Origin of the sequence: Pseudomonas sp. NPDC086566 (assembly GCF_050280885.1) — a bacterium.
Lineage (GTDB): Bacteria > Pseudomonadota > Gammaproteobacteria > Pseudomonadales > Pseudomonadaceae > Aquipseudomonas > Aquipseudomonas vlassakiae.
Genome location: NZ_JBNNWD010000004.1, coordinates 111,214 through 166,614, shown reverse-complemented (window position 1 = coordinate 166,614; position 55,401 = coordinate 111,214). Strand labels below are relative to the sequence as shown.

The window sequence follows — 55,401 nt, the reverse complement described above, 5'->3', positions numbered from 1 at the left end:
TGCATCTCACCCCGAGCAGGTGTATCGGCCAAGGTCAAAGGTTCAGGCACTTCCCCATCGGCTTGATAGGCATGCACGCGCATGCCAAGGCGCAATAGCCCGGGCCTGTCCTGCGCAGGTGCCAGCCACAAGGCTTCGGCGCGCAACAGACGAACCTGGCCGAGCCAGTCGTCCAACCACATCCGCAGCCCCGAATAGCGACCAACGACTTGCACATCCAACGACGTCTGCCAATAGCCGGGCTGGCGGGTTACCTCATCAAGTACATCGAGTCGTTCGAAATGCAGGCCTTGCGCATGGCCCGAGGCTGCCAGCTGGTCAAGCAAATCGCTCATGTCGGCCCCGGCGGCAAGGCGCCAGCGAGCATCCTGCAGGAGCTGCCGTGCAGCATCGAGGCCCGTGCGCATCTGTGACAACGCCAGCACTTCGGCAGCCTTGGTTTCATGCACCTGAAGCAGGCGAACGTGCCTGGCGCGCTCTTGCTCCTGAAGCTCCAACCAGTACGGCAAACGAAACAGGCAGCCGAACCCCACCACGATAAGGCCTATGGCGAATGGCAACACGCAGCGAGCAAGCCGCGAGCGCTCGATGACGGCCAGCCAATCGCCTTTGTGCAACAGATTCACGACCAGCGCGCCGAAAGGCGGGCCAACAACGTGAACGCGTCGCCGCCCGGCTCACTCTTCAGGCTTTTAAGCTCCAGTTCACGCAGTTCACCGGAACGTTCCAACTCACGCATCAGCTGGGCCACAACGGCGCCGGAGGCAGCCACGCCGTCCATTCGCAACTGGGAACCCTGCAGTTCGAGCCTGAGCAGCTGGACGCCTTCCGGCAGCGCCCGTTCCAGATCCGCGAGCACGGCTGTCACCCGCCCCTGCCCAGCACGCAAGTCAGCCAAGGCCGCCGTCTGCGCTCGCACCTGCTCGTAGGATTGCCGGATACGATCATGCTCACGCCTCTGCACTTCGAGCACATCGATAGCGGCTTGCTGGCTATTGTTGGCAACGGCTTGCTGACGAGCTCGCTGCCGTGCCAATTGGTCTATCAGCAGCACAGCGGACAACGCCACGACAGCCGCTCCCACCAGCGTCAGGCGCAAACGCCTGAGCGCTGCCAGGCGCTGCCGCTCTCGCCACGGCATCAGATTCAGGCGCAAGATCAATGCACGCTCCCCATCGCCAGCGAAAACGCCAAGGCCATCCGGCCATCGCTGCAATCCACCCCAGCCACAGTTGGCAAAGGCCGGCACGGCAAGCCGAGACGCTCGCTCAGTAGGCCAAGCGGGCACTGCCCGGCCACCGGCGCACCGACCACAAGCACTTCTTCCGGCCCCGCCCCTGCAGCGAAAACATCCCCAGGCAAGTCAGGTAACGCCCCTGGGAGCAACTCCCGCCTTAAAGGCAGGGTATCGCCAAGCCAGCCATGCAGCGTCGAGCCGCCCGGCTCGATTCGCAACAGCGCAGCCTGGCCTGTGGTTTGGCATGGCATCAGGCGGCGCAAGGCAATGCTGTCCACCTCCGCGACTTCCAGCTCCAGCCCGGCTGCTTCGAATGCAGCTTGCACAGACTGCAATGCACTGTGCCGACTGGCCGCGACCAGGACATCCAGGCTACCGGGGTGTTGCGACGAGGCACCCAGCACCTGAAAATCCAGTACCAGGTCTTCAAGGGGAAAGGGGAACAGCCGGTCTGCTTCTGCCAGCAGTTGCGCCTCCATTTGACTCGGGGCTTGGCCGCTTGGCAGTTGGCATAGCTTGCAAATCACTTGTGAGGCAGGCAGCGCTACGGCAGCCCGGCGCTCGCGACTGCCGGATTGCCGATAAGCGCTGCGCAGGGCAGCGACAATACGGTCAGGGTCCTGCCAGCCGTTACCGGGAGCAAACGGCTCGACCGCCCAGACCAGTTGCTTGTAGCGCCCCCTGTGGCGCTGCACTTGGGCAATACGGACGGAGTCGAAAGCGATTTCCACTCCCAGCAGTGAACTGGCATCCTTGCCAAAACGTCCGAGCATAGCGACTTCCTTGTTACAACCATGAACCGCCGCATTGCCGGGCCTGACCGGCCAGACGGTGCCGCGGGCCGCCTGGCCGGTCACCCGGCGAGGCGAAAAATGCTTATAATGCCCAGCGTTTTTTCGTCCGCCGGCCCCGTGCGCAATTCACCTCTCAATCTGGACACCGAAAAGCCTTGATACGCCTGCTGAAGTTCTTCTGGTGGTCTTTTGTCGCAGTCATCTGCGCGCTCGTACTCGGTGTGAGCGGTGCGTTTCTGTATCTTAGCCCCAACCTGCCGTCGGTCGATTCGCTCAGAAGCGTTCAGTTGCAAATCCCCCTCAGGGTGTACAGCAGCGATGGCAAGCTGATCGCCGAGTTCGGCGAAATGCGCCGCTCGCCGATCCGCTTCGCGGAAATTCCGCCACAGTTCATTCAGGCGCTTCTGTCAGCCGAGGATGACAATTTCCTCAATCACTACGGGGTCGACCCGAGCAGCCTGATGCGCGCCGCGACCCAGCTGGTGAAAACCGGTCACATCCAGACGGGTGGCAGCACCATCACCATGCAGGTGGCGAAGAACTTCTTCCTCACCAGCGAGCGCAGCTTCTCGCGCAAGACCAACGAGATTCTTCTGGCCTTGCAGATCGAACGTGAGCTGACCAAGGACGAGATCCTCGAGCTGTACGTCAACAAGATCTACCTGGGTAACCGCGCCTACGGTATCGATGCGGCCGCGCAGGTGTATTACGGCAAGTCGATCCGTGACGTAAGCCTGGCGCAAATGGCGATGATCGCCGGCCTGCCCAAGGCACCGTCGCGCTTCAACCCGTTGGCCAACCCGGTGCGCGCCAAAGAGCGTCGCGACTGGATCCTCGGTCGCATGTACAAGCTCGGCAAGATCGACGAGGCGAGCTATCAGGCCGCCCTGGCAGAGCCGCTGAATGCCAGCTACCACGTGCCGACCCCCGAAGTTAACGCGCCGTATGTTGCCGAAATGGCCCGTGCCGAAATGGTCGGCCGCTATGGCAGCGACGCGTATACCGAAGGTTTCCGTGTCACCACCACGGTGCCGAGCGACATGCAGGAGATGGCCAACAAGGCCATCCTCAACGGCCTGTCCGAGTACGACGAGCGTCACGGCTACCGCGGCCCTGAAGCTCGCTTCCCGGGCAAGACCCTGGCCGCCTGGCAACAGGAGCTGAGCAAGCAACGCACCTTGGGCGGCCTGGAACCGGCCATCGTCACGCGTGTGGAAAAGAGCGGCGTGAAAGTGCTGACCCGTGCAGGCACCGAAGAAGAGGTCAGCTGGGACACCATGAAGTGGGCCCGCCCGTTCATCAACAGCAATTCGCAGGGCCGGGCACCGCAATCGCCTGCCGACGTTGCCCAAGTGGGTGATCTGGTGCGCCTGCAGCGCCTGAATGACGGCAAGCTCAAGTTCAGCCAGGTGCCCGGTGCACAGAGTGCGCTGGTCTCACTCGACCCGCAGAACGGCGCCATCCGCGCCCTGGTGGGCGGCTTCTCGTTCGAGCAGAGCAACTACAACCGTGCCATGCAGGCCAAGCGCCAGCCAGGCTCCAGCTTCAAGCCGTTCATCTATAGTGCTGCACTGGACAGCGGCTACACCGCGTCCAGTCTGGTCAACGATGCGCCAATCGTGTTCGTCGACCAATACCTGGACAAGGAATGGCGCCCCAAGAACGACACCAATACCTTCCTCGGCCCGATCCGCCTGCGCGAAGCGCTGTACAAGTCTCGCAACCTGGTGTCGATCCGCCTGCTGCAGGCCATGGGTGTAGACCGTACCATCGACTACATCGCCAAGTTCGGCTTCAACAAGCAGGACCTGCCACGCAACCTTTCGCTGGCGCTGGGCACTGCTACCCTGACGCCGATGGAAATCGCCACTGGCTGGAGCACCTTTGCCAACGGCGGCTACAAGATCAATCCGTACCTGATCGATCGCATCGAGAGCCGCAGCGGCGAGACCCTGTTCACCGCCAACCCGGCGCGCGTGCCGCAGGGCGCCGAAGACCATGCCGGCCTTGCCGCCCCGGAACAGCCGATCAGCACCGCTTCCCTGCCTGGAGAGGCCCCGTCCGCCTTGGGCCAGATTGCCCCTCCACCGCAGACACCGGCTGTTGCGGAACAGATCGTCGATGGCCGCACCACTTACATCCTCACCAGCATGCTGCAGGATGTGATCAAGCGCGGCACAGGCCGCCGGGCATTGGCCCTGGGCCGTACCGACCTGGCCGGCAAGACAGGGACCACCAACGAGTCCAAGGACGCCTGGTTCTCCGGCTACAACGCCGATTACGTGACCACCGTATGGGTCGGTTTCGACCAGCCCGAAACCCTCGGTCGCCGTGAATACGGCGGTACGGCAGCCCTGCCGATCTGGATGAGCTTCATGGGTGCGGCATTGAAGGACAAGCCGAGCCATGCACCAGCGGAACCGGAAGGCATCCTCAGCCTGCGAGTCGACCCGGTCAGCGGCCGTGCCGCTTCGCCAAGCACGCCAGATGCCTACTTCGAGCTTTTCAAGGCCGAGGACTCGCCGCCGTCGGTGGATGAGCTGGGCAACGGCACAGCGCCGGGCAGCCCGCTGCCTGCGGACGAAGCAGCGCCGATGGATCTGTTCTGAAGGAGAGCGCCTGGTTCGGGTTTTGCGTGGGCGCCCGATCCCACAGGCGCTGACACTCTCTCGGCAAACAAAAAGCCCCGGCTCTCACGAGCCGGGGCTTTTTTGTGTCGCAGCTGCTATCAGCCGTTGAACACGTCATCCACGCTGGTCAGCGGGTAGTGCTTCGGATACGGCAGGGTAGCTACGCCGGATTCGATGGCAGCCTTGGCCACGGCGTCGGAAACGACGGTGATCAGGCGAGCATCCAGTGGCTTCGGAATGATGTACTCACGGCCGAACTCCAGGGCTTCAACGCCGTAGGCTTCGCAGACCTCTTTCGGCACTGGCTGCTTGGCCAGGTCTTTCAGCGCGATGGCGGCAGCGATCTTCATTTCTTCGTTGATGCGCTTGGCGCGGACGTCCAGGGCACCACGGAAGATGAACGGGAAGCCCAGTACGTTGTTGACCTGGTTCGGGTAGTCGGAACGACCGGTAGCCATGATCACGTCGCTGCGAGTGGCGTGAGCCAGCTCTGGGGAGATTTCCGGGTCCGGGTTCGAGCAGGCGAACACGATCGGGTTGGCAGCCATCGACTTCAGGCCTTCCGGGCTCAGCAGGTTCGGGCCGGACAGGCCTACGAACACATCAGCACCGTCCAGGGCATCGGCCAGGGTGCGCTTGTCGGTCGCGTGGGCGAACTGGGCCTTGTACTGGTTCAGGTCGTCGCGGCCAGCGTGGATCACGCCGCTGCGGTCGATCATGAAGATGTTCTCGACCTTGGCACCCATGCTGACCAGCAGCTTCATGCACGAGATGGCGGCAGCGCCGGCGCCGAGGCAGACGATCTTGGCGTCTTCCAGCTTCTTGCCGGCGATTTCCAGGGCGTTGATCATGCCGGCCGCTGTAACGATCGCGGTACCGTGCTGGTCATCGTGGAATACCGGAATGTCGCACTGCTCGATCAGGGTGCGCTCGATTTCGAAGCACTCTGGGGCCTTGATGTCTTCGAGGTTGATGCCACCGAAGGTGATCGAGATGCGGCGAACGGTGTCGATGAAAGCCTGCGGGCTTTCCGATTCGACTTCGATGTCGAACACGTCGATACCGGCGAAACGCTTGAACAGAACGCCCTTGCCTTCCATTACTGGCTTGGAGGCCAGTGGGCCGAGGTCACCCAGACCGAGGATGGCGGTGCCATCGGAAATCACCGCGACCAGGTTGCCCTTGCCAGTGTATTTGTAGGCCAGCTCAGGATCACGGCCGATTTCGCGCACGGGTTCTGCGACGCCTGGGCTGTAGGCCAGGGCGAGATCGCGGGCGGTGGCGGTGGGCTTGGAGAGCTCGACGCTCAGTTTCCCCGGACGAGGTTGAGCGTGGTATTCGAGAGCGGCGGTTTTCAGGTCTGACATGGTGGGCATTCCGCTATTTACTGTTCTGACGGACCGCCGAGGATACGCAAAGAGCCGGGGAGCCACAAGACTGGTCAGTCACTTGTGTCAAGGCCTTTGGCCTACGACTTTAAGCTATCACGCACGGGGGCATTCGCCTCACAGTGTGTACAATCTGATAGCGAAATGTCTACATCTTTTCAGCCTGAAATACGCTCCAACATCCCCGGGTCCGTCAGCGGCAATACCCAGCGTCGCTGCCCTGGCTTGAGCCCTCCCTTGCGGGAACGATCCAGCACCCAGCCGCGCGCCTCGACCTGGCGTCCTTTGAGATTAGTGAAGAAGCTGGCGGGGAACGTGCGTTGCAGACGAGCGGGAATCTGCAGCACAACGGCATCGTCCAGCTCGAGCCAGATGCCGCCACGATTGCGCTCGATGCCACGGATGGTACCGCTGACAACGGCAAACCCGGATTGCCGCACATCCGCTGCGCTGCGCACTGGCGAGCTGCGCCACAGCCCGGCCCGCGCCTGGCGCGCGACCCGCTCGGCTGCTTGCTGGCAACGAGCCAGGCGCACATTGGGTGCAACCGCTACGTGATAACCAAGGCCCTCGCTGAGCAGCCGCGCCTCCAGATTGTCACCATTGCGGCCATAGATGTGCGCCAGGGTGCGCCCGTACTTGTCCTTGCCCTCGACACCCGCTATCAGCCCGACGCGACCGTCACTGGCTTTGACCAACGCTTGCAGCCGCTGCCTGGCAGCCTCGGCATAGGGTTCACTGGCGCGCCCCCTGCGCCCGATTTCCGGGGCATTGATGCCGATCATGCGGACACTGCGACCGTCGGTCAGGCGCAACGTGTCGCCATCCACCACCTGGCGCACCGCCACCGGCTGTGGCTTGTCTAGCACCGGGCAGAACGCCAGGGCCGGCAGCTGCCAGATTGCGCCCACAAAAAAGGCGCCCACGAGGGGCGCCTTTTTCAGCAACAATGCGAAGCCCGAAGGATTCGCCATGCGCATGATTACTTCTTGGTACCGAACATACCGAAGCGATCGGCGAACTTCTGTACGCGACCACCGGTGTCCAGGACTTTCTGCTTACCGGTGTAGAACGGGTGGCACAGGTTGCAAACGTCGATCGCCAGGGTGTTGCCCAGGGTCGAACGAGTTTCGAACTTGTTACCGCAGCTGCAGGTGACTGCAACTACTTCGTAGTTCGGGTGGATACCTTCTTTCATGGTCACTTCCTCGAGCTGCGTGCCGCCACCCAACACCTATTGTTGAATACCGCACGTAATTAGGCGGCGAATAATACCAGAGCACCGCGCCAACGCAAGTTGTCGCTTGCACCGACCGTCGTCTGCTAGGCTCGCCAGTCTTTGAAACACCCTCTGAGACCTTTCGCGTGTCCGACGTCATCCTGCGCCTTGCCCTGCCCTCCCCGTTGCGTCGCCTGTTCGATTACCGGGCGCCTGCGAGCATGGCGCGCCAGGTGCTGACCCCGGGCATGCGCATCCGCGTGCCGTTCGGGCGCCGCGAAATGATCGGCGTGCTGGTGGAAGTGTGCGCGCACAGCGAAGTGCCCGCCGACAAGCTCAAGCCTGCCAGCGCCTTGCTCGACCCGGTTTCGCCAATCCCGGCGCCGCTGTTCAAGCTGTGCCTGTGGACCGCCCAGTACTACCAGCACAGCCTCGGCGACACCTTGAGCTGGGCGCTACCCTCGCTGTTGCGCCAGGGTGAACCTGCCGAGATGCGCCAGGAGCGCTTCTGGCACGTGGCACCCGGCGCACGCCTGGAGGACCCGCGCATCGCCCGCGCCCCGCGCCAGCGCGACGCTCTCAAGACCCTGGCCCAGCACCCCCACGGCGTGGCGCACAGCCTGCTGGGCAAACTCAACCTGAACAAGGACAGCCTCGACCTGCTGCTGGCCAAGGAGCTGGTGCAGGTCGAGGTACGCCGCCACCTGCCGGCGCACCGCCACGAGCACTGGCTGGCGCAGCCGGAACTGCCACTCAATGAAGAACAGCGCGAAGCCTTCGACGCGGTACGCGAGGGTTTTGGCGGCTTCAGCGCCTTCCTGCTGGCCGGCGTCACCGGCAGCGGCAAGACCGAGGTGTACCTGCAACTGATTCGCGAAACCCTCGAAGCCGGCAAGCAGGCGCTGGTGCTGATCCCCGAGATCAACCTCGGCCCGCAGACCCTGGCGCGCTTCGAGCAGCGCTTCAACGCCCGCATCGCCCTGCTGCATTCGGCCGTGAACGACCGCGAGCGCCTCGACGCCTGGCTGGCCGCCCGCGACGGTGAGGCCGACATCATCATCGGCACGCGTTCGGCGCTGTTCACGCCGATGAAGAACCCCGGCCTGATCATCATCGACGAAGAGCATGACGGCTCCTACAAGCAACAGGAAGGCCTGCGCTATCACGCCCGCGACCTTGCGCTGGTACGCGCCCATCAGGAAAACATCCCGATCCTGCTCGGCTCCGCCACGCCGTCGCTGGAGACCCTGCACAACGCGCTCACCGGCCGCTATCGACTGCTGCGCATGAACCAGCGCGCGGGCGGCGCCCGCCCACCGCGCATGCTGCGCCTGGATGTGAAGAGCCTGCCGCTGGACAGCGGCATCAGTGGCCCGTTGCAGCAGGCCATCCGCCAGACCCTGGAAGCCGGCCAGCAAGTCCTGGTATTCCTCAACCGCCGTGGCTTCGCCCCGACCTTGCTGTGCCATGACTGCGGCTGGCTGTCCGAATGCCCACGCTGCGATGCCCGCATGACCGTGCACCAGCGCTCTGGCGTGCTGCGCTGCCACCACTGCGGCTACGACGAGCGTCTGCCGCAGCAGTGCCCGCAATGCAACCACGTCGACTTGCGGCCCGTAGGCGCCGGCACCGAACGCGCCGAAGAGCGACTGAACGTGTTATTCCCGGATTACCCGATCCTGCGCGTTGACCGCGACAGCACGGCGCGCAAGGACGCCATGCAGCATTTGTTCAGCACCATCCAGCGAGGCCAGCCAAGCATCCTGGTAGGCACCCAGATGCTGGCCAAGGGTCACCACTTCCCGCGGGTGACACTGGTCGCCATTCTCGACGCCGATGGCGGGCTGTTCTCGGGGGACTTCCGCGCCAGCGAGCGCATGGCCCAGCTGATCGTCCAGGTTGCGGGGCGAGCCGGGCGCGCCGAAGAGCCTGGCAAAGTGATCATCCAGACCCACCTGGCCGACCACCCGCTGCTGGTGCAACTGACCGAGCAAGGTTACTTCGCCTTCGCCGAACAGGCCCTGGACGAACGCCGCAACGCCGGACTGCCGCCGTTCTCCCACCTTGCCCTGCTGCGCGCTGAAGCGCACAAGCCCGGCCAGGCCGAAGGCTTCCTCGACGAAGCCTGCGCCGCCGCCGAGCGCCTGGTCGCCGAACAGCGCCTGCCCGGTATCGAACTGCTGGGGCCGGTACCTGCACCCATGGAACGGCGCGCCGGACGCTTCAGGGCGCAATTGTTGATTCAGGCCAACACCCGAGCCCCCTTGCATCGACTGATCAGCGCATGGTTGCTAGTGTTGGAGCAACTGCCGAGCGGGCGCCAGGTACGCTGGTCTCTGGATGTCGACCCGGTCGACCTTTATTAAGCTTCGGCCCCAAAGGTTGGCAACCCGCCCCTGGCAACGGATAATGCCCAGTTTTTCCACCTGCGCATCGAGGCGCTCCACCGCGCTTGCGGTCGAAAAGAGATCCCCATGAAAGACACCATTCGCCAGCTGATCCAGCAAGCCCTCACCCAACTCGTCACCGACGGTGTGCTGCCTGAAGGGCTGTCGCCGGCGATCCAGGTGGAAAACGCCCGGGACAAGACCCACGGCGACTTCGCCAGCAACATCGCCATGATGCTGGCCAAGCCGGCCGGCATGAAGCCGCGCGACCTGGCCGAAAAGCTGATCAATGCCCTGCCGGCCAGCGCCGACATCAGCAAGGTCGAAATCGCCGGCCCAGGCTTCCTGAACTTCTTCCAGAACACCGATGCCCTGGCCAACCGCCTGGATGCCGCCCTCGCCGACGCCCACCTGGGCGCGCGCAAGGCCGGGCCTAAGCAGAAGGTGGTGATCGACATGTCGGCACCGAACCTGGCCAAGGAGATGCACGTCGGCCACCTGCGCTCGACCATCATCGGTGACAGCGTCGCGCGCGTGCTGGAATTCCTCGGTGACGAAGTGATCCGCCAGAACCACGTAGGCGACTGGGGCACCCAGTTCGGCATGCTGCTGGCGTATCTGGAAGAGAACCCGATCACCAGCGACGAGCTGTCGGACCTGGAAAACTTCTACCGTGCCGCCAAGAAGCGTTTTGACGAATCCGAAGCGTTCGCCACCCGCGCCCGTGGCCTGGTGGTCAAGCTGCAGGCCGGCGACCCTGAGTGCATGGCCCTGTGGACGCGCTTCAAGGACATCTCGCTGTCGCACTGCCAGAAGACCTACGAGCTGCTCAACGTCAAGCTGACCATGGCCGACGTGATGGGCGAAAGCGCCTACAACGCCGACCTGGCCAATGTGGTTTCCGATCTCAAGGCCAAGGGCTTGCTGGTCGAGGACCAGGGTGCACAGTGCGTATTCCTCGAGGAGTTCAAGAACAGCGAAGGCGAGCCTCTGCCTGTGATCGTGCAAAAGGCTGACGGCGGCTACCTGTACGCCACCACCGACCTGGCTGCCGTGCGCTACCGCAGCAACGTGCTCAAGGCCGACCGCGCCCTGTATTTCGTCGATCAGCGCCAGGCCCTGCACTTCAACCAGGTGTTCGAAGTTGCCCGCCGCGCCGGCTTCGTCGGCCACCCGATGCAGATGGAGCACATGGGCTTCGGCACCATGAACGGCGCCGACGGCCGCCCGTTCAAGACCCGCGACGGCGGCACCGTGAAGCTGATCGACCTGCTCACCGAGGCCAAGGAGCGCGCATACGCGCTGGTCAAGGAAAAGAACCCGAGCCTGGCCGAAGACGAACTGCGCCACATCGGTGAAGTGGTTGGTATCGGCGCGGTGAAATACGCCGACCTGTCCAAGCACCGCACCAGCGACTACAGCTTCAACTTCGAACTGATGCTCAACTTCGAAGGCAACACCGCGCCTTACCTGCTGTATGCCTACACCCGTGTGGCCGGCGTATTCCGCAAGCTGGGCAAGGGCTTCGACGAGGTCGACGGCAACATCGTGCTGCAGGCCGCTCACGAGCAAGACCTGGCTGCGCGCCTGGCCCAGTTCGGCGAGATCCTCAACAGCGTCGCCGACAAGGGCACCCCGCACGTCCTGTGCAGCTACCTGTACGACCTCGCTGGCCTGTTCTCGAGCTTCTACGAGAACTGCCCGATCCTCGCCGCCGAGACGCCGGAACAGCAGCAAAGCCGCCTGCGCCTGGCTGCGCTGACCGGTCGCACCCTCAAGCAAGGTCTGGAACTGCTCGGCCTGGAAACCCTGGAGCGCATGTAAGTTGGCTGCCAAGAAAAAACCTGCTCCCAAACGCGGCGCCAGCCGTCAGACGGCCCCCGCCAAACAGCCGATCCCCGGCTGGGTATGGCTGGCGGTCGGCCTGACGGTCGGTGCATTCATCGTTTTCCTGATGAAACTCGAGCCCGGTGGCGGTGACATCAAGCGCACCAAGCCCGAGCAGCAGAAGCCGGAGAAGGTGGCCGAAGCCAGCAAGTCGGCCACCCCTGCAACGCCACAGGCGCCGGTGAAGCCGAAATACGACTTCTACACCCTGCTGCCGGAGTCCGAGGTTATCGTGCCGCCTGAGGCCGTGCCGGAAAAGACGCCGCCGGTGCCCGCACAACCGGTGACCCCGGTCACGCCAGCTGAGGCGGCGAAAATCGACACTGCTCGAGCCCAGGCCGCGCTGTTGGGCCAGACTCCGCCACCAGCCCCTCCGGTGATCAAGCCAGCGGCGACCACGCAGTACTTCCTGCAGGCCGGTTCGTTCCGCAAGCAGGCCGATGCCGACAAGGTCCGTGCGCAGATCATCCTGCTCGGCCAGGTAGTCAAGGTCGAGTCGGGTACCGTCAAGGAAGAAACCTGGTACCGCGTGCTGGTCGGGCCATTCAGCAACCGCGAACAGCTGACCGTGGCGCAGAAGCAGCTGGCGGGCGCCGGGTTCAGCAACTTGCTGCTGCAGCAGCGACAGACCCGCCAGTAACGAAAAAGGCCTTGCCGCACAGCGCGACAAGGCCTTTTTTGTAAGTGTCCGTTGCTCTAGCGATTGCGCGCGTTGGCTTCGGAAATCTGGCTGTTCAAGGTCCAGAAGTCATACAGCACCCCCACCAGGAACAGGCCGCCGGTGAAGAAGTAGATGATCGACGAGATCCACTTGCCCTGGTACAGGCGGTGCACGCCAAAGATGCCCAGGAAGGTCAGCAGGATCCAGGCGATATTGTAGTCGATGCGCCCGGACTGGAAGCGCATGTCCGCCTCTCGGTCCATCGACGGGATCAGGAACAGGTCGATGAGCCAGCCAATGCCGAGCAGCCCCAGCGTGAAGAACCAGATCGTCCCGGTGATCGGCTTGCCGTAGTAGAAGCGGTGCGAGCCGGTGAAGCCGAAGATCCACAGCAGGTAGCCGATGACCTTGCTGTGGGTGTCGTGATACGGCGTCCCCTGTTGATAACTGTTCATTCATAGCCCCCGTGGGTTATCCGAAAATTTTCTAAACAAAAATGTGACTTTTCCGTCGCAGGCCGACGTACGGCAGCATGACAATCGACCAACGGCCCTGAAAGGGAGCAAAAAGCTGTTATAAAGTTGCGCGCCAAACACATAAACATTCATAAGAGCTTCATCTATGCCGCCTTTATTCAAGACATGGCTGACCCTCTGCCTATTATTGCCCCTGGCCGCCCACGCCACCAATCGTGAGCAACGTCTTCCCAATGGTTTCACCGGCTATACCACCAATGCCTCGGTGAGACACGCGCCCGCCAAGCAGAGCACGCTGCATGCACGCTCGAACTATTCGGGCAAGGGCCACAACCTGCCTGCCGTTGCGGCGATGTCGCCGAAGCAGAGCAGCGATGTGCTCAGCCGTGCGGTCAACGTGCTCGGTACCCCTTATGTTTGGGGCGGCAGCAACCCGAAAAAAGGGTTCGACTGCAGTGGGCTGGTCAAGTACGCCTTCAACGACGTGGCAGACGTCGACCTGCCGCGTACATCCAATGCCATGGCCCAGGGCCACGGGGTGAAAGTCGCCAAGAGCGAGCTCAAGCCAGGCGACCTGATCTTCTTCAACATCAAGAGCCGTCGGGTCAATCACGTTGCCATCTACCTGGGCAACGACCGCTTCATCCATGCGCCGCGCACTGGCAAGCGGGTGAGCATCGACAGCCTGAGCAAGCCGTACTGGCAACAGCACTATGTGGTTGCCAAGCGGGTACTGCCGAAAGAGCAGCAACAGCTGAACCTGGCCAAGCGCTGATCCTATCGGCGCCTGCCTGTACCGGCCCTTTCGCGGGCAAGCCCGCTCCCACAGAGAAAACCTGCGCTGACCCTGTGGGAGCGGGTTTACCCGCGAAGAGGCCGGACCAGGCGCTAGAGATCGCTGATCAGTCCCTTCTCCCTCAGCCCCCGCATCGCCCCTTCCATCGTCCGCATCCCCTCCGCCGCCCCGGTCTGCATCACCGAACACAACTGCGCCATCCGTCCCTCACGCACCAGATTGCGCACCGCAGGTGTCGCCACCAGCACTTCTCGCGCAGCCACTCGGCCGCCGCCCCCACGCTTGACCAGCACCTGCGCCACCACCAACCTCAACGACTCCGCCAGCATCGCCCGCACCAAGGGTTTCTCTTCTGCCGCGAACACCTCCACCAGCCGGTCAATGCTGCTTGCCGCCGACCGCGTATGCACCGTAGCCAGCACCAGATGCCCTGTCTCCGCTGCGCGCAACGCCAGGCGGACGGTTTCCAGATCGCGCAGTTCGCCGATCATGATCACATCAGGGTCCTGACGCAGGGCGCTGCGCAGCCCCTGAGCGAAATCACGACAGTGCCGGCCGATCTCGCGCTGGTTGACCAGGCTGCGTTGGCTGCTGTGGACAACCTCGACAGGGTCTTCAAGAGTGATGATGTGCAACGCCCGCTCACGATTAAGGCGGTCGATCAATGCCGCCAGCGTACTCGACTTGCCACTACCGGTCGGGCCGCCCACCAGCACCAGGCCATCCGCATGCTGCGCAACGGCTTGAAACACTTCTTCAAGTTCGAGTTCATCGACACTGGCGATACGTTTCGGAATCAGACGAAACGTGGCAGCCAGGCCGTTCATCTGTCGAAACAGACTGAGACGAAAACGCCCCAGAGAGGCCAATTCCAGGGCCAGATCCAGTTCATCGCCCTGCACCCATTGCCGGCACTGGCCCTCGTCGAGCAGCGCTGACAGCGCGTCGTTCATTGCTGCTGAGGTCACGCTTGGCAGCGCCATGCGCCGCAGCTCGCCATCCACGCGCAGCATCGGTATCTCGCCCGCCGCCAGATGCAGGTCACTCGCCCCTGCATCCACGGCCCGGGCCAACAGGTCGGTCGCGTCCATGAGACTCCCCAATAGCCATCAAGCAGGTAGAATGCCGAAGACCTCCAGAGCCGACGGCATCGATCCATGTCCACCATAGCAGACAACCTTTCCGCCCTCGCCGCCCGCATCCACAGCGCCGCCCAGGCTGCCGGACGTGATCCGGCGAGTGTCCAGCTGCTGGCCGTAAGCAAGACCAAACCGGCCAGTGCCATACGCGAAATCTACGCTGCCGGGGTGCGTGATGTGGGTGAAAACTACCTGCAGGAAGCCCTGGCCAAGCAGCAAGAACTGCGTGACCTGCCCTTGATCTGGCACTTCATCGGCCCCATTCAGTCGAACAAGACCAAAGCCATTGCCGAACATTTCGACTGGGTACACTCCGTGGACCGCCTGAAGATCGCCCAACGCCTGTCCGAACAGCGCCCTGCGGGCCTGCCAGCACTGAACATCTGCCTGCAGGTGAACGTCAGCGGCGAAGACAGCAAATCCGGTTGCGCCCCGGTCGACCTGCCCGCACTGGCCAGGGACGTGGCGGCACTGCCAAACCTGCGCCTGCGCGGGCTGATGGCGATCCCTGAGCCGACCGAAGACCGTACCGCCCAGGAAGCCGCCTTCGCCAGCCTGAACCAGCTACAGGCAAGCCTGGGACTTGGCCTAGATACCCTGTCGATGGGCATGAGCCACGACCTGGAAGCGGCCATCGCCCAGGGAGCGACCTGGGTTCGTATCGGTACCGCCCTGTTCGGCGCACGCCAGTACGGCCCCGTCTGATTCCATGCTTTACTCACTCTTTCCTTCAAGGACCTGACATGAGCAAGACACGTATTGCCTTTATCGGCGCCGGCAACATGGCCGCCAGCCTGATCGGCGGCCTGCGTGCCCAGGGCATGGACGCGGCGCAGATCCGTGCCAGCGACCCCGGCGCCGAAACCCGCACCCGCATCCAGGCCGAGCACGGCATCGAGGTGCTCGAGGACAACGCCCAGGCCATTGCCGGTGCCGACGTGATCGTGCTGGCGGTGAAACCGCAAGTCATGAAGGCCGTGTGCGAGGCGCTGAAACCTGACCTCGAAGCTGGCCAGCTGATCGTCTCTATCGCTGCCGGCATCACCTGTGACAGCCTGCAGACCTGGCTTGGCGCCCGCCCAGTGGTACGCTGCATGCCCAACACACCAGCGTTGCTGCGCCAGGGCGTCAGCGGCCTGTATGCCACCGCTGAAGTGTCCGCCGAGCAACGCCAGCAGGCCGAACAGCTGCTGTCGGCAGTCGGCACCGCACTGTGGCTGGAGCAAGAGCAACAACTGGATGCCGTCACCGCGGTGTCCGGCAGTGGCCCGGCCTACTTCTTCCTGCTGATCGAAGCCATGACCGCCGCTGGCGAAAAACTGGGCCTGCCACGCGAAACCGCCTCGCAACTGACCCTGCAAACGGCCCTGGGCGCCGCGCGCATGGCGGTGGCCAGCGATGTCGACGCCGCAGAGCTGCGCCGCCGCGTCACCTCGCCAGCCGGCACCACCGAGGCGGCGATCAAGTCGTTCCAGGGCAATGGCTTCGAAGCCATCGTCGCGCAGGCGCTGCAAGCGGCGTCGAAACGTTCCGCCGAGCTGGCCGAACAACTGGGCAAATAAGGAGCTGTTGATGAATGCATTGTCCGGCGCCGCGATCTTCGTGGTGCAAACCCTGGTCAGCCTGTACCTGGTGATCGTCCTGCTGCGCTTCGTGCTGCAACTGGTCAAGGCCAATTTCTACAACCCGCTGAGCCAGTTCGCCGTGCGCGCAACCCAGCCACTGCTCAAGCCGATCCGCCGGGTGATTCCGAGCATCGGCGGCCTGGATACCTCGTCGCTGCTGCTGGCGATCGTCATCCAGGCGCTGCTGATGGGCTTCGTGCTGATGGTCACCTACGGCACCTTCGGCGACGTGCTGCACCTGCTGATGTGGGCCATCATCGGTATCACCTCGCTGTTCCTGAAAATCTTCTGGGTGGCGATGATCGTCATGGTGATCGTTTCCTGGGTCGCACCGAACAGCCACAACCCCGCTGCCGAGCTTGCCTGGCAGATCAGCGAACCGGTGCTGGCACCGTTCCGCCGTATCGTGCCCAACCTGGGCGGCATGGACATCTCGCCGATCTTCGCCTTCTTGGCGATCCAGGTGATCCAGTCATTCGTCATGCCGCCGCTGGCCGCCTATGCCGGCATGCCACAGGAACTGTGGCGGATGATCTGAGCCGCAGGCACTGCTGCTTACCTCCCGTGGCAAGCCTTCGCTTGCCGCTGGGGGGAGTGCTCTTTAGACTTACGCCTCCGTCAAGCGTGAGCAGGGTCGATGTCCACTGTCCTTCCCGAAGATTCCGTCGGTCTGGTTACACCGCAAATTGCCAGCTTCGATGAACCGCTGGCCTTGGCCTGCGGCCGTTCGCTGAACAGCTACGAGCTGGTCTACGAGACCTATGGCACCCTGAATGCCAGCGCGAGCAATGCCGTGCTGATCTGCCATGCCCTGTCCGGCCATCACCATGCCGCGGGCTACCATGCCACCACCGACCGCAAGCCGGGCTGGTGGGACAGCTGCATCGGTCCCGGCAAGCCGATCGACACCAATCGCTTCTTCGTGGTCAGCCTGAACAACCTCGGCGGCTGCAATGGCAGCACCGGCCCGAGCAGCGTCAATCCGGCCACCGGCAAGCCTTATGGCGCCGAGTTCCCGGTACTGACCGTTGAAGACTGGGTGCATAGCCAGGCGCGCCTGGCTGATCGCCTGGGCATCCAGCAGTGGGCTGCCATCGTGGGCGGCAGCCTGGGGGGCATGCAGGCCCTGCAATGGACCATCACCTACCCTGATCGCGTGCGCCACTGTGTGGATATCGCCTCGGCCCCCAAACTGTCGGCGCAGAACATCGCCTTCAACGAAGTGGCACGCCAGGCCATCCTTACCGACCCTGAGTTCCACGGCGGTTCGTTCCAGGACCAGGGCGTGATCCCCAAGCGCGGCCTGATGCTGGCACGCATGGTCGGCCACATCACTTACCTGTCCGACGACTCGATGGGTGAGAAATTCGGCCGCGAGCTGAAGAGCGACAAGCTCAACTACGACTTCCACAGTGTCGAATTCCAGGTCGAAAGCTACCTGCGCTATCAGGGCGAGGAGTTTTCCGGCCGCTTCGACGCCAACACCTACCTGCTGATGACCAAGGCCCTGGACTACTTCGACCCGGCCGCTGCCAATGGCGGCGACCTGGCGGCGACCCTGGCCCACGTCAAGGCGGATTACTGCATCATGTCGTTCACCACCGACTGGCGCTTCTCGCCGGCCCGCTCGCGGGAGATCGTCGACGCGCTGATGGCGGCCCGCAAGAACGTCTGTTATCTGGAGATCGATTCGCCTTACGGCCACGATGCCTTCCTGATACCCACGCCTCGCTACATGCAGGGTTTCGCGAACTACATGAACCGCATCGTCATCTGAGGACAGCATGAGAGCCGATCTGGAAATCATCCACGACTGGATTCCCGCCGGCAGCCGGGTACTCGACCTGGGCTGCGGCAGTGGCGAGCTGCTGGCCTCGCTGCGTGACCGCAAGCAGGTCACCGGCTATGGCCTGGAAATCGACCCCGACAACATCGCTGCCTGCGTGGCCAGGGGCGTCAACGTCATCGAGCAGGACCTCGACAAGGGCCTGGGCAACTTTGCCAGCAACAGCTTCGACGTGGTCATCATGACCCAGGCCCTGCAGGCCGTGGAGTACCCGGACCGCATCCTCGACGAAATGCTGCGGGTGGGCCGCCAGTGCATCATCACCTTCCCCAACTTCGGCCACTGGCGCTGCCGCTGGTACCTGGCCACCAAGGGGCGCATGCCGGTCTCGGACTTCATGCCGTACACCTGGTACAACACGCCGAACATCCACTTCTGCACCTTCGCCGACTTCGAAGAGCTGTGCCATGAGCGCCGCGCCAAGGTCCTTGACCGCCTGGCCGTCGACCACTTGCACCGTAACGGGTGGGGCGGGCGGCTTTGGCCTAATCTTCTAGGTGAAATCGGCATCTATCGCGTCAGCAGCCCGGGCCTGCAGGAGCATCAACTGGCGGTCTGACGCCCACCGGAGGACTCGCACCATGCGTCGCCTAGCCCTGTTCCTGATCAGCCTGTGCCTGGCCCTGCCAGTGATGGCGGCCGATGCCGCCCGACCTGAGCGCAAGGAAGTGTTTGGCGACGTGACGGTGCACTACAGCGCCTTCACCTCAAGCCTGTTGCAACCGGACATCGCCGCTGCCACCGGGCTCAACCGGAGCAAGAACCAAGGCGTGCTCAACATCGCTGTGCTCAAGGCCGACAAGCCGGCCATGGCGGTGGTCAGCGGCACGGTGAAGGACCTGACCGGGCGCACCAGCCCGCTGTCGTTCAAGCAGATAACCGACCAGGGTGCGGTGTATTACATCGCCCAGTTCAGGATCGAGCAGGCCGAAACCCTGACCTTCGACCTGAATGTCGAAACCGGCGGGGTCAGCCACAAACTCAGTTTCAACCAGGAAGTGTTCCCAGGCGAATGATGAATTTCCAGCAACTCGTATTGGCCAGCCACAACGCCGGCAAACTCAAGGAACTCCAGGCCATGCTCGGCCAGTCCGTGCAACTGCGCTCGATCGGTGAGTTCAGCCAGGTCGAACCCGAAGAGACCGGCCTTTCGTTCGTCGAGAACGCCATCCTCAAAGCCCGCAACGCTGCGCGCATCTCGGGCCTGCCGGCACTGGCCGACGATTCCGGCCTGGCAGTGGACTTTCTCGGCGGCGCACCGGGTATCTACTCGGCGCGCTATGCCGATGGCAAGGGTGATGCGGCGAACAACGCCAAGCTGCTCGAGGCGCTGAAGGACGTGCCGCCAGAGCAGCGCGGCGCCCAGTTCGTCTGCGTACTGGCCCTGGTGCGCCACGCCGACGACCCACTACCGATCCTTTGCGAAGGCCTGTGGCACGGCAGCATCCTGTTCGAGGCCAGCGGCGAGCATGGCTTCGGTTACGACCCGCTGTTCTGGGTGCCGGAGCGCAAGTGCTCCAGCGCCGACCTCGCGCCTGCGGATAAGAACCAGCTCAGCCACCGCGCCCGCGCCATGGCCCTGCTGCGTCAACGTCTGGGCCTGGCATGATCGCAACGCTGTCCGAAGCCGGCGCGGTGGCGCTCACCAGCCTGCCGCCGCTGGCCCTGTACATCCACATCCCGTGGTGCGTGCGCAAATGCCCGTACTGCGACTTCAACTCCCATGCCGCCGGGCCCGAGCTGCCGGAAGAGGCCTACGTCGACGCGCTGTTGACCGACCTCGACCTGGAGCTGGCCGCTGCCCAAGGCCGGACCCTGTCGTCGATTTTCTTCGGCGGCGGCACCCCGAGCCTGTTCAGTGCCAACGCCCTGGGGCGTCTGCTGCGTGGCGTGGAGCAACGCATCCCGTTCGCGGCAGACATCGAGATCACACTTGAGGCCAACCCCGGTACCTTCGAGCAAGAGAAGTTCAAGGCCTACCGGCAGACCGGTATCAATCGCCTGTCCATCGGTGTACAGAGCTTCCAGCCGGCCAAACTCCAAGCGCTGGGCCGCATTCATAATGGCGACGAAGCGATCCGCGCCGCTGGCATGGCGCGCGCGGCAGGCTTCGACAACTTCAACATGGACCTGATGCACGGCCTGCCTGACCAGTCGCTGGATGACGCGTTGGGCGATCTGCGTCAGGCCATCGACCTCGGGCCGACGCACTTGTCGTGGTACCAGCTGACGGTCGAGCCGAACACGGTGTTCTGGAACCAGCCGCCAGAGCTACCTGAAGATGAGATCCTCTGGGACATCCAGGAGGCCGGCCAGGCGCTGATGGCGGCCAACGGCTTCAGGCAGTACGAAGTTTCCGCCTACGCCCAGGCTGACCGCGCTGCCCGGCACAACCTCAACTACTGGCGTTTTGGCGATTTCATCGGCATCGGAGCCGGGGCCCACGGCAAGCTGACCTTCACCGACGGCCGCATCCTGCGTACCTGGAAGACCCGCCTGCCCAAGGACTACCTGAACCTGGCCAAGCCGTTCAAGGCCGGCGAGAAGCTGTTGCCGGTGGATGAGCTGCCGTTCGAGTTCCTGATGAACGCCTTGCGCCTCACCGATGGTGTGGAAGCCGAGCTGTTCACCCAGCGCACCGGGCTGCCCCTGGCGCAGCTGGCCGAAGCCCGCCGCGCCGCCGAACAAAAAGGCCTTTTGCAGGTCGAACCGGATCGACTGGTGGCCACGCCACGCGGCCAGCTGTTCCTCAATGACCTGCTGCAGTATTTCTTGACCTAAGGATGACCCATGGATCTGGTACTTGATCTGCTCGCCACGGTTTCGCGCTGGAGCCGCAGCAATCTGTCTGAGATTTCCCTGGCCCTGGTAGGCTGCCTGCTGGTGCTGTTCGGCACCGACATCAAAGGCTGGGTGGACCAGCGCCTGGGTGCCCTGGCGGGCGCGCTGCGGGTACCGGTAATGGCTGCCCTGGTGATGATCGGCAGTGGTGCGGCGCTGATCTATGCCACGCCTTGGGTGGTGAAGGGATTGGGGCAGTTCAACAACTACGCACTGGCGCCAGTGTTGCTGGTGGTGCTGGTGTTGATTGGCGTGGTGGCTGATCGTCGCGGGTGAGCCTGCTAAAAGCTGCCCCGGAGAACCAGGGCAGCCCTACCACCTGACTAGCCCTTACTGGGCATCATCGAAGTGATCACGCATGAAGTCTCTTGCGGTCTTGAGCACAGTCAAGATCCGGATGAGCTTCCAGACGCGGCTCAGCGCATCAAGCAAACGCTTCATATGCCTTGGCCTCCGTGTTGGCGGGCCAATCTTCCAGCATCTAACCGGCGCTTCGATGCCTTCGAAAACTGTGTGAAGTCCTCAGTGAAGTGGCCAGGTTGATGGCCCTTCGAAGAGATTCACCGGCATGGTTCTCAGGCCATGTCGAAGGGGCCGAAAAGCAGAATTCTTCACCTACCCGGCCCATCACTGAGTTGGCTCACACAGGAGCAACGCAATAGTACTCGGACTATCCGGCCAAGACTGTTAACCGCTTCGACACACGTAATGCGGGATATTTCCGCACATTGACCCTAGCTCTGAAGGTGCCTATGATCTTGTGACTGTGTGGAGTTTTCGGTGAAGCCTCAGAGCGAAGGATACTCAGTCCTGTCGCTCCCATAAAAAAACCGCTCTTCTCCGAGCGGTTTTTTTTCGCCTGCATTTCTACAAGCCTCGGCGTATCGGAAGGCTCAATCAGCCAATCAATCCACCTTCTCGAACTTCAGATCCCACACCCCATGCCCCAGTCGCTCGCCGCGGCGTTCGAACTTGGTGATCGGGCGCTCTTCAGGGCGTGGCACGTAGGTGCCGTCCTCAGCACGGTTGCGATAACCAGGGGCGGCGCTCATCACTTCCAGCATGTACTCGGCATACGGCTCCCAGTCGGTGGCCATGTGGAATACGCCACCGGGCTTGAGCTTGCGCCGCACCAGTTCGGCGAACTCCAGCTGGACGATGCGGCGCTTGTGGTGACGCGCCTTGTGCCACGGGTCCGGGAAGAACAGCATCAGCCGGTCGAGGCTGTTGTCGGCCACGCAGCGGTTGAGCACTTCGATCGCATCGCAGTCATACACCCGCAGGTTCTTCAGGCCTTGGGTCAGCACGCCGTTGAGCAGCGCACCGACACCCGGACGGTGTACCTCGACACCGATGAAGTCCTGTTCAGGCGCGGCAGCGGCCATTTCCAGCAGGGAATGGCCCATGCCGAAGCCGATCTCCAAGGTACGCGGCGCCGAACGGCCGAATACCTGGTCGTAGTCCACCGGGCTGTCGGCCAGCGGCAGGATAAACTGCGGGCCGCCCTGGTCGAGGCCACGTTGCTGGCCTTCGGTCATGCGCCCGGCGCGCATCACGAAGCTCTTGATGCGGCGGTGTGGGCGCTGGTCGCCGTCGGCGGAGATCGGCGTATCTTGCGAGTCAGTCATCAGGGGCTCTTACTTGATCAGACCATCCAGCGGCGAAGAGGCGCTGGCGTAAAGTTTTTTCGGCATGCGGCCGGCCAGGTAGGCCATGCGGCCAGCCAGGATAGCGTGCTTCATGGCCTCGGCCATCAGCACCGGCTGCTGGGCGTGGGCGATGGCGGAGTTCATCAGCACGGCTTCACAGCCCATTTCCATGGCGATGGTGGCGTCGGAGGCGGTACCGACACCCGCGTCGACCAGCACCGGCACCTTCGACTCTTCGAGGATGATCTGCAGGTTGTACGGGTTGCAGATCCCCAGGCCAGTGCCGATCAGGCCAGCCAGCGGCATCACCGCGATGCAGCCGGCTTCGGCCAGCTGGCGGGCGATGATCGGATCGTCGCTGGTGTAGACCATCACGTCGAAGCCGTCCTTGACCAGCACTTCGGCGGCCTTGAGGGTTTCGATCACGTTGGGGAACAGGGTTTTCTGGTCGGCCAGCACTTCCAGCTTCACCAGAGTGCGCGACTCATGGGACTTGTGACCATCGAGCAACTCGCGGGCCAGACGGCAGGTACGCACCGCCTCGACAGCATCAAAGCAACCTGCAGTGTTTGGCAGGATGGTGTACTTGTCGGGCGACAGCACGTCGAGCAGGTTCGGCTCGCCCGCATTCTGGCCAAGGTTGGTCCGGCGCACGGCCACGGTGACGATCTCGGCACCCGAGGCCTCGGTGGCCAGGCGGGTTTCTTCCATGTCACGGTACTTGCCGGTGCCGACCAGCAGGCGCGACTGGAAAGTGCGCCCGGCCAGGATGAAGGGCTTGTCGCTACGAACGTTGCTCATCGTTGTTCCTCGGGAAAAGATTGCTGGGCTTGCAGGTGAATCGCCGAACCGGGCTCAGCCGCCACCGATGGCGTGGACCACTTCGACCTGGTCGCCTTCGCTCAGCTGCGTGCTGTCGTGCTGGCTACGCGGCACGATATCCAGGTTGAGTTCCACCGCCACCCGGCGCCCGGTCAGTTCCAGGCGGGCCAGCAGGGCCGCGACGCTTTCGCCAGCGGGCAATTCGTAAGGTTCACCGTTCAGTTGAATGCGCATGCGCACGGCCACCATTGTTCTTTGGGGCCCGCATTCTAGCGCCGATCCACGCACGAACCCAAGGGCGCTGCACGCCATTAGTCGCGATTGTGGACCGCTTGGTCAGCCCAGGCGCCAGGCAGCCAGGCCCAGGCACAGCCAACCGGCAAGGAAGCACAGGCCGCCGAAGGGGGTGATGATGCCCAGTTTGCCCAGGCCGCTGAGCGTCAGCAGGTACAGGCTACCGGAGAACAGTACGATCCCCAGGGCGAACAGACCGCCTGCCCAGCCGACCAGGCGCCCCGGCAGGTGTACCGAAAGCACAGCCACAGCGAAGATCGCCAGGGCATGCACCAGCTGATAGGTCACCCCTGTGTGGAAAATGGCCAGATAATCGGCTGTCAGGCGGTTCTTCAGCCCATGTGCGGCAAACGCGCCCAGGGCAACGCCGGTAAAGCCGAAGAAAGCAGCGAGCATGAGGAAGCTGCGAAGCATGGGACGACTCCTTGTATCGGGTCTGTATAATGGCCCGTTCCACCGGTCCGGCCAAGCCATCGCCATGCTGTCATCCATTCTCCGCCGCCTCGCCCGCGCCCTGCTCTGGTTCGCTGCCGGCAGCATCGTGCTGGTGCTGGTGTTTCGCTGGGTACCACCGCCTGGCACGGCCTTGATGCTCGAACGCAAGGTGCAATCATGGGTGAGTGGCGAGCCGATTGACCTGCAACGCGACTGGGAGCCGTGGGAGAACATCTCCGACGAACTCAAGGTGGCCGTCATCGCTGGTGAAGACCAGAAGTTTGCCAGCCATTGGGGCTTCGACATTCCGGCCATCCAGGCGGCGCTTGCGTACAACGAGCGTGGCGGCAGCATTCGTGGCGCCAGCACCCTGACCCAGCAGGTAGCCAAGAACCTGTTCTTGTGGTCGGGCCGCAGCTGGTTCCGCAAGGGGCTGGAGGCCTGGTTCACGGGGCTGATCGAACTGTTCTGGTCGAAGGAGCGGATTCTTGAGGTTTACCTGAACAGCGCCGAGTGGGGCAAAGGCGTGTTCGGTGCCCAGGCTGCGGCGCGTTATCACTTTGGCGTCGATGCCAGCCGACTGACCCGCCAGCAGGCCGCACAACTGGCCGCAGTGCTGCCGAGCCCGATCAAGTGGAGTGCCAGCCGGCCCAGCGCCTATGTGGCAAGCCGGGCGGGCTGGATTCGCCGGCAGATGAGCCAGCTGGGCGGGCCCAGCTACCTGATGCAGCTGGACAGCTCGCGCAGGCCGTAAACCCAACAAAAAAGCCGCTCACCCTCTCGGGTCAGCGGCTTTTCAATGCAGCCAGGCCAGGTCAGACGGTAATCAGCGCCTTGACCTTGTTCATCGCATTCTTCTCCAACTGGCGAATACGCTCAGCCGAAACACTGTACTTGTCAGCCAGCTCATGCAGCGTGGCCTTTTCTTCCGCCAGCCAGCGCTGATAGAGGATATCGCGGCTACGGTCATCCAGGCCTTGCAATGCTTCGTGCAGGTTGCTGGTGGAGTTGTCGCTCCAGTCGGCATCTTCCAGCTGCACAGCCGGATCGTAGCGGTGGTCTTCCAGATAATGCGCTGGCGACTGAAAGGCGCTGTCGTCATCCGCTTCGGCTGCCGGGTCGAAGGCCATGTCCTGGCCACTCAGGCGGCTTTCCATCTCGCGCACTTCACGCGGCTCGACGCCGAGGCTTTCCGCCACACGATGCACTTCGTCGTTGTTCAGCCAGGCCAGACGCTTCTTCTGGCTGCGCAGATTGAAGAACAGCTTGCGCTGGGCCTTGGTGGTGGCCACCTTGACGATGCGCCAGTTACGCAGGATGAATTCGTGGATCTCTGCCTTGATCCAGTGCACGGCGAAGGATACCAGTCGCACACCCATTTCCGGGTTGAAACGCTTGACCGCCTTCATCAGGCCGACGTTGCCTTCCTGGATCAGGTCGGCCTGCGCCAGACCGTAGCCTGCATAGCTACGTGCGATATGCACAACGAAACGCAGGTGGGCCATCACCATTTGCCGAGCGGCCTCAAGATCCTGCTCATAGTAGAGACGCTCGGCCAGATCACGCTCCTGCTCGACAGACAGCAGCGGGATGCTGTTGACCGTGTGCACGTAGGCTTCCAGGTTTGCACCGGGCACCAGGGCATAGGCAGGTTGCAACGATGTGGTCATTCAAGAACCTCCGACTTACAAAACTCGCGCCTTGTGAGCGCTGCCAACATTGACCCGGAACGACCGTACAAGTTCCATCGTGAAGGAAATGTCAATGCTGGCACGTAATAACTATCGCGGCGCCAGCTCGTTCAAGTGGCGGGCGACTGCGATCCATGCACCGATATACCCCAACAGCACCGCTCCGATCAAGAGCGACAGACCATCGGACGCCGGCACCCCGCCCAGGGCGAAGTCACTGCCATACAGCCCGGAAAGCCCTACCACGGCCTCGTTGAGCCAGTTCAGGCCAAAGGCCAGGATGCCCCAGGCCAGCACTCCCGCACCCAGGCCGTACAAGGCGCCCATGTACAGGAAAGGCCTGCGGACGTAGCTGTCTGTACCGCCTACCAGCTTGATCACTTCGATCTCGATGCGGCGGTTTTCGATATGTAGACGAATTGTGTTACCGATTACTAACAGCAGCGCGGAAATCAGCATTACCGCCAGGCCGAAGACAAAACGGTCGCCCAGCTTGAGGATCGCCGCCAGCCGCTCGACCCATACCAGGTCCAGTTGCGCATTCTCGACCCTTGGCAACTCCGAAAGACGTTGACGGAGGGCTTCCAGGGCAGGTTTATCGACTTCGGTCGGGGTCACCACCACTACACCGGGCAACGGGTTGTCAGGCAGTTCACGCAGGGCCTCGCCTAGCCCGGACTGCTGCTGGAACTCCTGCAGGGCCTGCCCGGGACTGACGTATTGGGCATCGGCGACCCCCGGCATGCGCTTGATGTCATCACGCAGGGCTTCGCCCTGCTGGCTACCTGCATCGAGCTTCAGGTACAGCGAAATCTGTGCGGCGCGTTGCCATGAGCCACCCAGCACCTCGATATTTTTCAGCAGCAGCGACAGCCCCATTGGCATGCTCAGGGCCACGGCCATCACCAGGCAGGTGAAGAAGCTGCCGATCGGCTGCTTGCCCAGCCGTCGCAGGCTGTCGGCCAGGCTGGCGCGATGGCTTTCCAGCCAGGCGTGCAACAGGGTGCGGAAATCCGGGCCGTCGTCATCGTGATCGCCGCCCTTCTTCCTGGCCGGCTGCGGGTCGGCAGCCTTGGGCGCAACGCGCTCGGAAACCTTTGGTGTACGTGTAGTGCTCATTGCCCGGCCTCCCCATCGCCGATCAGACGACCGCGCTGCAGGGTCAGCATGCGGTGGCGCATGCGCGCAATCAGTGCCAGGTCGTGACTGGCGATCAGAACCGTGGTGCCCAGGCGGTTGATATCCTCGAACACGCCCATGATCTCTGCGGCCAGGCGCGGGTCGAGGTTACCCGTGGGCTCGTCCGCCAGCAGCAAGGCTGGCTGGTGGACGATGGCGCGGGCGATACCGACCCGCTGTTGTTGACCTGTGGACAAGTCAGCCGGGAACAGCTCGCCCTTGTCGGACAGCGACACCCGCTCCAGCGCCGAATCCACGCGCTTGGCGATCTCGGTCTTGGACAAGCCGAGAATCTGCAGCGGCAGGGCGATGTTGTTGAACACGGTGCGGTCGAACAGCAGCTGGTGGTTCTGGAACACCACGCCAATCTGCCGACGCAGGAACGGGATCTGCGCATTGCTGATCTGGCCCAGGTCCTGCCCAGCCAGCATCAGCTTGCCGCTGGTCGGGCGTTCCATGGCCAGCAACAGGCGCAGCAAGGTGCTCTTGCCCGCGCCCGAGTGCCCGGTGACGAACAGGAACTCGCCCCGGCGCGCGCGGAAGCTCAGCTCGTGCAAGCCGACATGGCCGTTAGGGTAGCGCTTGGCAACCTGTTCGAATCGGATCATGGTCAGTCTCGCTCGGCGAACAGAGCCTTGACGAACGGCTCGGCTTCGAAGGTACGCAGGTCGTCGATGCCCTCACCGACCCCGATGAAGCGGATCGGCAGCTTGAACTGCTTGGCCAGGGCGAAGATCACCCCACCTTTGGCAGTGCCATCCAGCTTGGTCAGCGCCAGGCCGGTCAGTTCGACGCTCTGATGGAAGTACTTGGCCTGGCTGATGGCGTTCTGCCCGGTACCGGCGTCGAGCACCAACAGCACCTCGTGGGGTGCCTCGGCGTCGAGCTTGCCGATGACCCGGCGGACCTTCTTGAGCTCCTCCATCAGGTTGTCTTTGGTGTGCAGCCGGCCAGCGGTGTCGGCGATCAGCACATCGATACCACGGGCTTTGGCAGCCTGTACCGCGTCGAAGATCACCGAGGCGGAATCGGCGCCGGTGTGCTGGGCAATCACCGGGATCTGGTTACGCTCGCCCCAGACTTGCAATTGCTCCACGGCAGCGGCACGGAAGGTATCACCGGCAGCCAGCATGACCTTCTTGCCTTCCAGCTGCAGCTTCTTGGCCAGTTTGCCGATGGTGGTGGTCTTGCCGGCACCGTTCACGCCGACAACCAGAATCACATAGGGCTTGTTCTGCGCCTGAACCTTGAGCGGCTGCTCGACAGGGCGCAGCAGGGCTGCCAGCTCCTCCTGCAGCGACTTGTACAGCGCGTCGGCGTCGGCCAGCTGCTTGCGGGCGACCTTCTGGGTCAGGTTCTGAACGATGGCCGAGGTGGCTTCGACGCCGACGTCGGCAGTGAGCAGACGGGTTTCGATCTCGTCGAGCAGGTCGTCATCGATGACCTTCTTGCCCAGGAACAGGCTGGCCATGCCCTCGCCGATGCTGGCGCTGGTCTTCGACAGGCCCTGCTTGAGGCGGGCGAAGAAACCGGGCTTGGACTGCTCGGTGGCGACCGGGGCAGCCACCTCGGGAGCGGGTTGCGGCTCCACAGGCGCAGGGGCCACGACTGGCGCCACGACCACCGGTTCTGGTGCGGGACGCTCCGGAATCACCGGCGGCGCCTTCGGCTGCAGGTCCGGCACCAGCGCCACAGGCTCTTCGGCTACCGGCAGCACCAGGTTGCTGACTGGGGCTGCGTGCTCGACCACCGGAGCAGTCTCGACCGGCGCTGCGTGTACAGGCATGGAAGCGATTGGCTCGGGCACCGGAGCGACCAGCGGCTCGGAAGCGACCGGTTGAGGCTCGGGGGCCACTACTGGCGTGGAAGCGACTGGCTCTGGCGCAGGCGCTTCGACCACCGGAGCCATGGGCTCGACCGGCGCAGGCGGCTGTACTTCGACACGCGGCTGCTCGGCGGCGGGCTGCGGCGTTACCGGCTCGACTGGCTGTACCTCGGGCGCGGGTGGCTCAGGCGTTTGAGGCTGTTCGGCGACAGGTTGCTGCGGTTTCTTGCGAAACCAGCTGAACAGGCCTTTTTTCTCGCCAGCCTCGGCCGGCGCTTTTTTGTCGTCGTTGGAACCAAACATGGAAGACGGCTATCTCAGGGTAGCGATGGGCCAGCAACTGGCACATCAGGAATTCTCTAAACGCAGAACAGACTATTTTGAATCCGACTGGTTCATGCGCAATGTTTTGTCTTAATGGGCCTGCTGGCCAGAACGGCGACAGGCATGGTCGCCAGGCAACCGGATCAGTATCCTAGCACCTCCTGGCCCGCCGACGCTAAACCAGCGGGCCGCCGAACAGGTTAATCACCGTATGAATGCTCTAGCCCGCCGCGCCGCTGGCCTGTTGCTCGGCACGCTCTGCCTGCCGCTCGCGGCGTTCGCCGCCGACGTGCAACCGACCCACGAATTCATCCTCGACAACGGCCTGAAAGTGGTCGTGCGCGAAGACCACCGTGCCCCGGTGGTCGTCTCGCAGATCTGGTACAAGGTCGGCTCCAGCTACGAGACCCCAGGCCAGACCGGCTTGTCCCATGCCCTGGAGCACATGATGTTCAAGGGCAGCGCCAAGATCGGCCCCGGCGAGGCCTCGCGCATCCTGCGTGACCTCGGCGCGGAAGAAAACGCCTTCACCAGCGACGACTACACCGCCTACTACCAGGTGCTGGCCCGCGACCGCCTGCCGGTGGCCCTTGAGCTCGAAGCCGACCGCCTGGCCAGCCTGCGCCTGCCTGCCGACGAGTTCGCCCGGGAAATCGAGGTGATCAAGGAAGAGCGCCGCCTGCGTACCGATGACCAGCCAAGTTCCAAGGCCTTCGAGCTGTTCCGTGCCATGGCCTTCCCGGCCAGCGGCTACCACACCCCGACCATCGGCTGGATGGCCGACCTCGAGCGCATGAAGGTCGAGGAACTGCGTCACTGGTACGAATCCTGGTACGCACCGAACAACGCCACCCTGGTGGTGGTCGGCGATGTCACCGCCGATGAGGTCAAAGGCCTGGCACAGAAATACTTCGGCAGCATCCCCAAGCGCGCCGTGCCACCCGCAAAACTGCCGCTGGAACTGGCCGAACCGGGCCAGCGCCAGCTGACCTTGCACGTACGCACCCAGTTGCCGAGCCTGATCTACGGCTTCAACGTACCGGGCCTGGCCACTGCCAAGGAGCCCCGCACCGTGCATGCCCTGCGGCTTATCTCGGCGCTGCTCGACGGCGGCTACAGCGCCCGCATGCCGGCACGCCTGGAGCGTGGCCAGGAGCTGGTGGCCGGCGCCTCGTCCAGCTACAACGCCTTCACCCGAGGCGACAGCCTGTTCCTGATCTCGGCCACGCCGAACGTGCAAAAACAGAAAACCCTGGCTGACGTCGAAAAAGGCCTCTGGCAGTTGCTCGACGAACTCAAGACCACTCCGCCAAGCGCCGAAGAGCTGGAGCGCGTGCGCGCCCAGGTCATCGCCGGACTGGTCTACGATCGCGACTCCATCAGCAGCCAGGCCACCACCATCGGCCAGCTGGAAACCGTCGGCCTGTCCTGGAAGCTGATCGACAGCGAGCTGGACGAACTCAAGCGCGTCACCCCACAAGACGTGCAAGACGCTGCACGCACCTATTTCACCCGCGAACGCCTGAGCGTTGCCCACGTACTGCCCGAGGAGTCCGCTCATGAGTGAACGCAGCGCACCACGCTACACCCTGATCGGCACGGGCATCATTGCGCTGGTAGTGGCCGTGGCCGCCGTGCTCGCCCGGCCAGCACATTCCGAGGCCCAAAGCAGCGCCGCCCGCCCGGCCAACACCCTGCAATCACTGGCCGAGCTTGATGGCAAGGCCCCCAGCAGGCGCCAGCTGAACATCCAGAACTGGACCACCGCCGAAGGCGCCCGGGTATTGTTCGTCGAGGCCCGCGAGCTGCCGATGTTCGACTTGCGCGTGACGTTTGCCGCTGGCAGCAGCCAGGACGGCAACACCCCTGGCCTGGCCAGCCTGACCAACGCCATGCTCAACGAGGGCGTGGCCGGCAAGGACGTGACGGCCATTGCCGAAGGCTTCGAGGGCCTGGGTGCTGATTTTGGCAACGGCTCCTACCGCGACATGGCCGTGGCTTCGCTGCGCAGCCTGAGCGCCAAGGACAAGCGCGAGCCCGCCCTCAAGCTGTTCGCCGAAGTGACCGGCAAGCCAACCTTCCCGGAAGACGCACTGCAACGCATCAAGAACCAGCTGCTGGCCGGTTTCGAGTATGAGAAGCAAAACCCTGGCAAGATCGCCGGCAAGGCGCTGTTCAGCAAGCTCTACGGCGATCACCCGTACGCCCAGCCAAGCGATGGCAGCGCCGAGAGCGTGCCAGGCATCACCCTCGAGCAGTTGCGCGCCTTCCACGCCAAGGCCTATGCCGCTGGCAACGCGGTGATTGCCCTGGTCGGCGACCTTAGCCGCGAGGAAGCCGAGGCCGTCGCCGCCCAGGTCTCGGCCGCCCTGCCCAAAGGCCCGGCACTGGCCAAACCGGCCCAGCCGGTCGAGCCCAAGGCTGGCGTCACCCATATCGACTTCCCGAGCAAGCAGACGCACCTGATGCTCGCCGAGCTTGGCATCGACCGCCAGGATCCGGACTGGCCGGCCCTTTCGCTGGGCAACCAGATCCTCGGCGGCGGCGCCTTCGGCACCCGCCTGATGAGTGAAGTCCGCGAAAAACGCGGCCTGACCTACGGCGTGTACTCGGTATTCAGCCCGATGCAGGTGCGTGGCCCGTTCATGATCAACCTGCAGACCCGCGCTGAACTCAGTGAAGGCACGCTCAAGCTGGTGCAGGACATCCTCGCCGACTACCTCAAGAGCGGCCCGACCCAGCAAGAGCTGGACGACGCCAAACGCGAACTGGCCGGCAGCTTCCCGCTATCCAATGCCAGCAATGCCAGCATCGTCGGCCAACTCGGTGCGATCGGTTTCTACAACCTGCCACTGACCTGGCTGGAAGACTTCATGCAGCAGTCCCAGGCGCTGACCGTCGAACAGGTCAAGGCGGCGATGAACAAGCACCTGGCAGCCGATAAACTGGTGATCGTCACCGTTGGCCCGAAAGTGCCACAAAAGCCACTGCCCGCCCCCACTGACAAACCGTCCGAGCAGCCGCTCGGCGTACCGGAGCACTAATGCCTAGATCCACCCCTCCCGCCCGCCCGCAGCAGGGCCAAAGCAAGGGCCAGGGTCACCTGCGCATCATCGCCGGCGAGTGGCGCAGCCGTCGCCTGGCGGTACCGGAAGGCGAAGGCCTGCGCCCCACACCCGACCGCGTGCGCGAAACCGTGTTCAACTGGCTGGCACCCTACATCGAAGGCGCCCAGGTGCTGGATGCTTTCACCGGCAGCGGCGCTCTGGTGCTGGAAGCGCTGTCCCGAGGCGCTGCGGATGCCGTGGCACTGGACAGCAACTCCGCGGCCATCAGCAACCTGAAGAACAACCTCGAGCTCCTGCGCTGCCCACGCGGGCAAATCCTGCAGACCGACGCCCTGCGCTACCTGCAGAACCCGGCCAAGCAGCAGTTCGACGTGGTGTTCCTCGACCCGCCGTTCCACCAGGACTTGCTGGCCAATACCTGCAACCTGCTGGAGCAGAACCAGTGGCTGCGCGAACAGGCGTGGATCTACACCGAAAGCGAGGCTGCACCGTCGACCCTGCCGATGCCCGGCAACTGGCGCCTGCACCGTGAGAAGAAGACCGGCCAGGTGCATTACGCGCTATGGCAACGGGGCTGATCACCTGAACGATTAATTAGTTACCGCAAACCCGCTGCCAGCATGGTTGAAGCTGCTCCCTCGTTCTTGCAGGAGCACTTCAACCATGATCGAACACCCTTCTGCGCCCTCCCAGGGCAGCACCGTGCAATCGTTCACCCTTGCCAATGGCCTGCGTATCTACCTGCGCGAAGACCATCGCGCACCGCTGGTCAGTGCACAGCTGTGGTATCACGTGGGTTCGAGCTACGAGCCTGCAGGCCACACCGGTCTTTCCCATGCCTTGGAGCATCTGCTGCTCGAAGGCAGCAGCAAACTGGCCAGTGGCCAATATTCGGCAGTCATGACACGTCTTGGCGGCAATCCGAACGCATTCACTTCAACCGACGCTACGTACATTCCGCTGACATTGCCGGGCAGCCGGCTGGAGGTTGCCCTCGAAGCCATGGCTGATGTCATGGCCAGCGCCACCCTCAGCGATACACCTTTCGCTCGCGAACTGAATGTGGTCATGGCAGAGCGCCGAGAGCAGGTCGACAACAACCCCTTGGCACTGGCACTGGAGCATCACCAGTCACTGGCTTACGGCCCCGGTGGCTATGGCAACCCCGTAATTGGCCACAAGGCCGATCTCGAGCACCTGACACCTGCTGCGGCCCGTACGTGGTACCAGACTTGGTACCTGCCCAACAACGCCACACTGGCAGTGTCAGGCGACATTACCCTGGCGCAGCTGCAAAGCCTGGTAAATCGACACTTCGCAGCGATCCCGGCCAAGCGCCTGCCAGCGCGAAGAGCCCTTGGCGCGCCACCGTTGCAGGATCGACGCCACCAGACGCTGCGACTACCCGGCCAGTACACAGGCACGATCCTCAGCTTCAACCTCCCCAGCCAATGCACTGCGCATTCCGGCGAACAGGCGTATGCATTGCGGCTGCTGCCCGATCTGCTTGCCGACGGGCACAGCAGCACCCTGCAGCAACGACTGGTTCTGGACGACCCGATACTGCAGGCCCTACGCCCCGAATACGAACCCTGGCAGCGCGGGGACAGCTTGCTCGCGCTTCACGCCTTCTGCAGTCCGCAAACAACGCCGGAGATCGCAGCCGAGAGGCTGATGCTGGAAATCGAAGCCTTTCGCCAGTCGGCGCCTTCCAGGCAAGACCTGCAGCGCGCCAAGGCCCGCCTGCTGGCCAGGCAGTTGTTCGAGAAGGACGACATTGACAAGCAAGCACAGGCCATCGGCAAACAGGCCGCCTGCGGCCTGGACCCGGTTGCGCTGGAAGACGAGCGTCAAGCCATCGAAGCCGTGACAGCCGAACAGATTGGTCAGGCGGCCCTCGAGTTCCTGACTGAATCCCGTGCCGCCATCACTTTCATGCACCACAAGGAAAGCGCTCATGAATGACTCGACTACGCCCCAGAAGCCTGCCCAAGCCAACAGCCTTTACGGTGGGCTGATCTCTGCCCAAGGGCTTGACCTGGATCGGTTCGCGCCCATCCAGACGCAAGTACAAGCCTGGACGACAGAAGCGGGCACAACCGTAAAATTCGTCGAAGCCCGCGGGTTGCCTATCGTTGACGTAATTCTGAGGTTCCGGGCCGGCACCGTTCAGGACACTGCGCACCCCGGCCTGGCAGCCTTGACGTTGTACATGCTCGACGAAGGCAGCCATCAGTACACGGCCACTCAACAGGCCGAACATATCGAGCGCCTGGGTGCGATAATCGCAAAGCAGATACGTCTGGAGCACGCGACGCTGAGCCTGCGCAGCCGTAGTACACAGGCCGCGCTAGGGCCTGCCTTGGCGCTCTTCATCGACCTCGTGGCTAATCCTGCGTTCGGTTCCTCTGCCTTGGAGAAGATCAAAAAGCATTTGCTGCAGAGCAGCGCTGCCCGAGAGCGACGTCCTGAATTGAGGGCGCGTAGCGAAGCCTTCGGTCACGTGTTCAGTGGCCATCCTTATGGCTGCCCTCTGGGCGTCACCGAAGAGGGTATTGCGGCGGTTACCACAGACGACCTGCGGGCCTTTCATCAACGCGCCTATTGCGCCAGCAATTTGGAGATGGTCGTGGTCGGCGACCTTTCCCTTGCAGAAGCTCAAGCACTCTCACGTCAGGTCAGTCAGGCTCTGCCACAAGGCTGGTCGGCGACGGATCTGCCAGCAGTCCCTGCAGCCACTCCCGCTACCATCAACATTGAACAACCCGGCACGAGCAGCGCTGTCCTGCTGGCACTTCCCTTGAACGTGCCCGCCAATGATCCGCAGTTTCCGGCCCTGGTGCTCGCCAGCGGCATACTGGGTGAAGGCCTCGAATCGCGCTTGATGGTCGAACTGCGCGAACGCCGCGGCCTCACTTACGGCGTCTACAGCCATTTGTCGCCATTGCGGGCAGGCGGTTTGTTCACCGTCCAATGGAAGATCGCACCCGCCCATGTCGAAGGGACTCAGGAACTGATAATGACCCTGCTGCGAGACTTCATCGAACAAGGGCCGACCCAGGCTGAATTGCAATTGGCCCGTAAACAGCTGGAAGGAAAATTGCTACGCGACGTCGCTCAGAACAAGCGCCTGGCAGCACTGCTCGCGGATCTGAGCCATCAACGTCAACCTGACGACCATCTCAACACCTACATCGAGCGCATCAACAGGTTGACTCCGGCAGATGTGCGCGCCGCCATGCAGCGTCATCTCGACCTAAGCTACAGGGTAAAGGTCAGTGTCGGCCCACGCGTCGAGCAGCAACCTCTGCCAGCCCCCGACCAATAGGGCAGGTACAGCGGCGAGGTTTCATGGCACTCTACGCAGGCACATCACGAGTCGCCCAGCATGCCCAGTCTCACTGCCACGTTCCGCCCGGCCATCGGCCTCTCCAACCCCCACTTGCAGACCCTGTGGGGGCCGCTGTGGCGCAAGCTGCCGGAGCTGGAACGAAGCCGCGAACGCCTGTGGCTGGCCGACGGGGACTTTCTCGACCTCGACTGGCATGGCCCGCACAGTCCTGGCGCGCCGCTGGTGCTGGTGTTGCATGGCCTGACAGGATCGTCCCATTCGCCCTACGTCAAAGGCTTGCAACAATCGCTGCAAGCCCGGGGCTGGGCCAGTGTGGCGGTCAACTGGCGCGGCTGCTCGGGGGAGCCCAACCTGTTGGCGCGAAGTTACCACTCCGGGGCCAGCGAAGACCTCGCCGAGGTGGTCGCGCACCTGCACGCCCAACGCCCTTTGGCGCCACTGTATGCGGTCGGCTACTCGCTGGGCGGCAATGTACTGCTCAAATACCTCGGGGAAAGTGGCTCTGCCAGCCAGTTGCAAGCTGCAGTGGCCGTTTCGGTGCCGTTTCGCCTGGACCAGTGCGCCGACCGCATTGGTCAGGGGTTCTCCAAGGTGTATCAAGCGCATTTCATGCGCGAGATGATGGCTTATGTGCAAGTCAAGCAACGGCACTTCCGCGACCGCGGGCATCACGAGGGCTTGGCCGCGCTCGACCGCTTGGGGCCTTTGGGCAAGCTGAAGACGTTCTGGGATTTCGATGGCAAGGTCACCGCGCCGCTCAACGGCTTCAGCGATGCCCAAGACTATTATCGCCGCTCATCGAGCCGGTTCTATCTGGGGGAAAACCGCACGCCGACGCTGATCATCCAATCCACCGATGACCCGTTCGTCTTCGGGCACAGCCTGCCCACAGCCGGCGAGCTGGCTCCCCAGACGCATTTCGAGTTGCATGAGCGGGGTGGGCATGTAGGGTTTGTCGAAGGCAGCCTGCGAAATCCGAGCTATTACCTTGAGCGACGGATTCCGCAATGGCTTGTGGACGGTCAATGATTACTCGCCGGTCGCCACACCATGCTTGGGATCATTGATCCACTCGCTCCATGACCCGGCGTACAACTTGCCCAGTGGGTACCCTGCCAGCGCCAAAGCAAACAGGTTATGGCATGCCGTGACGCCTGAACCGCAGTACGCCACCAGGTGTTCCGCGGAACGTCCGGCAAGCTTCTGGGCAAAGCGCTGCTTGAGCTGTTCCGGCGACAGGAAGCGCCCGTCGGCACCGAGGTTTTCGTTGAAGGCCGCGCACTGGGCCCCCGGAATATGCCCTGCCACGGGGTCGATCGGCTCGACTTCGCCCCGGAAGCGCGGCAGCGCACGGGCATCGATCAGGGTCAGGTCAGGGCTGCCCAGGCGCCTGGCCAGGTGCTCAGCGTCGATCAGCAGCCTGGCGTCCGCCTCGCCGCTGAACGTCCCCTCGCGCCTGGCCGGCGGATCCAGGCTCAGCGGCAGGTGCGCTGCATGCCAGGCCTTGAGGCCGCCATCGAGGATGGCCACGTCGCTGCGCTTGCCCAGCCAGACCAGCAACCACCAGGCCCGGGCAGCGAAGGCCCCCGGGCCATCGTCGTACAGCACCACTTGGCTGTCGTCATCCAGGCCCCATTCACGCAGGCGCTCGACCAGCCTATGCGGGTCCGGCAGCGGGTGGCGGCCGGTGCGGCCCTTGATGACCGGCCCGCTCAAGTCACGCTCCAGATCAGCAAAATGTGCCCCGGCGATATGCCCCTCGGCATAGCTGCGTTGGCCGTAATCCACATCCTCCAGGGCAAAACGACAGTCGAGGATCACCAGCTTGGGCGAGTCCAGACGCTCTGCCAGCTGTTGCGGGGTGATCAATTGCGCAAGGGGCATGACAATCTCCTGATCGATGGCACAAGGGCCCTGGCTACTGTTCCAGGGCCTGGTTGAACGGAACGTGGAATTCCTGGCACAAGGCGTCCACCGCGCTGCGGGCATTGCTGGTGACAAAACCCAGCTCCAGCACCAGTACCTGATAGACGCCACGTTTGAAGGCTTCTTCACCCAGATGCGCTGAATGTTCGCGCGTAGTGCTGAGGAAACGTACCCATGAAGTCAGCACGATCCAGGCATTGATGGTCAGCGACTCGATCTGCGCAGGCTCCATGGTCAGGATCCCGGCATCGACGAAGCCACGGTAGATTGCCTGGCCTTGGCGCAGACAACGCTCGGAAAAGCGCCGGTAGCGGGCGGCCAGTTCAGGGTCGCTTTCCAGCAGGTGTTCCAGGTCACGGTGCAGGAAACGGTAGTTCCACATCGCCGCGAGCAGTGCCTTGAGGTAGAAGCGTTTGTCTTCGACCGTGGCTGCTCGCCCTTGCGGCGGGCGCAGGAAGCTGTCCACCAGCTCTTCGTACTGGCTGAACAGCAGGGCGATGATCGCCTGCTTGTTGGGGAAGTGGTAATACAGGTTGCCAGGCGAGATTTCCATGTGCGCGGCAATGTGATTGGTACTGACGCTGCGTTCGCCCTGCTGGTTGAACAGCTCCAGGCTGTTCTGCACGATGCGCTCTCGGGTCTTCATGCGCGGGGACATGCTCAGCTCCCAGTCTGCGGGCTTCCGATAAAGGGTCATCTTACGGCGAATCACAGCGCTGGTGCACGGTTCTCGCCTGTTAAAAAAGTCGCACCATGGTACGAATTAGAGTATAGGCTCTAGGGATTCCACGCCCTGACGGGAGACCGCTGTGACCTCGCCCATCGCCTTGCCTCCTGTGCAATCCGACACCGACCTTGCAGCGACGTTCGCCGCTCAGCGCCAGGCCTTTGCCGGTAACCCCATGCCGCCTGCGGCACAGCGACGGCAGTGGCTGAAGAGCCTGCGCGAGGCATTGCTGGCGGACCAGCAAGCGCTGATCGAAGCGATCGATGCCGATTTTGCCGGCCGCAGTGCCGACGAAACACTGTTGGCCGAGCTGCTCCCGTCAGTGCAAGGCATTCGCCATGCCGAGCGCCACCTGCAACGCTGGATGCGTCCGGCCCGGCGCGCGGTGGGCCTGGCTTTCCAGCCGGCCAGCGCACGGGTGCTGTACCAGCCATTGGGCGTGGTCGGCATCATCGTGCCGTGGAACTACCCGCTGTTCCTCGCCATCGGCCCGCTGACCTGCGCCCTGGCTGCCGGCAATCGGGTCATGCTCAAGCTGAGCGAAGCCACACCAGCCAGTGGCGCAGCCCTCAAAGCGCTCATTGCGCGGGTATTTCCCGATGACCTGGTCAGCGTGGTGCTCGGCGAAGTCGAGGTCGGCCAGGCGTTCGCCCGCCTGCCGTTCGACCACCTGCTGTTTACCGGTGCCACCAGCATCGGCCGCCAGGTCATGCTGGCTGCTGCACAAAACCTGACCCCGGTGACCCTTGAACTGGGCGGCAAGTCCCCGGCCATCGTGTCTGCCAGCGTGCCGCTGGACACCGCCGCCGAGCGCATCGCCTTCGGCAAGACCCTCAACGCTGGCCAGACCTGCGTCGCTCCCGACTACGTGCTGGTGCCCCGTGACCGCCTGAACGACTTCGCCGCTGCCTATCGCAACGCGGTGAAGCGCATGTACCCGCGCATTGCCGACAACCCCGACTACAGCGCCATCATCAACCCACGGCAGCTGCAGCGTCTGCAGCACCTGCTCGACGACGCCCGTGGCAAGGGTGCCCAGGTGCTCGACCTGTACGCCGACGAGACGCGCCACGGCCGACGCCTGCCGCCACACCTGCTGACCCGGGTGAACGACAGCATGCAGGTGATGCAGGACGAAATCTTCGGCCCGCTGCTGCCGCTGGTGCCTTACGACCACCTCGACGAGGCCTTGGCCTATATCAATCAACGCCCGCGTCCCTTGGCCCTGTACTACTTCGGCTACGACCGCAGCGAACAGCAGCACGTGCTGCAGCACAGCCATTCCGGCGGCGCATGCCTGAACGACACTCTGCTCCATGTGGCTCAGGACGACTTGCCGTTCGGTGGCATCGGCCCCTCCGGCATGGGCCACTACCATGGCCACGAAGGCTTCCTGACCTTCAGCAAGGCCAAGGCAGTGCTCGCCAAGCAGCGTTTGAATATTGCGCGGCTGATCTACCCGCCCTATGGCAAGGCCTTGCAGCGCTTGGTCTACAAGCTGTTCATCCGCTGATGCAGCGCCGTGAACTGCTGCGCTTCAGCCTGGGCGCGAGCCTGTTCCTGAGCACCGCCAGCCTGGTCGGCTGCAGCGCGCAAACGCCCGCAGCCGGCTACCGGGTGCTGCGCGACGATGACTTGCCGGCCCTGCTTGCGCTGATTCCGGTGGTGCTCGCCGGCACCTCGGCGAGCGACGAACAGGTGCTGCACAGCCTCGACCACAAGCTGGCTGCGCTGTCGCCGGAGATGCTCAAACTCACCCGGCAATTGTTCGACGTACTTAACCTGCCGTTGACCCGCGGCCCTTTGACCGGCGTCTGGGGGGCCTGGGAGCAGGCCAGCGGCACGCAGGTAACCGCCTTCCTGCAGCGCTGGCAAGACAGCTCGCTGAACCTGCTGCGCATGGGCCATGCCTCGCTGCTGCAACTGCTGCAAATGGCCTGGTACGAGCGCCCGGAAGCCTGGGTCGCGTGCGGCTACCCCGGCCCACCCAAGATCTGACAATAAGAGCATCCTCAATGCCAGTAACCGACCCGTTTCGCCAAGGCCTCGAACGCGGCTGGATCACCCATGACGGCTCACGCCTGGAACACGACCTGACACTGGAGGCCGATATCGCCGTGATTGGCAGTGGTGCCGGCGGCGCCACCAGTGCGCAGATGCTCAGCGCCGCCGGCTACAAGGTCCTGCTGATCGAGGAAGGCCCGCTGAAGACCAGCAGCGATTTCCATTTATTGGAAGACGAGGCCTACGCCAGCCTCTATCAAGAAGGCCTGGGGCGAATGAGCAAGGATGGCGCCATCACCATCCTGCAAGGCCGCGCGGTGGGCGGCACCACCCTGATCAACTGGACTTCGAGCTTTCGCACGCCACCGCAGACGCTGAAGCACTGGGCCGCGGCCCATGGCGTCACGGGCTTGGGCGAACATGAAATGCAGCCCTGGTTCGAACGTATCGAGCACGATCTGGGCATCACGCCCTGGGCAATGCTGGCGAATGCCAACAACGATGTACTGCGGCGCGGCTGTGAGCGACTCGGCTACCGCTGGGCGGTGATCCCGCGAAACGTGCGCGGCTGCTGGAACCTCGGCTATTGCGGCATGGGCTGCCCGGTGAACGCCAAGCAGTCGATGCTGGTCACGCGCATCCCGGCGACCCTCGAAAAGGGCGGTGAACTGCTCTACCTCGCCCGCGCCGAGCGTTTCGAACACAATGGCGAGCGTATCGCCGGGCTGCAATGCCAGGCACTGGATGCTCGAGGCGTACACGCCACCGGCCGGCAGATCAGCGTGCGCGCACGCCACTACATCCTGGCCGGTGGCGGTATCAACAGCCCGGCCCTGCTGCTGCGCTCCAAGGCCCCCGATCCGCATCGCCGCCTGGGCAAACGGACCTTTCTGCACCTGGTCAACTTCAGCGCCGCACGTTTCGACGCACGTATCGACCCCTACTACGGTGCCCCGCAATCGATCTACAGCGATCACTTTCAATGGCTGGACGGTGTCGACGGGCAGGTCGGCTACAAGCTTGAAGTGCCGCCCTTGCACCCGGCCCTGGCCAGCACCCTGCTCGGCGGATACGGCATCGACAATGCCCAGCGCATGGCCGAGCTGCCGCACACTCACGTCATGCTGGCCCTGCTGCGCGACGGCTTTCACCCCGAGAGCACGGGCGGGGCGGTGGAACTGCGCGGTGACGGCTCACCCGTGCTGGATTACCCGATCAGCGATTATCTGCGCGACGGCCTGCGCCGCGCCTATCACAGCATGGCGCAAATCCAGTTCGCTGCTGGCGCCACGCAGGTCACGCCGGTGCACAGCGACGCACGCGCCAGCGCCAGCTTGGCTGAGGCCCAGCGCGTGATCGACGCCTTGCGCCTGGAGCCGTTTCGCACCCGGCTGGGCAGCGCCCATGTCATGGGCGGCTGTGCCATGGGCGACGATCCGCGACAGGCGGTCTGCGACAGCCTGGGTCGCCATCACCAGCTGGAAAACCTGTCGATCCATGACGGTTCACTGTTCCCGACCAGTATCGGCGCCAACCCGCAGTTGTCGGTGTACGCCATCAGTGCCCGGCTCACCGAGGCCCTGGCTGGCCGCCTGGCACAGAGTGCATGACAACAAATACATGCCCTGTCTATAGTGCCATCAGCCGGCCGCATGACTTGGCCAGGCGCAAGCGCTGCGCTACCATCCGACTCCCCAACGCACTCCAGCCAGGATGACGCGATGAACCGAGTGTTGTACCCGGGTACTTTCGACCCCATTACCAAAGGCCATGGCGACCTGGTCGAGCGCGCTTCGCGCCTGTTCGACCACGTGATCATCGCAGTGGCGGCCAGCCCGAAGAAAAACCCCCTGTTCCCGCTGGAACAACGGGTCGAGCTTGCCCGTGAGGTCACCAAGCACCTGCCCAATGTCGAAGTCATCGGCTTCTCGTCGCTGTTGGCGCACTTCGCCAAGGAAAAAGGCGCGAACGTGTTCCTGCGCGGCCTGCGCGCGGTATCGGACTTCGAATACGAGTTCCAGCTGGCGAACATGAACCGGCAACTGGCGCCCGACGTCGAAAGCCTGTTCCTCACGCCTTCGGAGCGCTATTCGTTCATTTCCTCGACGCTGGTGCGGGAAATAGCTGCGCTGGGCGGCGATATCAGCAAATTCGTCCATCCTGTGGTGGCCGAGGCGCTGACCGAACGCTTCAAGAAGTAACCTTGAACGCCTGATCATCGCGCCCGCGTGCACTGCGGGCGCGAATGCGGCACAATTGTGCCCAAAGCGTTGAACATGCCCGGGCGATGCGCCCCGGCCGGAGTCCCCATGTCCCTGATCATCACCGACGATTGCATCAACTGCGACGTCTGCGAACCCGAGTGCCCGAACGAGGCCATCTCCCAAGGCGAAGAGATCTACGTGATCGACCCGAACCTGTGCACCCAGTGCGTGGGTCACTATGACGAGCCGCAGTGCCAGCAGGTCTGCCCGGTCGACTGCATCCCGCTGGATGAAGCACACCCGGAAACCCAGGACGAGCTGATGGCCAAGTACCGCCGCATCACCGGCAAGGCCTGATCGCAGACGGCTAGCGCTGGCAACGCGGGCAGAACACGCTCGCCCGCTGCCCCAGCTTCACCTCGCGCAAGGTCGTGCCGCACAGTTTGCACGGCTGGCCGCCCCGACCGTAGACGAACAATTCCTGCTGGAAGTAGCCCGGCTGCCCGTCCCCGCCAATGAAATCGCGCAAGGTCGTACCGCCCTGCTCGATGGCCGCTGCCAACACCCGTTTGATTTCGATCGCCAGCTTCAGGTAGCGCGCCCGGGAAATCCCGCCGGCTTCGCGGCGTGGGTCGATGCCGGCGGCAAACAGCGCCTCCGTCGCGTATATGTTACCCACCCCCACCACCACCGCGTTGTCCATGATGAAAGGCTTGACCGCCATCGAGCGCCCCCGCGACAGTTGGAACAGGCGCTCACCGTCGAACAGGTCGGTCAACGGCTCTGGCCCCAGCCGCAGCAACAGTTCATGGCTGAGCGGGTCGAGGCTCCAGAGCATGGCCCCGAACCGGCGCGGGTCGGTGTAGCGCAGCATCAGCCCCGATTCCAGTTCGATATCGACATGTTCGTGCTTGGCCGCTGGCAAGCCCAACTCCACCAGGCGCAGGTTGCCCGACATGCCCAGGTGGCTGATCAAGGTCCCCACCTCGGCGTTGATCAACAGGTACTTGGCCCGCCGCTCGACGCTGACGATGCGCTGCCCGGACAGACGTACGTCGAGGTCCTCGGGTATCGGCCAGCGCAGGCGAGGGTCTCGCACCACCACGCGGCTGACGCGCTGGCCTATCAGATGAGGCGCAATCCCGCGCCGGGTCGTTTCGACTTCTGGCAATTCCGGCATGGATCAGTGCCCGCCCAGCTCGCGAATGTTCTGTTTCAGGGTCTCGAAGTCGTACTCCGACAAACCGATATAGTCCAGCACCAGCGGGCCGACCACGTTCCACTCATGATCGACGCCCTGATTGCCCAGCACACGGTACGAAGCGCAGATGTTCTCGGCCATCTTCAGCACGGCCAGCAGGTTCTTCAACTGGCTCTGGGTATTGCGCGACGAGTCTTCGCGGAAGACCGCCAGGGCATTGTGGTGGTTGGCAATGGCCCCGCTGATGTGCTCCGGCAGGCGCCAGGACTTGGCCGTGAAATAGCCCACCACGGCATGGTTGGTGTTGAAGGCGCGGTTCTCGGTATCGACCACGCGAGTTTCCTCTCCAGCCTTGGCGTAGGCTTCTTCCAGCACCTGCATGTACTCGGGGAAGCGCTTGAGCATCAGCGGTACGCCGCAGTCGTGGAACAGCCCGAGGGTATAGGCCTCGTCGGCGGCCTGGATGCCGGTGCGCTTGGCCAGCGTCAGGCAGGTCATGGCTACGTCCTGGGCGGTGTCCCAGAAGCGGTTGAGGGTGACGATGGTCTCGTCGCTCATCTCGCCCTTGATCGACTGCGCGTTGATCAGGTTGATGATCGAACGGCTGCCCAGCAGGTTTACCGCTCGCTGGATCGAACCGATCTTGTTCGACAGGCCGAAGTGCGGCGAGTTGACCAGCTTGAGCAAGGCACCAGCGAGGCCTGGGTCCTGGGAAATCAGCTTGGCGATGGTTTCCAGGTCCGGGTCAGGCATGTACTGCTCGAACTGCAGGTCTACCAGGATCTGCGGTTGCGGCGGAATGGTGATGCCTTGCAAGGCTTGCTGGATCTGTTCGGCGCTGAGTTCTTGGGACATACGTGCACACTCGTGAAGGACGAGCGAGTTTAACCCCCTGAGGCTCGCCTTGACAGGTGCAACGCCTGGGAGATCGAGCGCCGCCCGCGCGGCGCTCGATCTCCCAGGCGCCACACCTCTAAAGGCGAAAACAAGGCAGACAGGCTATAATCCCGCTCTTTTTTCCCGGAGCGACGTCATGTCCCTGCCCAGCCTTCGCCTCAAAGCCAATGCCGACCGCCGCCTGCGCGCCGGCCACCTGTGGGTCTACAGCAACGAAGTCGACGTCTCCGCGACCCCGTTGCAAGGCTTCCAGGCCGGCCAGCAGGCCGTGCTCGAAGCTGCCAACGGCAAGCCGCTGGGCATTGTCGCGCTGAGCCCGAACAACCTGATCTGCGCCCGCCTGCTGTCGCGTGACATCAAGCTGCCGCTGGACAAGTCGCTGCTGGTGCACCGCCTGAACGTCGCCCTGTCACTGCGCGAGCGCCTTTTCGACCAGCCGTGCTACCGCCTGGTGTACGGCGATTCCGACCTGCTGCCGGGCCTGGTGGTTGATCGCTTCTTCGACATCCTCGTGGTGCAATTGGCCTCGGCCACCATGGAAGCGCACAAGGACGACGTGATCGCAGCCTTGATCCAGGTGCTCAAGCCTGGCGGCATCCTGTTCAAGAACGACTCAGCCGCCCGCGACGCCGAAGGCCTGCAGCGCTATGTCGAAACCGTCTACGGCGAAGTGCCGGACTGGGTCCCGCTGGAAGAGAACGGCGTCAAGTTCGAAGCTCCGGTACGTGAAGGCCAGAAGACCGGCTGGTTCTACGACCACCGCATGAACCGCGCGCGCCTGGCACCGTATGTCAAAGGCAAGCGTGTGCTCGACCTGTTCAGCTACATCGGTGGCTGGGGCGTGCAGGCTGGCGCGTTCGGCGCCAGCGAAGTGTTCTGCGTCGATGCCTCGGGCTTTGCCCTGGACGGTGTCGAGCGTAACGCTGCACTGAACGGCATCAGCGAGAAGCTGACCTGCATCGAAGGCGATGTGTTCGAGGCCCTGCGTGAGCTGAAGGCCGCCGAAGAACGCTTCGACGTGATCATTGCCGACCCACCCGCCTTCATCAAGCGCAAGAAGGACCTGAAAAACGGCGAAGCGGCCTACCGCCGCCTCAACGAACAGGCCATGCGCATGCTGAGCAAGGACGGCATCCTGGTCAGCGCCTCGTGCTCGATGCACCTGCCCGAGGACGACCTGCACAACATCCTGCTGACCAGCGCCCGCCACCTTGACCGCAACCTGCAACTGCTCGAGCGCGGCGGCCAGGGCCCGGACCATCCGGTGCACCCGGCAATTGCCGAAACCCGCTACATCAAGAGCATCACCTGCCGGTTGCTGCCAAACAGCTGATACCTGCCAAAAAGGGCCGCCCAGCGGCCCTTTCCTGCTGCAATCTCCCCGCCAGCCATCCACATCTGCATTCCCTCGCCGCCTCAGCGGTGTAGAATCGGGCTATTCATCGCCAGTCATCCCCGGCGGGTTTATGAGCTCTGGCCAAGCACGCGGCGATCCCGCGCAGTCTTCGGCCCCATCCGTGCCAGTGGCAACCGGCCTGCGGTACAAAGGACAAGAGAAGCTCACTCCCCTTTTTGTGACCTGATTAAGCCGCCAGGAGTGTTTCATGCCTGATTATCGTTCCAAGACTTCCACCCAAGGCCGCAACATGGCCGGCGCCCGCGCCCTGTGGCGCGCCACCGGGATGAAGGACGAAGACTTCAAGAAACCGATCATCGCCATCGCCAACTCGTTCACCCAGTTCGTCCCGGGCCATGTGCACCTGAAGGACCTGGGCCAGCTGGTCGCCCGCGAGATCGAACGCGCCGGTGGCGTGGCCAAGGAATTCAACACCATCGCCGTCGATGACGGCATCGCCATGGGCCATGACGGCATGCTCTACTCGCTGCCGAGCCGCGAGATCATCGCCGACGCCGTCGAGTACATGGTCAACGCCCACTGCGCCGACGCCATCGTCTGCATCTCCAACTGCGACAAGATCACCCCCGGCATGCTGATGGCCGCCCTGCGCCTGAACATCCCGGTGATCTTCGTGTCCGGCGGCCCGATGGAAGCCGGCAAGACCAAGCTGGCCAGCCACGGCCTGGACTTGGTCGACGCCATGGTCATCGCCGCTGACTCCACCGCCAGCGACGAGAAAGTCGCCGAGTATGAGCGCAGCGCCTGCCCGACCTGCGGTTCGTGCTCCGGCATGTTCACCGCCAACTCGATGAACTGCCTGACCGAAGCCCTGGGCCTGGCCCTGCCGGGCAACGGTTCGACCCTGGCCACTCACGCCGACCGCGAGCAACTGTTCCTCACCGCTGGCCGCACCATCGTCGAGCTGTGCAAGCGCTACTACCAGGAAAACGACGAGTCGGTGCTGCCGCGCAGCATCGCCAACTTCAAGGCGTTCGAGAACGCCATGATGCTGGACATCGCCATGGGCGGTTCGACCAACACTATCCTGCACCTGCTGGCTGCCGCCCAGGAAGGTGAAGTCGAGTTCGACCTGCGCGACATCGATCGCCTGTCGCGCAAGGTACCGCAGCTGTGCAAGGTGGCGCCGAACATCCAGAAGTACCATATGGAAGACGTGCACCGCGCTGGCGGCATCTTCAGCATCCTCGGTTCGCTGGCCCGTGGCGGCCTGCTGCACACCGACCTGCCGACCGTGCACAGCCGCAGCATGGAAGAAGCCATCGCCAAGTGGGACATCACCCAGACCGATGACGAAGCCGTGCACACCTTCTTCAAGGCTGGCCCGGCCGGCATCCCGACCCAGACCGCGTTCAGCCAGTCGACCCGTTGGGAAACCCTCGACGACGACCGTGAAAACGGCTGTATCCGCAGCATCGAGCACGCCTACTCGCAAGAAGGCGGCCTGGCCGTGCTGTACGGCAATATCGCCCTGGACGGCTGCGTGGTGAAAACCGCCGGCGTCGACGAGTCGATCCATGTGTTCGAAGGCACCGCGAAGATCTTCGAAAGCCAGGACAGCGCCGTGCGCGGCATCCTCGCCGACGAAGTGAAGGCCGGCGACATCGTGATCATCCGTTACGAAGGCCCGAAAGGCGGCCCGGGCATGCAAGAGATGCTCTACCCGACCTCGTATCTGAAATCCAAGGGCCTGGGCAAGGCCTGCGCCCTGCTCACCGACGGCCGCTTCTCGGGCGGTACCTCGGGCCTGTCGATCGGCCACGCCTCGCCGGAAGCCGCTGCTGGCGGCGCCATCGGCCTGGTGCGCGACGGTGACAAGGTGCTGATCGACATCCCGAACCGTTCGATCAACCTGCTGGTCAGCGACGAAGAGCTCGCTCACCGTCGCATCGAGCAGGACAAGAAAGGCTGGAAACCGGCTGAAGTGCGCCCACGCAAGGTGACCACCGCACTGAAGGCCTACGCCCTGCTTGCGACCAGTGCCGACAAGGGTGCTGTGCGTAACAAGGCGATGCTGGAAGGGCTGTGAGGCTCTGACTGCGTGAAACAAGAACCGGCGCCTTGAGCGCCGGTTTTTTTTACCTGTACCGGCCCTTTCGCGGGTTTACCCGCGAAGAGGCCAGTGCAGACAATACAAGGCCTACTGAATCTGCTCCGGCGTCACGATCACCCAGTTCTTGTCCGCCGTCACCGGCAACCCTTCCTTGGCCTGCGCCGCCGCGTTCTTCGCAATCATGCCGTTCAACTGGTCCATGTACTTGGCCTTGCGGTTTATCCACAGGTGGATGCCGCCCTTGTTCACATCCACGCCATGGAACTGCATGTAGCCATCGCTGGTGGGTGTATCGCCCCCCACCAGCACCGGTTTCTTCCATTCATCGATATAGGTCAGGATGGCCGCCTGCTTGCCTGCCATCCAGGTGGCCGGGGTCCACAGGTAAGGCGTCAGCTCCAGCCCTTCGTTGGCCTTGGCATCATACTGCCCGGCGCTGATCTGCTTGCGCGCCGTGGTCAGCTGGCCGTTGGCGCGGTCCTTGAGCAACAGGCTGACACCAATCACGTTCTGCGGCTTGACGTTGTAGCCGTACTTGGGATCGGAAGCGACCATACGTACAAGCTCTTCGGACGCTGCAGAAATCACGTAGACCTCGATGCCGTTCTCCATCAGCTTGTTGTACAGCTCGGCCTGGCCCGTGAACACCTTTGGCGGCTGCACCTCGATGGCCTTGACCTGGTCACCTTCGAAGTAGGTGCTGGGGATCGGCTTGCCCGAGTCCATCAGCTCATCGACCTGAACCTTGAGCTCCTTGAGGGTAAAGCCGGCAAACACCTGCGCCACCCACGGGTAGCAGACCATGTCGTCAATCTCACACAGGCGGTAGTAGTAGCTGAACAGGCTCTCCTTGTGCTCGGCCGTGTCCTTGAACGGGATCAGCTTGAGTGACGGGTCAAGCTTGTCGCGGGTCAACAGGCCTTTGTTTTCCATGAACGGCAGCAGCGCTTCTTCGAGGTCGTAGCGGTAGCTGGTGTTGTCCATGTCAAAGACCGCGTAGTTACCTTTGTGGGCATTGGCGGCAATCATGGCGTCGAGCTGCTTGGCGGCATCAGCTGGCCAGTGCTTGAGCTCGGTGGCGAAGCTTTCGACACTGAACAGCAGGGACAAACCTAGGGCGAGGGCCTTCGGAGCGAACTTCATGTGCGAATCTCCTGAAATGACCCGGAAAAACTAGTGCAACACCCACCGATTCCGACCCCTGACAACGACCTTCACAAAACTGTAAACGTCGTGTGCATTGCTATTCGCGACCACCTGTTATTCCATAAACGACTAAGCAAATTACTTTTGGGTATAAATTCGTTTGTTTTCAGGCTGTTAGCATTTCCGTTCGCAATCGCTCACCAGAGGCGATGCCTCTTCTGCTTTTTCCTGGAGCTTCAATGAACCTGCCGCTGTCCCTCAACCTGCTGGCGTTCCTGGCCCTGCTGCTAGGCCTGGCACAAACCGGCCGCACCGATTGGAGCCTGGCCAAGAAGGTCCTCCTGGGCCTGGCGCTGGGCGTCGCGTTCGGCCTGGCCCTGCACACCATTTACGGCGCCGGCCACCCGGTACTCAAGGCCACCATCAGCTGGCTCGACCTGGTCGGCAACGGCTACGTCGGCCTGTTGCAGATGATTGTCATGCCGCTGATCTTCGCCTCGATCCTCAGCGCCGTGGCCCGCCTGCACAACGCGTCGTCGCTCGGCCGCATCAGCGTGCTGAGCATCGGTACCCTGCTGCTGACCACGGCCATCGCCGCCTTGATCGGTATCGTCCTGACCAACCTGTTCGGCCTGAGTGCCGATGGCCTGGTGGCCGGCGCCCAGGAAAGCGCGCGCATGCAGGTTATCCACAGCGACTACGCAGGCAAGGTTGCCGACCTGAATATCCCGCAGCTGCTGTTGTCGTTCATCCCGAGCAACCCGGTTGGCGACCTGGCACGGGCCAAGCCGACTTCGATCATCAGTGTGGTGATCTTTGCCGTGTTCGTTGGCCTGGCCGCGCTGCAGCTGATCAAGGACGACGCCGAGAAGGGTGAGCGCGCCCTGTCGGCCATCGATACCCTGCAGGCCTGGGTAATGCGCCTGGTACGCGTGGTGATGAAGCTCACCCCTTATGGCGTACTGGCGCTGATGGCCAAGGTGGTGGCCAGCTCTAACCTGGAAGACATCCTCAAGCTGGGGAGCTTCGTGGTGGTCTCGTATCTGGGCCTGGCGCTGATGTTCGTGGTTCACGGCATCATCCTCGCCGCCACTGGCGTGAGCCCGCTGCGCTTCTTCCGCAAAGTCTGGCCGGTGCTGACCTTTGCCTTCACCAGCCGCTCCAGCGCTGCGAGCATCCCGCTGAACATCGAAGCGCAGACGCGCCGCCTGGGTGTGCCGCAGTCGATCGCCAGCTTCAGTGCATCGTTCGGTACCACCATTGGCCAGAACGGCTGCGCGGGCCTTTATCCAGCCATGTTGGCGGTGATGGTAGCGCCAGCGGTGGGCATTGACACCTTCGATCCACTGTGGATCGCGACCTTGGTGGCGATCGTGACGCTGAGTTCGGCGGGTGTGGCTGGCGTCGGCGGCGGGGCAACCTTCGCCGCGCTGATCGTGCTGCCAGCCATGGGCTTGCCGGTCGAGCTGGTGGCGCTGCTGATTTCGGTGGAGCCGCTGATCGACATGGGCCGCACGGCGTTGAACGTGAATGGCTCGATGACGGCGGGCGTGGTGACCAGCCAACTGCTGAAAGAGACCGACAAGGCAGTGCTGGCCGACGATGAGCATGCCGAGCTGAGTCACTCCTGACGATAATCGGGGCTGCTTTGCAGCCCCAGCAGTCTCAAACCTTGTCCCAGACCTCGAAGCGATAGGCAGGCTTGCCTTCTTCAGCCTGTGCCTCGCTCGACACCAGCTTCCACTGGCCCTCATCGAACGCCGGGAACCACGCATCCCCTTCAGGCGACAGTTCGACCCGCGTCAGGTACATCCGGCTCACCAGCCCCTTCTCCAGCGCCTGCCCATACAGCTGCGCCCCGCCAATCAGCATCAGCTCGCCAGCGCCCTGCTCACGCGCCCACTGCTCGGCCCGGGCCAGCGCCGCCTCCAGCGAGCCATACACTTCGGCCCCGTCCAGCTCCAGACCGGCCTGCCGGCTGACCACGATATTCAACCGCCCCGGCAACGGCCGGCCCAGCGAATCCCAGGTTTTGCGCCCCATGATGATCGGCTTGCCCAGGGTAGTGGCCTTGAAGTACTTGAAGTCCCCCGGCAGGTGCCAGGGCATGGAGTTGTCGATGCCGATCACGCGATTTTCGGCGTGAGCCGCGATCAGGCTGAGGGGGAGTGATGTATTCATGCCAGCGAGGATAGCACCCGGCGTGTGGGTTATGCTTCTGCCCTGAACCACGCAATGGAAGACCTTGTGACTGCACCCACTCCACTGGACACGCGCTGGCTCACCGAAGCGGTACGCCTGCGCGAGGAACACGCAGGCCTGCTGGACGACCAGGAGGCCAATCGCCATGCCCGACAGCAAGGCGGCGACCTGGCAGCGCGCATCGAAACCCGCGCGCTGTTCCTCGCCGAACGTGACGGCATGACCACGGCCCTGCGCCACTGGAAGCAGGGCGCCCGCCTGGCGTTGCTGGCCCTGATGCTGTTGGCCGTATTCAGCGGCGCAGGCCTGGCCTTGGCCGCCTTGGGCGACGGGCAGCGACCGGTCAATGTGTTCTGGGCCCTGGGCAGCCTGCTCGGGCTGAACCTGCTGATGCTCCCGGGCTGGACCGTGGGCTTTACCGTGAGCGGCGAGCACGGCGCCAGCCTCGGCCGCCTGTGGTTGTGGTTGAGTGAGCGCTTCGCCCGCGATGCCAAGGCCGCACACCTGGCGCCAGCACTGCTAGTGCTGCTGCAACGCCAGCGCCTCAACCGCTGGCTGCTGGGCGCTCTTGTGCACGGCCTGTGGCTACTGGCGATGGTCACGGCCCTGGGCCTGCTGCTGGCCTTGCTGGCAACCCGCCGGTACGGTTTCGTCTGGGAAACCACGCTGCTGGCCGCCGACCCGTTCGTTCACCTGACCCAAGCCCTCGGCGCCCTGCCCTCGCTGTTCGGTTTCGCCGTACCGGACGAGGCCATGATCCGCGCCAGTGGCGATACCTTCCCTGCGCTGGATGCCGCCCGCCAGGCCTGGGCCAGCTGGCTGCTCGGCGTGGTGCTGGTGTACGGCCTGCTGCCACGCCTGTTGCTGGCCGGGCTGTGCCTGTGGCGCTGGCGCCAGGGCCGCGCCCGGCTCACACTCGATCTCAGCCTGCCGGGCTATGCGCAGCTGCGCGATGCCCTGATGCCGCGCAGCGAACGCATCGGCGTGCAGGATGCCGCCCCTGAAGCGCTGCCGCAGTTCCAGGCGGGCCAGCTGGACCTTGGCAGCAGTGGCGCCCTGCTGGTGGGCCTGGAGCTGGACGACCAGCGCCCCTGGCCACCCGCCCTGCCCAAGGCGGTAACCGACGCTGGCGTGCTCGACAGCCGCGAATCCCGTAACAAGCTGCTGGAGCAGCTCAGCCGCTTCCCGCCGGCACGCCTGGCCATCGCCTGCGACCCCCGCCGCTCCCCCGACCGCGGCAGCCTGGCGCTGCTCGCAGAGCTGGCACGCCATGCCGGCGCCACCCGCATCTGGCTGCTCCAGGCCGCCCCCGGCCAGGCCCTGGATGCCGAACGCCTGGGCGACTGGCACGACGCCCTCGACCGTCTCGGCCTGCCCCACGCCGACACCTCGCCCCTGACCTGGCTGGAGCATGGCCATGACTGAGCCGTTGAAACTGGCCGTGGTCGGCCACACCAACGTCGGCAAGACCTCGCTGCTACGCACGCTCACCCGCGACGTCGGCTTCGGCGAGGTCTCGCACCGCCCCAGCACCACCCGCCATGTCGAGGGTGCACGGCTGTCGGTGGACGGCGAACCTTTGCTGGAACTCTACGACACCCCCGGCCTGGAAGACGCCATCGCCCTGCTCGACTACCTCGAACGCCTGGAACGCCCCGGCGAGCGCCTGGATGGCCCGGCCCGCCTCGAACGTTTCCTGCAAGGCAGCGAGGCACGTCAGCGCTTCGAGCAGGAAGCCAAGGTGCTGCGCCAGTTGCTGGCAAGTAACGCCGGCTTGTATGTGATCGACGCCCGCGAACCGGTGCTGGCCAAGTACCGTGACGAACTGGAAGTGCTGGCCGGCTGCGGCAAGCCACTGCTGCCGGTGCTGAACTTCGTCGCGAGTAGCCAGCACCGCGAACCGGAATGGCGTGAAGCCCTTGCCCGGCTTGGGCTTCACGCGTTGGTGCGGTTCGATAGCGTGGCGCCTCCTGAAGATGGCGAACGCCGGCTGTACGAGAGCCTGGCGCTGTTGCTGGAAGAGGCCCGCCCGACCCTGCAACGGCTGATCGACGACCAGCAGGCTCAGCGCCTGGCACGCCAGCACAGCGGCAAGCGACTGATCGCCGAACTGCTGCTCGATTGCGCCGCCTGCCGACGCAGCGTCGCGGCCGAGCCACCGGCTGAAGCCAAGGCCATCGAAGCCTTGCGTCAGGATGTGCGCCAGCGTGAACAGCGTTGTGTGGAGGCCCTGCTCAAGCTCTATGCCTTCCGCCGTGAGGACGCCAATGCCGGTGACCTGCCACTGCTGGACGGGCGTTGGGGTGATGACCTGTTCAATCCCGAGACCCTGAAGTTGCTTGGCGTGCGCCTGGGTAGCGGCGTCGCGGCCGGGGCGGCGGCCGGTGCCGGGGTGGATCTGCTGGTAGGCGGGCTGACGCTGGGCGCCGCAGCGTTGGCAGGCGCGATTGCCGGGGGCGCGCTGCAGACCGCGCGTAACTATGGGTCGCGGCTGATGGGCAAGCTGAAGGGGCAGCGCGAGCTGACGGTGGATGACACGGTGCTGCGGTTGCTGGCCTTGCGCCAACAGCAATTGATGGTGGCGCTGGATGGCCGCGGACATGCGGCGCAGGACAGCATCAAACTGGGGGCCGTGGACGAGAAGGCTTGGCGAGAAGGCAAGCTGCCGGAGGCTTTGAGCAAGGCACGGGCGCATCCGCAATGGTCGACGCTCAACCCTGGGGCGAAGCTCAACCAGGCCGAGCGGCAGGAACAGCTGGAGGCGTTGGTTTCACAGATCTGAATCAGCAGGTTCAGCCTCTTCGCGGGCGCGCCCGCGAAGAGGTCATTACAGGCATGACCCGTTCAGGGTCCGGGCTTATTGCTGGGCCACTTTCTCCGACTTGCCGTCATAGCGTTTGCGCCATTCGGTCAGGATCTCGTCGCGGTTCTTGGAGGCCCAGGCAAAGTCGTTCCTGATCAGGCGCTGCTGATAGTCGGCCGGCAGCTCGGTCTGCGGCTTGGCAATGCCTGGCGCGGCCAGTACGGCAAAGTTTTCCTTGTACAGCTCCATGGCCGCCGGGCTTGCCGAGAAATCGGCCAGGCGCTTGGCCGCGTCAGTCTTTGGCGAGCCCTTGATCACGGCGGTCGCCTCGATCTCCCAGCCCAGGCCTTCCTTCGGCAGCACGATATCCAGCGGCGCGCCCTGGCGCTTGAGCTGCACGGCCGGGTACTCGAACGAAATGCCGATCGGGAACTCACCCGCCGCCGCCAGCTTGCACGGCTTGGATCCGGAGTGCACGTATTGGCCGATGTTCTGGTGAAGGGCGTCCATGTACGCCCAGCCCTGCGGCTCGCCGAAGGTCTGCAGCCAGGCGCTGACGTCGAGGAAGCCGGTGCCGGACGAAGCGGGGTTGGGCATGACGATCTTGCCTTTGTATTCAGGCTTGGTCAGGTCCTGCCAGCTCACCGGCTTGCTCAGGCCCTGCTTTTCGGCTTCGACGGTGTTGAAGCAGATGGTCGCGGCCCAAACGTCCATGCCGACCCAGGCTGGCGGGTTGGCGGCGTCGCGGTAGTTCGCGGAGATCTTGCCAAGGTCTTTCGGCGCGTAGCCTTCGAGCATGCCATTCTGGTCGAGGATGGCCAGGCTGGAGGCGGCCAGGCCCCAGACCGCGTCGGCTTGCGGGCGGTCTTTCTCGGCCAGCAGCTTGGCCGTGATGATGCCGGTGGAATCACGCACCCACTTGATCTCGATGTCTGGGTTGGCCTTTTCGAAGGCCTGCTTGTAGCTTTTGAGCTGCTCGGCTTCCAGGGCGGTGTAGACAGTCAGCTGGGTGGCTGCGGCCGAAGCCTGCAGGTTGAAGACGGCGGATACGGCAACGGCAAGTGCAAGGGGCTTGAGCATGATGCGTTTCCTATCAGAGTGGGCAGTCGGTCAATGGCCCGGGGCGCGCTGGCGCCAGGCCTGGGAGCGGCGCAGCAGGCCGCGGGAAGCAGCGGCCAGCAGCAGGGAAGCCGCGGCGCTGGTCAGCAGGATAAGGGTCGACATGGCGGCAGCGCCGCCGACGTTGCCGGCATCGT

55 protein-coding genes (2 of these 55 cut by a window edge) are annotated in these 55,401 nt (G+C 63.6%); 31 read left to right on the top strand and 24 right to left on the bottom strand.

The window, feature by feature from the left end; genetic code table 11:
- The 3 genes in view from ACQKPS_RS10760 to pilM are tightly spaced (each overlapping or abutting the next) and all read right to left on the bottom strand, a layout consistent with a single transcriptional unit that may run on beyond the window.
- On the bottom strand, nt 1-626 hold the 5' portion of the coding sequence (locus ACQKPS_RS10760; protein ID WP_427603980.1) for a pilus assembly protein PilP. The gene continues 394 nt to the left of window position 1, outside the view; 626 of the gene's 1,020 nt are visible here — the first part of the coding sequence; it begins with the start codon at nt 624-626; the stop codon falls past the left edge of the window.
- Nucleotides 623-1,159, bottom strand: a complete 537-nt coding sequence (locus tag ACQKPS_RS10755; protein WP_427604249.1) for a PilN domain-containing protein — start codon at nt 1,157-1,159, stop codon at nt 623-625. The genes ACQKPS_RS10760 and ACQKPS_RS10755 overlap by 4 nt, the downstream gene beginning before the upstream one ends.
- Nucleotides 1,159-2,010, bottom strand: a complete 852-nt coding sequence (gene pilM / locus ACQKPS_RS10750; RefSeq protein WP_427603978.1) for a type IV pilus biogenesis protein PilM — start codon at nt 2,008-2,010, stop codon at nt 1,159-1,161. The genes ACQKPS_RS10755 and pilM overlap by 1 nt, the downstream gene beginning before the upstream one ends.
- 176 nt (nt 2,011-2,186) lie before the next feature.
- Here pilM and ACQKPS_RS10745 point away from each other — a divergent pair, with 176 nt between their 5' ends.
- Complete coding sequence (locus ACQKPS_RS10745; protein WP_313200793.1) at nt 2,187-4,640, top strand: penicillin-binding protein 1A; 2,454 nt, start codon at nt 2,187-2,189, stop codon at nt 4,638-4,640.
- A 119-nt stretch (nt 4,641-4,759) separates the two neighbouring features.
- Here ACQKPS_RS10745 and ACQKPS_RS10740 read toward each other — a convergent pair whose 3' ends face one another.
- The 3 genes from ACQKPS_RS10740 to rpmE form a co-directional block, all read right to left on the bottom strand.
- Nucleotides 4,760-6,028, bottom strand: coding sequence for a malic enzyme-like NAD(P)-binding protein (locus tag ACQKPS_RS10740; RefSeq protein ID WP_254482662.1), 1,269 nt, complete (start codon nt 6,026-6,028; stop codon nt 4,760-4,762).
- A 179-nt stretch (nt 6,029-6,207) separates the two neighbouring features.
- Nucleotides 6,208-7,029 carry a thermonuclease family protein gene (locus tag ACQKPS_RS10735; RefSeq protein ID WP_427603976.1) on the bottom strand — a complete coding sequence of 274 codons (822 nt, stop codon included), beginning with the start codon at nt 7,027-7,029 and terminating at the stop codon, nt 6,208-6,210.
- 2 nt (nt 7,030-7,031) lie between these two features.
- Complete coding sequence (gene rpmE, locus ACQKPS_RS10730; RefSeq protein ID WP_027920990.1) at nt 7,032-7,247, bottom strand: 50S ribosomal protein L31; 216 nt, start codon at nt 7,245-7,247, stop codon at nt 7,032-7,034.
- Between the two features lie 167 nt (nt 7,248-7,414).
- On the opposite strand from rpmE, the gene ACQKPS_RS10725 reads away from it, so the two are divergent.
- The 3 genes from ACQKPS_RS10725 (at nt 7,415) to ACQKPS_RS10715 (ending at nt 12,182) form a co-directional block, all read left to right on the top strand.
- Complete coding sequence (locus ACQKPS_RS10725; protein ID WP_427603975.1) at nt 7,415-9,634, top strand: primosomal protein N'; 2,220 nt, start codon at nt 7,415-7,417, stop codon at nt 9,632-9,634.
- Nucleotides 9,635-9,742: 108 nt separating this feature from the next.
- Nucleotides 9,743-11,479 carry an arginine--tRNA ligase gene (gene argS / locus ACQKPS_RS10720; protein WP_099814473.1) on the top strand — a complete coding sequence of 579 codons (1,737 nt, stop codon included), beginning with the start codon at nt 9,743-9,745 and terminating at the stop codon, nt 11,477-11,479.
- A 1-nt stretch (nt 11,480) separates the two neighbouring features.
- A complete protein-coding gene (locus ACQKPS_RS10715) occupies nt 11,481-12,182 on the top strand; it encodes an SPOR domain-containing protein (RefSeq protein WP_176508109.1) in 702 nt (233 codons plus the stop codon).
- 56 nt (nt 12,183-12,238) lie between these two features.
- Here the strand turns inward: ACQKPS_RS10715 and ACQKPS_RS10710 are convergent, their stop codons facing one another.
- Nucleotides 12,239-12,658: an NINE protein gene (locus ACQKPS_RS10710; RefSeq protein WP_254482657.1), complete on the bottom strand. Its 420-nt coding sequence runs from the start codon at nt 12,656-12,658 to the stop codon at nt 12,239-12,241.
- Nucleotides 12,659-12,824: 166 nt separating this feature from the next.
- On the opposite strand from ACQKPS_RS10710, the gene ACQKPS_RS10705 reads away from it, so the two are divergent.
- On the top strand, nt 12,825-13,454 hold the full coding sequence (locus ACQKPS_RS10705; RefSeq protein ID WP_254482655.1) for a C40 family peptidase: 630 nt from the start codon (nt 12,825-12,827) through the stop codon (nt 13,452-13,454).
- Nucleotides 13,455-13,567: 113 nt separating this feature from the next.
- Here the strand turns inward: ACQKPS_RS10705 and ACQKPS_RS10700 are convergent, their stop codons facing one another.
- Nucleotides 13,568-14,566 carry a type IV pilus twitching motility protein PilT gene (locus ACQKPS_RS10700; protein WP_254482654.1) on the bottom strand — a complete coding sequence of 333 codons (999 nt, stop codon included), beginning with the start codon at nt 14,564-14,566 and terminating at the stop codon, nt 13,568-13,570.
- Nucleotides 14,567-14,632: 66 nt separating this feature from the next.
- Between ACQKPS_RS10700 and ACQKPS_RS10695 the strand changes: the two genes are divergently transcribed.
- From ACQKPS_RS10695 to ACQKPS_RS10655, 9 genes are all read left to right on the top strand, one after another.
- Nucleotides 14,633-15,319 (top strand): YggS family pyridoxal phosphate-dependent enzyme, encoded by a 687-nt coding sequence (locus tag ACQKPS_RS10695; protein ID WP_254482653.1) that lies wholly within the window; start codon nt 14,633-14,635, stop codon nt 15,317-15,319.
- 38 nt (nt 15,320-15,357) lie between these two features.
- Nucleotides 15,358-16,176: a pyrroline-5-carboxylate reductase gene (proC, locus tag ACQKPS_RS10690; RefSeq protein WP_427603971.1), complete on the top strand. Its 819-nt coding sequence runs from the start codon at nt 15,358-15,360 to the stop codon at nt 16,174-16,176.
- Nucleotides 16,177-16,186: 10 nt separating this feature from the next.
- Entirely contained in the window at nt 16,187-16,777 is a 591-nt protein-coding gene (locus ACQKPS_RS10685) for a YggT family protein (protein ID WP_027920981.1), read from the top strand.
- Nucleotides 16,778-16,876: 99 nt separating this feature from the next.
- Complete coding sequence (metX, locus tag ACQKPS_RS10680; protein WP_176508103.1) at nt 16,877-18,016, top strand: homoserine O-succinyltransferase MetX; 1,140 nt, start codon at nt 16,877-16,879, stop codon at nt 18,014-18,016.
- 7 nt (nt 18,017-18,023) lie between these two features.
- On the top strand, nt 18,024-18,644 hold the full coding sequence (gene metW / locus ACQKPS_RS10675; protein ID WP_054884211.1) for a methionine biosynthesis protein MetW: 621 nt from the start codon (nt 18,024-18,026) through the stop codon (nt 18,642-18,644).
- 22 nt (nt 18,645-18,666) lie between these two features.
- Complete coding sequence (locus ACQKPS_RS10670; protein WP_254482651.1) at nt 18,667-19,101, top strand: DUF4426 domain-containing protein; 435 nt, start codon at nt 18,667-18,669, stop codon at nt 19,099-19,101.
- Nucleotides 19,098-19,694: an RdgB/HAM1 family non-canonical purine NTP pyrophosphatase gene (gene rdgB / locus ACQKPS_RS10665; RefSeq protein ID WP_186601820.1), complete on the top strand. Its 597-nt coding sequence runs from the start codon at nt 19,098-19,100 to the stop codon at nt 19,692-19,694. Before ACQKPS_RS10670 ends, rdgB begins: the two co-directional genes overlap by 4 nt.
- Nucleotides 19,691-20,866 (top strand): radical SAM family heme chaperone HemW, encoded by a 1,176-nt coding sequence (hemW, locus tag ACQKPS_RS10660; protein ID WP_254482650.1) that lies wholly within the window; start codon nt 19,691-19,693, stop codon nt 20,864-20,866. Before rdgB ends, hemW begins: the two co-directional genes overlap by 4 nt.
- Nucleotides 20,867-20,875: 9 nt before the next feature.
- A complete protein-coding gene (locus ACQKPS_RS10655; protein WP_027920975.1) occupies nt 20,876-21,202 on the top strand; it encodes a DUF3392 family protein in 327 nt (108 codons plus the stop codon).
- 629 nt (nt 21,203-21,831) lie between these two features.
- Here the strand turns inward: ACQKPS_RS10655 and trmB are convergent.
- From trmB to ACQKPS_RS10635, 4 genes are all read right to left on the bottom strand, one after another.
- Entirely contained in the window at nt 21,832-22,554 is a 723-nt protein-coding gene (trmB, locus tag ACQKPS_RS10650) for a tRNA (guanosine(46)-N7)-methyltransferase TrmB (protein ID WP_103446094.1), read from the bottom strand.
- Between the two features lie 9 nt (nt 22,555-22,563).
- A complete protein-coding gene (locus tag ACQKPS_RS10645) occupies nt 22,564-23,376 on the bottom strand; it encodes a thiazole synthase (RefSeq protein ID WP_027920973.1) in 813 nt (270 codons plus the stop codon).
- 54 nt (nt 23,377-23,430) lie between these two features.
- Nucleotides 23,431-23,631 (bottom strand): sulfur carrier protein ThiS, encoded by a 201-nt coding sequence (gene thiS, locus ACQKPS_RS10640; protein ID WP_099814494.1) that lies wholly within the window; start codon nt 23,629-23,631, stop codon nt 23,431-23,433.
- Between the two features lie 102 nt (nt 23,632-23,733).
- Nucleotides 23,734-24,105, bottom strand: a complete 372-nt coding sequence (locus ACQKPS_RS10635) for a DUF423 domain-containing protein (protein WP_254482649.1) — start codon at nt 24,103-24,105, stop codon at nt 23,734-23,736.
- Between the two features lie 64 nt (nt 24,106-24,169).
- On the opposite strand from ACQKPS_RS10635, the gene mtgA reads away from it, so the two are divergent.
- Nucleotides 24,170-24,880, top strand: coding sequence for a monofunctional biosynthetic peptidoglycan transglycosylase (gene mtgA, locus ACQKPS_RS10630; RefSeq protein ID WP_176508218.1), 711 nt, complete (start codon nt 24,170-24,172; stop codon nt 24,878-24,880).
- 61 nt (nt 24,881-24,941) lie between these two features.
- Here mtgA and rpoH read toward each other — a convergent pair whose 3' ends face one another.
- The 4 genes from rpoH to ftsY form a co-directional block, all read right to left on the bottom strand.
- A complete protein-coding gene (rpoH, locus tag ACQKPS_RS10625) occupies nt 24,942-25,796 on the bottom strand; it encodes an RNA polymerase sigma factor RpoH (protein ID WP_054884203.1) in 855 nt (284 codons plus the stop codon).
- 111 nt (nt 25,797-25,907) lie between these two features.
- Complete coding sequence (gene ftsX / locus ACQKPS_RS10620; protein ID WP_254482648.1) at nt 25,908-26,936, bottom strand: permease-like cell division protein FtsX; 1,029 nt, start codon at nt 26,934-26,936, stop codon at nt 25,908-25,910.
- Complete coding sequence (gene ftsE / locus ACQKPS_RS10615; protein ID WP_134691327.1) at nt 26,933-27,604, bottom strand: cell division ATP-binding protein FtsE; 672 nt, start codon at nt 27,602-27,604, stop codon at nt 26,933-26,935. The genes ftsX and ftsE overlap by 4 nt, the downstream gene beginning before the upstream one ends.
- Nucleotides 27,605-27,606: 2 nt before the next feature.
- Nucleotides 27,607-29,124 carry a signal recognition particle-docking protein FtsY gene (gene ftsY / locus ACQKPS_RS10610; protein ID WP_427603964.1) on the bottom strand — a complete coding sequence of 506 codons (1,518 nt, stop codon included), beginning with the start codon at nt 29,122-29,124 and terminating at the stop codon, nt 27,607-27,609.
- A 232-nt stretch (nt 29,125-29,356) separates the two neighbouring features.
- Between ftsY and ACQKPS_RS10605 the strand changes: the two genes are divergently transcribed.
- The 6 genes from ACQKPS_RS10605 (at nt 29,357) to ACQKPS_RS10580 (ending at nt 36,594) form a co-directional block, all read left to right on the top strand.
- Nucleotides 29,357-30,712: a M16 family metallopeptidase gene (locus ACQKPS_RS10605; protein WP_254482646.1), complete on the top strand. Its 1,356-nt coding sequence runs from the start codon at nt 29,357-29,359 to the stop codon at nt 30,710-30,712.
- On the top strand, nt 30,705-32,189 hold the full coding sequence (locus tag ACQKPS_RS10600) for a M16 family metallopeptidase (protein WP_427603961.1): 1,485 nt from the start codon (nt 30,705-30,707) through the stop codon (nt 32,187-32,189). Before ACQKPS_RS10605 ends, ACQKPS_RS10600 begins: the two co-directional genes overlap by 8 nt.
- Nucleotides 32,189-32,791, top strand: coding sequence for a 16S rRNA (guanine(966)-N(2))-methyltransferase RsmD (gene rsmD / locus ACQKPS_RS10595; protein WP_254482643.1), 603 nt, complete (start codon nt 32,189-32,191; stop codon nt 32,789-32,791). The genes ACQKPS_RS10600 and rsmD overlap by 1 nt, the downstream gene beginning before the upstream one ends.
- An 85-nt stretch (nt 32,792-32,876) precedes the next feature.
- Nucleotides 32,877-34,178 carry a M16 family metallopeptidase gene (locus tag ACQKPS_RS10590; protein WP_254482642.1) on the top strand — a complete coding sequence of 434 codons (1,302 nt, stop codon included), beginning with the start codon at nt 32,877-32,879 and terminating at the stop codon, nt 34,176-34,178.
- Nucleotides 34,171-35,541, top strand: coding sequence for a M16 family metallopeptidase (locus ACQKPS_RS10585; RefSeq protein WP_427603959.1), 1,371 nt, complete (start codon nt 34,171-34,173; stop codon nt 35,539-35,541). The genes ACQKPS_RS10590 and ACQKPS_RS10585 overlap by 8 nt, the downstream gene beginning before the upstream one ends.
- A gap of 60 nt (nt 35,542-35,601) precedes the next feature.
- Nucleotides 35,602-36,594, top strand: a complete 993-nt coding sequence (locus ACQKPS_RS10580; protein ID WP_254482640.1) for a hydrolase — start codon at nt 35,602-35,604, stop codon at nt 36,592-36,594.
- Here the strand turns inward: ACQKPS_RS10580 and ACQKPS_RS10575 are convergent, their stop codons facing one another.
- Nucleotides 36,595-37,449 carry a sulfurtransferase gene (locus ACQKPS_RS10575; RefSeq protein WP_283724680.1) on the bottom strand — a complete coding sequence of 285 codons (855 nt, stop codon included), beginning with the start codon at nt 37,447-37,449 and terminating at the stop codon, nt 36,595-36,597. It abuts the gene before it with no gap.
- Between the two features lie 34 nt (nt 37,450-37,483).
- The gene (locus ACQKPS_RS10570; RefSeq protein ID WP_254482638.1) at nt 37,484-38,149 is read right to left on the bottom strand and encodes a TetR/AcrR family transcriptional regulator; all 666 of its coding nucleotides are present in this window, start codon (nt 38,147-38,149) and stop codon (nt 37,484-37,486) included.
- A 151-nt stretch (nt 38,150-38,300) separates the two neighbouring features.
- Between ACQKPS_RS10570 and ACQKPS_RS10565 the strand changes: the two genes are divergently transcribed.
- From ACQKPS_RS10565 to ACQKPS_RS10545, 5 genes are all read left to right on the top strand, one after another.
- Nucleotides 38,301-39,731, top strand: a complete 1,431-nt coding sequence (locus tag ACQKPS_RS10565; protein WP_427603956.1) for a coniferyl aldehyde dehydrogenase — start codon at nt 38,301-38,303, stop codon at nt 39,729-39,731.
- Nucleotides 39,731-40,216 (top strand): twin-arginine translocation pathway signal protein, encoded by a 486-nt coding sequence (locus ACQKPS_RS10560; protein ID WP_283724678.1) that lies wholly within the window; start codon nt 39,731-39,733, stop codon nt 40,214-40,216. Before ACQKPS_RS10565 ends, ACQKPS_RS10560 begins: the two co-directional genes overlap by 1 nt.
- 17 nt (nt 40,217-40,233) lie before the next feature.
- The gene (locus ACQKPS_RS10555; protein WP_427603955.1) at nt 40,234-41,832 is read left to right on the top strand and encodes a GMC family oxidoreductase N-terminal domain-containing protein; all 1,599 of its coding nucleotides are present in this window, start codon (nt 40,234-40,236) and stop codon (nt 41,830-41,832) included.
- A 111-nt stretch (nt 41,833-41,943) separates the two neighbouring features.
- Nucleotides 41,944-42,423: a pantetheine-phosphate adenylyltransferase gene (coaD, locus tag ACQKPS_RS10550; RefSeq protein ID WP_254482633.1), complete on the top strand. Its 480-nt coding sequence runs from the start codon at nt 41,944-41,946 to the stop codon at nt 42,421-42,423.
- A 108-nt stretch (nt 42,424-42,531) separates the two neighbouring features.
- The gene (locus tag ACQKPS_RS10545) at nt 42,532-42,783 is read left to right on the top strand and encodes a YfhL family 4Fe-4S dicluster ferredoxin (protein WP_254482631.1); all 252 of its coding nucleotides are present in this window, start codon (nt 42,532-42,534) and stop codon (nt 42,781-42,783) included.
- Between the two features lie 10 nt (nt 42,784-42,793).
- On the opposite strand, the gene mutM is transcribed toward ACQKPS_RS10545, so the two are convergent.
- Together mutM and ACQKPS_RS10535 are read right to left on the bottom strand one after the other, a co-directional pair.
- Nucleotides 42,794-43,606, bottom strand: a complete 813-nt coding sequence (mutM, locus tag ACQKPS_RS10540) for a bifunctional DNA-formamidopyrimidine glycosylase/DNA-(apurinic or apyrimidinic site) lyase (protein ID WP_283724676.1) — start codon at nt 43,604-43,606, stop codon at nt 42,794-42,796.
- 3 nt (nt 43,607-43,609) lie between these two features.
- A complete protein-coding gene (locus ACQKPS_RS10535) occupies nt 43,610-44,428 on the bottom strand; it encodes an HDOD domain-containing protein (RefSeq protein ID WP_427604248.1) in 819 nt (272 codons plus the stop codon).
- A 232-nt stretch (nt 44,429-44,660) separates the two neighbouring features.
- Between ACQKPS_RS10535 and ACQKPS_RS10530 the strand changes: the two genes are divergently transcribed.
- Together ACQKPS_RS10530 and ilvD are read left to right on the top strand one after the other, a co-directional pair.
- Nucleotides 44,661-45,857, top strand: coding sequence for a class I SAM-dependent rRNA methyltransferase (locus ACQKPS_RS10530; protein WP_254482627.1), 1,197 nt, complete (start codon nt 44,661-44,663; stop codon nt 45,855-45,857).
- A 271-nt stretch (nt 45,858-46,128) separates the two neighbouring features.
- Nucleotides 46,129-47,970 carry a dihydroxy-acid dehydratase gene (gene ilvD / locus ACQKPS_RS10525; protein WP_254482625.1) on the top strand — a complete coding sequence of 614 codons (1,842 nt, stop codon included), beginning with the start codon at nt 46,129-46,131 and terminating at the stop codon, nt 47,968-47,970.
- A 111-nt stretch (nt 47,971-48,081) separates the two neighbouring features.
- Here the strand turns inward: ilvD and ACQKPS_RS10520 are convergent, their stop codons facing one another.
- Nucleotides 48,082-49,137 (bottom strand): haloacid dehalogenase-like hydrolase, encoded by a 1,056-nt coding sequence (locus ACQKPS_RS10520; protein ID WP_427603951.1) that lies wholly within the window; start codon nt 49,135-49,137, stop codon nt 48,082-48,084.
- A gap of 242 nt (nt 49,138-49,379) precedes the next feature.
- Here ACQKPS_RS10520 and ACQKPS_RS10515 point away from each other — a divergent pair, with 242 nt between their 5' ends.
- The gene (locus ACQKPS_RS10515; RefSeq protein WP_313202492.1) at nt 49,380-50,771 is read left to right on the top strand and encodes an L-cystine transporter; all 1,392 of its coding nucleotides are present in this window, start codon (nt 49,380-49,382) and stop codon (nt 50,769-50,771) included.
- A gap of 34 nt (nt 50,772-50,805) precedes the next feature.
- On the opposite strand, the gene ACQKPS_RS10510 is transcribed toward ACQKPS_RS10515, so the two are convergent.
- Complete coding sequence (locus ACQKPS_RS10510) at nt 50,806-51,321, bottom strand: dihydrofolate reductase (protein WP_254482622.1); 516 nt, start codon at nt 51,319-51,321, stop codon at nt 50,806-50,808.
- Nucleotides 51,322-51,375: 54 nt separating this feature from the next.
- On the opposite strand from ACQKPS_RS10510, the gene ACQKPS_RS10505 reads away from it, so the two are divergent.
- Together ACQKPS_RS10505 and ACQKPS_RS10500 are read left to right on the top strand one after the other, a co-directional pair.
- Nucleotides 51,376-52,767 carry a DUF2868 domain-containing protein gene (locus tag ACQKPS_RS10505; protein WP_427603949.1) on the top strand — a complete coding sequence of 464 codons (1,392 nt, stop codon included), beginning with the start codon at nt 51,376-51,378 and terminating at the stop codon, nt 52,765-52,767.
- Nucleotides 52,760-54,124, top strand: coding sequence for a GTPase/DUF3482 domain-containing protein (locus ACQKPS_RS10500; protein ID WP_254482620.1), 1,365 nt, complete (start codon nt 52,760-52,762; stop codon nt 54,122-54,124). The genes ACQKPS_RS10505 and ACQKPS_RS10500 overlap by 8 nt, the downstream gene beginning before the upstream one ends.
- Before the next feature lie 75 nt (nt 54,125-54,199).
- Here ACQKPS_RS10500 and ACQKPS_RS10495 read toward each other — a convergent pair whose 3' ends face one another.
- Both ACQKPS_RS10495 and ACQKPS_RS10490 read right to left on the bottom strand, forming a co-directional pair.
- A complete protein-coding gene (locus ACQKPS_RS10495) occupies nt 54,200-55,225 on the bottom strand; it encodes a putative 2-aminoethylphosphonate ABC transporter substrate-binding protein (protein WP_427603947.1) in 1,026 nt (341 codons plus the stop codon).
- 30 nt (nt 55,226-55,255) lie between these two features.
- Nucleotides 55,256-55,401, bottom strand: partial view of a putative 2-aminoethylphosphonate ABC transporter permease subunit gene (locus ACQKPS_RS10490; protein WP_427603945.1) — the 3' portion only. The gene runs 1,579 nt beyond the window's last position; the window shows 146 of its 1,725 coding nt (coding positions 1,580-1,725); its start codon lies beyond the right edge, outside the window; its stop codon occupies nt 55,256-55,258.

Coding starts and splice junctions, on each gene's coding strand:
- pilM (WP_427603978.1), bottom strand. CDS start 2,010: ATGCTCGGACGTTTTGGCAAGGATGCCAGTTCACTGCTGGGAGTGGAA.
- ACQKPS_RS10740 (WP_254482662.1), bottom strand. CDS start 6,028: ATGTCAGACCTGAAAACCGCCGCTCTCGAATACCACGCTCAACCTCGT.
- ACQKPS_RS10735 (WP_427603976.1), bottom strand. CDS start 7,029: ATGCGCATGGCGAATCCTTCGGGCTTCGCATTGTTGCTGAAAAAGGCG.
- rpmE (WP_027920990.1), bottom strand. CDS start 7,247: ATGAAAGAAGGTATCCACCCGAACTACGAAGTAGTTGCAGTCACCTGC.
- argS (WP_099814473.1), top strand. CDS start 9,743: ATGAAAGACACCATTCGCCAGCTGATCCAGCAAGCCCTCACCCAACTC.
- ACQKPS_RS10710 (WP_254482657.1), bottom strand. CDS start 12,658: ATGAACAGTTATCAACAGGGGACGCCGTATCACGACACCCACAGCAAG.
- ACQKPS_RS10705 (WP_254482655.1), top strand. CDS start 12,825: ATGCCGCCTTTATTCAAGACATGGCTGACCCTCTGCCTATTATTGCCC.
- ACQKPS_RS10700 (WP_254482654.1), bottom strand. CDS start 14,566: ATGGACGCGACCGACCTGTTGGCCCGGGCCGTGGATGCAGGGGCGAGT.
- ACQKPS_RS10695 (WP_254482653.1), top strand. CDS start 14,633: ATGTCCACCATAGCAGACAACCTTTCCGCCCTCGCCGCCCGCATCCAC.
- proC (WP_427603971.1), top strand. CDS start 15,358: ATGAGCAAGACACGTATTGCCTTTATCGGCGCCGGCAACATGGCCGCC.
- ACQKPS_RS10685 (WP_027920981.1), top strand. CDS start 16,187: ATGAATGCATTGTCCGGCGCCGCGATCTTCGTGGTGCAAACCCTGGTC.
- metX (WP_176508103.1), top strand. CDS start 16,877: ATGTCCACTGTCCTTCCCGAAGATTCCGTCGGTCTGGTTACACCGCAA.
- metW (WP_054884211.1), top strand. CDS start 18,024: ATGAGAGCCGATCTGGAAATCATCCACGACTGGATTCCCGCCGGCAGC.
- ACQKPS_RS10670 (WP_254482651.1), top strand. CDS start 18,667: ATGCGTCGCCTAGCCCTGTTCCTGATCAGCCTGTGCCTGGCCCTGCCA.
- rdgB (WP_186601820.1), top strand. CDS start 19,098: ATGATGAATTTCCAGCAACTCGTATTGGCCAGCCACAACGCCGGCAAA.
- hemW (WP_254482650.1), top strand. CDS start 19,691: ATGATCGCAACGCTGTCCGAAGCCGGCGCGGTGGCGCTCACCAGCCTG.
- ACQKPS_RS10655 (WP_027920975.1), top strand. CDS start 20,876: ATGGATCTGGTACTTGATCTGCTCGCCACGGTTTCGCGCTGGAGCCGC.
- trmB (WP_103446094.1), bottom strand. CDS start 22,554: ATGACTGACTCGCAAGATACGCCGATCTCCGCCGACGGCGACCAGCGC.
- ACQKPS_RS10645 (WP_027920973.1), bottom strand. CDS start 23,376: ATGAGCAACGTTCGTAGCGACAAGCCCTTCATCCTGGCCGGGCGCACT.
- thiS (WP_099814494.1), bottom strand. CDS start 23,631: ATGCGCATTCAACTGAACGGTGAACCTTACGAATTGCCCGCTGGCGAA.
- ACQKPS_RS10635 (WP_254482649.1), bottom strand. CDS start 24,105: ATGCTTCGCAGCTTCCTCATGCTCGCTGCTTTCTTCGGCTTTACCGGC.
- mtgA (WP_176508218.1), top strand. CDS start 24,170: ATGCTGTCATCCATTCTCCGCCGCCTCGCCCGCGCCCTGCTCTGGTTC.
- rpoH (WP_054884203.1), bottom strand. CDS start 25,796: ATGACCACATCGTTGCAACCTGCCTATGCCCTGGTGCCCGGTGCAAAC.
- ftsX (WP_254482648.1), bottom strand. CDS start 26,936: ATGAGCACTACACGTACACCAAAGGTTTCCGAGCGCGTTGCGCCCAAG.
- ftsE (WP_134691327.1), bottom strand. CDS start 27,604: ATGATCCGATTCGAACAGGTTGCCAAGCGCTACCCTAACGGCCATGTC.
- ftsY (WP_427603964.1), bottom strand. CDS start 29,124: ATGTTTGGTTCCAACGACGACAAAAAAGCGCCGGCCGAGGCTGGCGAG.
- ACQKPS_RS10605 (WP_254482646.1), top strand. CDS start 29,357: ATGAATGCTCTAGCCCGCCGCGCCGCTGGCCTGTTGCTCGGCACGCTC.
- ACQKPS_RS10600 (WP_427603961.1), top strand. CDS start 30,705: ATGAGTGAACGCAGCGCACCACGCTACACCCTGATCGGCACGGGCATC.
- rsmD (WP_254482643.1), top strand. CDS start 32,189: ATGCCTAGATCCACCCCTCCCGCCCGCCCGCAGCAGGGCCAAAGCAAG.
- ACQKPS_RS10590 (WP_254482642.1), top strand. CDS start 32,877: ATGATCGAACACCCTTCTGCGCCCTCCCAGGGCAGCACCGTGCAATCG.
- ACQKPS_RS10585 (WP_427603959.1), top strand. CDS start 34,171: ATGAATGACTCGACTACGCCCCAGAAGCCTGCCCAAGCCAACAGCCTT.
- ACQKPS_RS10580 (WP_254482640.1), top strand. CDS start 35,602: ATGCCCAGTCTCACTGCCACGTTCCGCCCGGCCATCGGCCTCTCCAAC.
- ACQKPS_RS10575 (WP_283724680.1), bottom strand. CDS start 37,449: ATGCCCCTTGCGCAATTGATCACCCCGCAACAGCTGGCAGAGCGTCTG.
- ACQKPS_RS10570 (WP_254482638.1), bottom strand. CDS start 38,149: ATGTCCCCGCGCATGAAGACCCGAGAGCGCATCGTGCAGAACAGCCTG.
- ACQKPS_RS10560 (WP_283724678.1), top strand. CDS start 39,731: ATGCAGCGCCGTGAACTGCTGCGCTTCAGCCTGGGCGCGAGCCTGTTC.
- ACQKPS_RS10555 (WP_427603955.1), top strand. CDS start 40,234: ATGCCAGTAACCGACCCGTTTCGCCAAGGCCTCGAACGCGGCTGGATC.
- coaD (WP_254482633.1), top strand. CDS start 41,944: ATGAACCGAGTGTTGTACCCGGGTACTTTCGACCCCATTACCAAAGGC.
- ACQKPS_RS10545 (WP_254482631.1), top strand. CDS start 42,532: ATGTCCCTGATCATCACCGACGATTGCATCAACTGCGACGTCTGCGAA.
- mutM (WP_283724676.1), bottom strand. CDS start 43,606: ATGCCGGAATTGCCAGAAGTCGAAACGACCCGGCGCGGGATTGCGCCT.
- ACQKPS_RS10530 (WP_254482627.1), top strand. CDS start 44,661: ATGTCCCTGCCCAGCCTTCGCCTCAAAGCCAATGCCGACCGCCGCCTG.
- ilvD (WP_254482625.1), top strand. CDS start 46,129: ATGCCTGATTATCGTTCCAAGACTTCCACCCAAGGCCGCAACATGGCC.
- ACQKPS_RS10520 (WP_427603951.1), bottom strand. CDS start 49,137: ATGAAGTTCGCTCCGAAGGCCCTCGCCCTAGGTTTGTCCCTGCTGTTC.
- ACQKPS_RS10515 (WP_313202492.1), top strand. CDS start 49,380: ATGAACCTGCCGCTGTCCCTCAACCTGCTGGCGTTCCTGGCCCTGCTG.
- ACQKPS_RS10510 (WP_254482622.1), bottom strand. CDS start 51,321: ATGAATACATCACTCCCCCTCAGCCTGATCGCGGCTCACGCCGAAAAT.
- ACQKPS_RS10505 (WP_427603949.1), top strand. CDS start 51,376: ATGGAAGACCTTGTGACTGCACCCACTCCACTGGACACGCGCTGGCTC.
- ACQKPS_RS10500 (WP_254482620.1), top strand. CDS start 52,760: ATGACTGAGCCGTTGAAACTGGCCGTGGTCGGCCACACCAACGTCGGC.
- ACQKPS_RS10495 (WP_427603947.1), bottom strand. CDS start 55,225: ATGCTCAAGCCCCTTGCACTTGCCGTTGCCGTATCCGCCGTCTTCAAC.